The sequence below is a fragment of the Paenibacillus sp. GYB003 genome, assembly GCF_036577625.1.
In the GTDB taxonomy this organism is placed as follows: domain Bacteria; phylum Bacillota; class Bacilli; order Paenibacillales; family NBRC-103111; genus Paenibacillus_AB.
In genome coordinates this window covers 1-55,450 of sequence record NZ_JARBDC010000041.1, presented here as the reverse complement: position 1 = coordinate 55,450, position 55,450 = coordinate 1, and the positions used below count along the sequence as shown (strand labels likewise).

Annotated in this window: 54 protein-coding genes, 8 tRNA genes, 1 rRNA gene and 1 other RNA gene; 12 read left to right on the top strand and 52 right to left on the bottom strand. The window is 57.3% G+C overall.

The features are described from left to right. The 4 genes from PV407_RS14460 to PV407_RS14445 form a co-directional block, all read right to left on the bottom strand. Positions 1 to 811: YhgE/Pip family protein (locus PV407_RS14460; protein WP_332090630.1), on the bottom strand; the 811-nt coding region annotated here is incomplete at its 3' end. Positions 812 to 885: 74 nt separating this feature from the next. Next, the gene (locus tag PV407_RS14455) at positions 886 to 1,461 is read right to left on the bottom strand and encodes a TetR/AcrR family transcriptional regulator (RefSeq protein ID WP_332090629.1); all 576 of its coding nucleotides are present in this window, start codon (positions 1,459 to 1,461) and stop codon (positions 886 to 888) included. Positions 1,462 to 1,606: 145 nt separating this feature from the next. Beyond that, the gene (locus PV407_RS14450) at positions 1,607 to 2,239 is read right to left on the bottom strand and encodes an alpha/beta hydrolase (protein ID WP_332090628.1); all 633 of its coding nucleotides are present in this window, start codon (positions 2,237 to 2,239) and stop codon (positions 1,607 to 1,609) included. Then, positions 2,236 to 3,186 carry a ring-cleaving dioxygenase gene (locus tag PV407_RS14445; protein WP_332090627.1) on the bottom strand — a complete coding sequence of 317 codons (951 nt, stop codon included), beginning with the start codon at positions 3,184 to 3,186 and terminating at the stop codon, positions 2,236 to 2,238. Before PV407_RS14445 ends, PV407_RS14450 begins: the two co-directional genes overlap by 4 nt. Before the next feature lie 216 nt (positions 3,187 to 3,402). Here PV407_RS14445 and PV407_RS14440 point away from each other — a divergent pair, with 216 nt between their 5' ends. Continuing rightward, on the top strand, positions 3,403 to 3,795 hold the full coding sequence (locus PV407_RS14440) for a hypothetical protein (RefSeq protein WP_332090626.1): 393 nt from the start codon (positions 3,403 to 3,405) through the stop codon (positions 3,793 to 3,795). Between the two features lie 152 nt (positions 3,796 to 3,947). On the opposite strand, the gene PV407_RS14435 is transcribed toward PV407_RS14440, so the two are convergent. From PV407_RS14435 to PV407_RS14425, 3 genes are all read right to left on the bottom strand, one after another. Then, positions 3,948 to 4,187, bottom strand: a complete 240-nt coding sequence (locus PV407_RS14435; protein ID WP_332090625.1) for a cold-shock protein — start codon at positions 4,185 to 4,187, stop codon at positions 3,948 to 3,950. 144 nt (positions 4,188 to 4,331) lie between these two features. Beyond that, entirely contained in the window at positions 4,332 to 4,532 is a 201-nt protein-coding gene (locus PV407_RS14430; protein ID WP_332090624.1) for a cold-shock protein, read from the bottom strand. A 213-nt stretch (positions 4,533 to 4,745) separates the two neighbouring features. Continuing rightward, the gene (locus PV407_RS14425; RefSeq protein WP_332090623.1) at positions 4,746 to 5,186 is read right to left on the bottom strand and encodes an SRPBCC family protein; all 441 of its coding nucleotides are present in this window, start codon (positions 5,184 to 5,186) and stop codon (positions 4,746 to 4,748) included. Between the two features lie 315 nt (positions 5,187 to 5,501). Here PV407_RS14425 and PV407_RS14420 point away from each other — a divergent pair, with 315 nt between their 5' ends. The 7 genes from PV407_RS14420 (at position 5,502) to PV407_RS14390 (ending at position 11,936) form a co-directional block, all read left to right on the top strand. Further along, a complete protein-coding gene (locus tag PV407_RS14420) occupies positions 5,502 to 6,068 on the top strand; it encodes a TetR/AcrR family transcriptional regulator (protein ID WP_332090622.1) in 567 nt (188 codons plus the stop codon). Then, positions 6,065 to 6,463: a DUF5367 family protein gene (locus tag PV407_RS14415; RefSeq protein WP_332090621.1), complete on the top strand. Its 399-nt coding sequence runs from the start codon at positions 6,065 to 6,067 to the stop codon at positions 6,461 to 6,463. The genes PV407_RS14420 and PV407_RS14415 overlap by 4 nt, the downstream gene beginning before the upstream one ends. Before the next feature lie 120 nt (positions 6,464 to 6,583). Then, entirely contained in the window at positions 6,584 to 7,993 is a 1,410-nt protein-coding gene (locus PV407_RS14410; protein WP_332090620.1) for a TraB/GumN family protein, read from the top strand. A gap of 196 nt (positions 7,994 to 8,189) precedes the next feature. Further along, positions 8,190 to 9,641 (top strand): esterase-like activity of phytase family protein, encoded by a 1,452-nt coding sequence (locus tag PV407_RS14405; RefSeq protein WP_332090619.1) that lies wholly within the window; start codon positions 8,190 to 8,192, stop codon positions 9,639 to 9,641. Positions 9,642 to 9,919: 278 nt separating this feature from the next. Then, entirely contained in the window at positions 9,920 to 10,837 is a 918-nt protein-coding gene (locus PV407_RS14400; protein WP_332090618.1) for an aldo/keto reductase, read from the top strand. A 104-nt stretch (positions 10,838 to 10,941) separates the two neighbouring features. Then, positions 10,942 to 11,442 carry a metalloregulator ArsR/SmtB family transcription factor gene (locus tag PV407_RS14395; protein WP_332090632.1) on the top strand — a complete coding sequence of 167 codons (501 nt, stop codon included), beginning with the start codon at positions 10,942 to 10,944 and terminating at the stop codon, positions 11,440 to 11,442. After that, on the top strand, positions 11,439 to 11,936 hold the full coding sequence (locus PV407_RS14390; RefSeq protein ID WP_332090617.1) for an SRPBCC family protein: 498 nt from the start codon (positions 11,439 to 11,441) through the stop codon (positions 11,934 to 11,936). The genes PV407_RS14395 and PV407_RS14390 overlap by 4 nt, the downstream gene beginning before the upstream one ends. A gap of 166 nt (positions 11,937 to 12,102) precedes the next feature. Here PV407_RS14390 and PV407_RS14385 read toward each other — a convergent pair whose 3' ends face one another. From PV407_RS14385 to PV407_RS14325, 13 genes are all read right to left on the bottom strand, one after another. Beyond that, positions 12,103 to 13,077: a diaminopimelate dehydrogenase gene (locus PV407_RS14385; RefSeq protein WP_332090616.1), complete on the bottom strand. Its 975-nt coding sequence runs from the start codon at positions 13,075 to 13,077 to the stop codon at positions 12,103 to 12,105. A 181-nt stretch (positions 13,078 to 13,258) separates the two neighbouring features. Beyond that, positions 13,259 to 13,807, bottom strand: coding sequence for a 50S ribosomal protein L25 (locus tag PV407_RS14380; RefSeq protein ID WP_332090615.1), 549 nt, complete (start codon positions 13,805 to 13,807; stop codon positions 13,259 to 13,261). 390 nt (positions 13,808 to 14,197) lie between these two features. Next, positions 14,198 to 14,566, bottom strand: a transfer-messenger RNA (tmRNA) gene (gene ssrA / locus PV407_RS14375). A 187-nt stretch (positions 14,567 to 14,753) separates the two neighbouring features. Further along, complete coding sequence (gene smpB, locus PV407_RS14370) at positions 14,754 to 15,233, bottom strand: SsrA-binding protein SmpB (protein ID WP_332090614.1); 480 nt, start codon at positions 15,231 to 15,233, stop codon at positions 14,754 to 14,756. A gap of 133 nt (positions 15,234 to 15,366) precedes the next feature. Continuing rightward, complete coding sequence (gene rnr, locus PV407_RS14365; RefSeq protein ID WP_332090613.1) at positions 15,367 to 17,931, bottom strand: ribonuclease R; 2,565 nt, start codon at positions 17,929 to 17,931, stop codon at positions 15,367 to 15,369. Positions 17,932 to 18,092: 161 nt separating this feature from the next. Further along, the gene (secG, locus tag PV407_RS14360) at positions 18,093 to 18,329 is read right to left on the bottom strand and encodes a preprotein translocase subunit SecG (protein WP_332090612.1); all 237 of its coding nucleotides are present in this window, start codon (positions 18,327 to 18,329) and stop codon (positions 18,093 to 18,095) included. A gap of 620 nt (positions 18,330 to 18,949) precedes the next feature. Beyond that, on the bottom strand, positions 18,950 to 19,654 hold the full coding sequence (locus PV407_RS14355; protein ID WP_332090611.1) for a M50 family metallopeptidase: 705 nt from the start codon (positions 19,652 to 19,654) through the stop codon (positions 18,950 to 18,952). Between the two features lie 32 nt (positions 19,655 to 19,686). After that, positions 19,687 to 20,979, bottom strand: a complete 1,293-nt coding sequence (gene eno / locus PV407_RS14350) for a phosphopyruvate hydratase (protein WP_332090610.1) — start codon at positions 20,977 to 20,979, stop codon at positions 19,687 to 19,689. A 105-nt stretch (positions 20,980 to 21,084) separates the two neighbouring features. Further along, complete coding sequence (gene gpmI / locus PV407_RS14345) at positions 21,085 to 22,629, bottom strand: 2,3-bisphosphoglycerate-independent phosphoglycerate mutase (protein WP_332090609.1); 1,545 nt, start codon at positions 22,627 to 22,629, stop codon at positions 21,085 to 21,087. A 1-nt stretch (position 22,630) separates the two neighbouring features. Further along, entirely contained in the window at positions 22,631 to 23,383 is a 753-nt protein-coding gene (tpiA, locus tag PV407_RS14340; protein WP_332090608.1) for a triose-phosphate isomerase, read from the bottom strand. A 45-nt stretch (positions 23,384 to 23,428) separates the two neighbouring features. After that, the gene (locus PV407_RS14335) at positions 23,429 to 24,610 is read right to left on the bottom strand and encodes a phosphoglycerate kinase (RefSeq protein ID WP_332090607.1); all 1,182 of its coding nucleotides are present in this window, start codon (positions 24,608 to 24,610) and stop codon (positions 23,429 to 23,431) included. Between the two features lie 152 nt (positions 24,611 to 24,762). Then, positions 24,763 to 25,767 carry a type I glyceraldehyde-3-phosphate dehydrogenase gene (gene gap, locus PV407_RS14330; protein WP_332090606.1) on the bottom strand — a complete coding sequence of 335 codons (1,005 nt, stop codon included), beginning with the start codon at positions 25,765 to 25,767 and terminating at the stop codon, positions 24,763 to 24,765. 74 nt (positions 25,768 to 25,841) lie between these two features. After that, positions 25,842 to 26,864, bottom strand: a complete 1,023-nt coding sequence (locus tag PV407_RS14325; RefSeq protein ID WP_332090605.1) for a sugar-binding transcriptional regulator — start codon at positions 26,862 to 26,864, stop codon at positions 25,842 to 25,844. A 238-nt stretch (positions 26,865 to 27,102) separates the two neighbouring features. Between PV407_RS14325 and PV407_RS14320 the strand changes: the two genes are divergently transcribed. Continuing rightward, positions 27,103 to 27,174 (top strand) — tRNA-Arg (locus PV407_RS14320). A gap of 269 nt (positions 27,175 to 27,443) precedes the next feature. Beyond that, positions 27,444 to 28,031, top strand: coding sequence for an ATP-dependent Clp endopeptidase proteolytic subunit ClpP (gene clpP, locus PV407_RS14315; protein ID WP_332090604.1), 588 nt, complete (start codon positions 27,444 to 27,446; stop codon positions 28,029 to 28,031). Positions 28,032 to 28,243: 212 nt separating this feature from the next. Here clpP and PV407_RS14310 read toward each other — a convergent pair whose 3' ends face one another. From PV407_RS14310 to PV407_RS14195, 24 genes are all read right to left on the bottom strand, one after another. Further along, positions 28,244 to 28,357 carry a putative holin-like toxin gene (locus tag PV407_RS14310; RefSeq protein WP_332090603.1) on the bottom strand — a complete coding sequence of 38 codons (114 nt, stop codon included), beginning with the start codon at positions 28,355 to 28,357 and terminating at the stop codon, positions 28,244 to 28,246. Positions 28,358 to 28,458: 101 nt separating this feature from the next. Beyond that, positions 28,459 to 30,234, bottom strand: a complete 1,776-nt coding sequence (locus tag PV407_RS14305; RefSeq protein ID WP_332090602.1) for a stalk domain-containing protein — start codon at positions 30,232 to 30,234, stop codon at positions 28,459 to 28,461. A gap of 201 nt (positions 30,235 to 30,435) precedes the next feature. Then, positions 30,436 to 30,705 carry an HPr family phosphocarrier protein gene (locus tag PV407_RS14300; protein ID WP_110842828.1) on the bottom strand — a complete coding sequence of 90 codons (270 nt, stop codon included), beginning with the start codon at positions 30,703 to 30,705 and terminating at the stop codon, positions 30,436 to 30,438. Between the two features lie 112 nt (positions 30,706 to 30,817). Continuing rightward, the gene (gene whiA / locus PV407_RS14295) at positions 30,818 to 31,747 is read right to left on the bottom strand and encodes a DNA-binding protein WhiA (RefSeq protein WP_332090601.1); all 930 of its coding nucleotides are present in this window, start codon (positions 31,745 to 31,747) and stop codon (positions 30,818 to 30,820) included. A gap of 5 nt (positions 31,748 to 31,752) precedes the next feature. Continuing rightward, positions 31,753 to 32,739 carry a gluconeogenesis factor YvcK family protein gene (locus PV407_RS14290; protein ID WP_332090600.1) on the bottom strand — a complete coding sequence of 329 codons (987 nt, stop codon included), beginning with the start codon at positions 32,737 to 32,739 and terminating at the stop codon, positions 31,753 to 31,755. Further along, positions 32,736 to 33,638 carry an RNase adapter RapZ gene (gene rapZ, locus PV407_RS14285; RefSeq protein WP_332090599.1) on the bottom strand — a complete coding sequence of 301 codons (903 nt, stop codon included), beginning with the start codon at positions 33,636 to 33,638 and terminating at the stop codon, positions 32,736 to 32,738. Before rapZ ends, PV407_RS14290 begins: the two co-directional genes overlap by 4 nt. A 65-nt stretch (positions 33,639 to 33,703) precedes the next feature. Further along, positions 33,704 to 34,660 (bottom strand): ROK family glucokinase, encoded by a 957-nt coding sequence (locus PV407_RS14280; RefSeq protein ID WP_332090598.1) that lies wholly within the window; start codon positions 34,658 to 34,660, stop codon positions 33,704 to 33,706. Between the two features lie 185 nt (positions 34,661 to 34,845). After that, the gene (trxB, locus tag PV407_RS14275; protein ID WP_332090597.1) at positions 34,846 to 35,793 is read right to left on the bottom strand and encodes a thioredoxin-disulfide reductase; all 948 of its coding nucleotides are present in this window, start codon (positions 35,791 to 35,793) and stop codon (positions 34,846 to 34,848) included. A gap of 49 nt (positions 35,794 to 35,842) precedes the next feature. Beyond that, complete coding sequence (locus tag PV407_RS14270; protein WP_332090596.1) at positions 35,843 to 37,585, bottom strand: tetratricopeptide repeat protein; 1,743 nt, start codon at positions 37,583 to 37,585, stop codon at positions 35,843 to 35,845. Positions 37,586 to 37,720: 135 nt separating this feature from the next. After that, on the bottom strand, positions 37,721 to 38,671 hold the full coding sequence (locus PV407_RS14265) for a ribose-phosphate diphosphokinase (RefSeq protein WP_332090595.1): 951 nt from the start codon (positions 38,669 to 38,671) through the stop codon (positions 37,721 to 37,723). A 331-nt stretch (positions 38,672 to 39,002) separates the two neighbouring features. Then, entirely contained in the window at positions 39,003 to 39,695 is a 693-nt protein-coding gene (gene hisIE, locus PV407_RS14260; protein WP_332090594.1) for a bifunctional phosphoribosyl-AMP cyclohydrolase/phosphoribosyl-ATP diphosphatase HisIE, read from the bottom strand. Beyond that, entirely contained in the window at positions 39,692 to 40,450 is a 759-nt protein-coding gene (hisF, locus tag PV407_RS14255) for an imidazole glycerol phosphate synthase subunit HisF (RefSeq protein ID WP_332090593.1), read from the bottom strand. Before hisF ends, hisIE begins: the two co-directional genes overlap by 4 nt. A gap of 44 nt (positions 40,451 to 40,494) precedes the next feature. Beyond that, positions 40,495 to 41,247 carry a phosphoribosylformimino-5-aminoimidazole carboxamide ribotide isomerase gene (gene hisA, locus PV407_RS14250; protein WP_332090592.1) on the bottom strand — a complete coding sequence of 251 codons (753 nt, stop codon included), beginning with the start codon at positions 41,245 to 41,247 and terminating at the stop codon, positions 40,495 to 40,497. Continuing rightward, positions 41,244 to 41,888 carry an imidazole glycerol phosphate synthase subunit HisH gene (gene hisH, locus PV407_RS14245; RefSeq protein WP_332090591.1) on the bottom strand — a complete coding sequence of 215 codons (645 nt, stop codon included), beginning with the start codon at positions 41,886 to 41,888 and terminating at the stop codon, positions 41,244 to 41,246. The genes hisA and hisH overlap by 4 nt, the downstream gene beginning before the upstream one ends. A 3-nt stretch (positions 41,889 to 41,891) precedes the next feature. After that, positions 41,892 to 42,500, bottom strand: coding sequence for an imidazoleglycerol-phosphate dehydratase HisB (gene hisB, locus PV407_RS14240; RefSeq protein ID WP_332090590.1), 609 nt, complete (start codon positions 42,498 to 42,500; stop codon positions 41,892 to 41,894). Continuing rightward, entirely contained in the window at positions 42,497 to 43,789 is a 1,293-nt protein-coding gene (gene hisD / locus PV407_RS14235) for a histidinol dehydrogenase (protein ID WP_332090589.1), read from the bottom strand. Before hisD ends, hisB begins: the two co-directional genes overlap by 4 nt. 6 nt (positions 43,790 to 43,795) lie before the next feature. Continuing rightward, the gene (gene hisG / locus PV407_RS14230; RefSeq protein ID WP_332090588.1) at positions 43,796 to 44,449 is read right to left on the bottom strand and encodes an ATP phosphoribosyltransferase; all 654 of its coding nucleotides are present in this window, start codon (positions 44,447 to 44,449) and stop codon (positions 43,796 to 43,798) included. Between the two features lie 20 nt (positions 44,450 to 44,469). Beyond that, positions 44,470 to 45,651, bottom strand: coding sequence for an ATP phosphoribosyltransferase regulatory subunit (locus PV407_RS14225; RefSeq protein WP_332090587.1), 1,182 nt, complete (start codon positions 45,649 to 45,651; stop codon positions 44,470 to 44,472). 275 nt (positions 45,652 to 45,926) lie between these two features. Beyond that, positions 45,927 to 46,415, bottom strand: a complete 489-nt coding sequence (locus PV407_RS14220) for an acyltransferase (RefSeq protein ID WP_332090586.1) — start codon at positions 46,413 to 46,415, stop codon at positions 45,927 to 45,929. A gap of 54 nt (positions 46,416 to 46,469) precedes the next feature. Next, complete coding sequence (ppaX, locus tag PV407_RS14215; protein WP_332090585.1) at positions 46,470 to 47,111, bottom strand: pyrophosphatase PpaX; 642 nt, start codon at positions 47,109 to 47,111, stop codon at positions 46,470 to 46,472. Positions 47,112 to 47,158: 47 nt separating this feature from the next. Then, positions 47,159 to 48,100 carry a prolipoprotein diacylglyceryl transferase gene (lgt, locus tag PV407_RS14210; RefSeq protein WP_332090584.1) on the bottom strand — a complete coding sequence of 314 codons (942 nt, stop codon included), beginning with the start codon at positions 48,098 to 48,100 and terminating at the stop codon, positions 47,159 to 47,161. 36 nt (positions 48,101 to 48,136) lie between these two features. Continuing rightward, positions 48,137 to 49,078 (bottom strand): HPr(Ser) kinase/phosphatase, encoded by a 942-nt coding sequence (gene hprK / locus PV407_RS14205; protein WP_332090583.1) that lies wholly within the window; start codon positions 49,076 to 49,078, stop codon positions 48,137 to 48,139. 149 nt (positions 49,079 to 49,227) lie between these two features. Continuing rightward, positions 49,228 to 50,346, bottom strand: coding sequence for an ABC transporter ATP-binding protein (locus tag PV407_RS14200; protein WP_332090582.1), 1,119 nt, complete (start codon positions 50,344 to 50,346; stop codon positions 49,228 to 49,230). A gap of 88 nt (positions 50,347 to 50,434) precedes the next feature. Then, on the bottom strand, positions 50,435 to 51,529 hold the full coding sequence (locus PV407_RS14195; RefSeq protein WP_332090581.1) for a PucR family transcriptional regulator: 1,095 nt from the start codon (positions 51,527 to 51,529) through the stop codon (positions 50,435 to 50,437). Positions 51,530 to 51,678: 149 nt separating this feature from the next. Between PV407_RS14195 and larA the strand changes: the two genes are divergently transcribed. Both larA and PV407_RS14185 read left to right on the top strand, forming a co-directional pair. Next, positions 51,679 to 52,953, top strand: coding sequence for a nickel-dependent lactate racemase (gene larA, locus PV407_RS14190; protein WP_442951661.1), 1,275 nt, complete (start codon positions 51,679 to 51,681; stop codon positions 52,951 to 52,953). 97 nt (positions 52,954 to 53,050) lie between these two features. After that, positions 53,051 to 53,362, top strand: a complete 312-nt coding sequence (locus tag PV407_RS14185) for an MTH1187 family thiamine-binding protein (RefSeq protein WP_332090580.1) — start codon at positions 53,051 to 53,053, stop codon at positions 53,360 to 53,362. 1,019 nt (positions 53,363 to 54,381) lie between these two features. Here PV407_RS14185 and PV407_RS14180 read toward each other — a convergent pair. The 8 genes from PV407_RS14180 to PV407_RS14145 form a co-directional block, all read right to left on the bottom strand. Further along, positions 54,382 to 54,454 (bottom strand) — tRNA-Lys (locus tag PV407_RS14180). Positions 54,455 to 54,516: 62 nt separating this feature from the next. Further along, positions 54,517 to 54,599 (bottom strand) — tRNA-Tyr (locus tag PV407_RS14175). Positions 54,600 to 54,642: 43 nt separating this feature from the next. Next, positions 54,643 to 54,715 (bottom strand) — tRNA-Phe (locus tag PV407_RS14170). Positions 54,716 to 54,860: 145 nt separating this feature from the next. Beyond that, positions 54,861 to 54,937, bottom strand: a tRNA-Asp gene (locus tag PV407_RS14165). 57 nt (positions 54,938 to 54,994) lie between these two features. Then, positions 54,995 to 55,070: transfer RNA gene (locus tag PV407_RS14160), tRNA-Val, on the bottom strand. Between the two features lie 11 nt (positions 55,071 to 55,081). Continuing rightward, positions 55,082 to 55,158: transfer RNA gene (locus PV407_RS14155), tRNA-Met, on the bottom strand. A 37-nt stretch (positions 55,159 to 55,195) separates the two neighbouring features. Continuing rightward, positions 55,196 to 55,281 (bottom strand) — tRNA-Ser (locus PV407_RS14150). Positions 55,282 to 55,330: 49 nt separating this feature from the next. Further along, positions 55,331 to 55,450: ribosomal RNA gene (locus tag PV407_RS14145) — 23S ribosomal RNA — on the bottom strand; the annotation flags it as partial.

The window sequence follows — 55,450 nt, the reverse complement described above, 5'->3', positions numbered from 1 at the left end:
CGAGCTCGGCCGCGCCTTCGCCCAGCTGCTGCTGCGCCGCGCTAAGCTGGGCCAGCCCGGCCGCAAGCTCGGCGGCGCCGGCGTCGAGCCCCGCGGCGCCCTGCCGCAGCTGCGCGCCGCCTCCGGCGAGCCGATCGACGCCGTCCTGGAGCGTCAACGAGCCGCTGGCCAGCTTCTGCAAATTTTGCTCGATTTGCAGCGCGCCGTCCTTCGCCTTCGCCGTGCCGTCCGCCAATTTGCCGGCGCCCTCGCTTGCCTGGCCGATGCCGCTGGCGAGCTGCTCGATTTGCCCGAACACCGTTTTCGCGTACGCCTCGGTCACTTCCTTGTTCAGCAATGCTTTCATTTTTTCGACGGCCGTATTGCCGATTTGGGACGCCAAAAAGTTGTAGCTTTCGTTCGGGAGAAACGTCAGCCGCGCCGGCGTCGGATGATCGGTCGTCAGCGTCGTCGTCTTCTCCGAGAAATCTTCCGGAATTTCGATGGCCATATAGTATGCGTTGTTCGCCAGCCCCGCTTCCGCTTCTTCCTTGCTGACGAACTTCCAGTCGAACTGCCGGTTGTCCTGCAGCTTTTTCTCGAAATCGTCGCCGATATGCAGCGCCGTGCCGTTAAAGTCGGTTCCTTTGTCCCGGTTCACGACCGCCACGGGCAATTCGTCGAGCCTCCCGTACGGGTCCCAGAACGCCCCGAGAAACAGCGCCGAATAAAGCACCGGGATCAGGATGACCGCGATGACCGGAATGAGCACCTTCGGGTTTCGTCCGATCGCGGCCAGCTCTTTGCCAAACTGCCTCAAGCCTTTCAACATGAAACTCCACTCCCTTAAACGTAATGACCGTTTTCGTCATTCGGTCATTTTATAGTGAAAAAAACGGCATCCGGTTAATCCGGAGCCAAACCTCCCTGCAAATAAAAGCGCAGCAGCTCGGCGACTTCGTTCTTGCCCAGCGGCTCGTGCGACTTTTTCCAATCCGCGGTGAGCGCCGTATACAGCTTCAGCATGACGAAAGCGGTAAGCTCCGGGTCGCAGCGCTTGATCTCGCCTTTCTCCATCGCCAGCCGCACTTGATGCCGGATGTAGCCGACGATCGCCTTCTCGATTTGCTGGATGCCCTCCTGCGCCATCGGCGTACCGATCTCCTTCACTTCCTGGGCAAGCTTGATCGCCAGCTCGTGCTCCTCGCGGAAATCGAGCAGCCGGTCGAGCACCTGATGCAAATTGTCGAAAAAGTTGCGTTCCGGCCTTACGACGTCTTCCGCCACAAGCCTCATCTCGTGAAGGAGCCTGCTCATAATGTCCTGGAACAGCTCTTCCTTGTTGGCGAAAAACGTGTAGATCGTTCCTTTGCCCACTCCCGCGATTTTGGCCACCTGATCCATCGTCGTCGCCTTATAGCCGAACAGCGCGAACGACTTCGCCGCCGCCTCGACGATCAACTTGCGCCGATCAACCGTCATCGTGTCACCCCCGACCGATTGACCAAAATTCATTTTCGGTCATTTAGTCGAGAATTATTGTATCACCGCCGTTTTCATTTTGCAAGAAATTATTACGCGAAAACAAAAGGCGCCGAGCCTCGTCCGGAGGCCGGCGCCCTTCTTCTTATCCGCTGTGCTTCGTTCCTTTTCCGCCGAAATGCCGCCCGAACCATCCGGCCGCTGCCTGCACCTCGGAGCCCGTAAGCCGGTGACCGTGATGCTCCCAATGGACGTCCACGGACGCCCCGGCTCCTTCCAGCAGCCGGCTCAATTCCTCCGTTTCCGACGCCGGGCATATCGGGTCGTTCGTGCCGGCTCCGATCCAGACGGCCGTTTCCGACAGATCGGGAAGCGCGACGCCCCGCCGCGGCACCATCGGGTGATGCAAAACGGCCCCGCGAAACGCGTCCTTGTAATGGAACAGCAGGCTGCCCGCAATGTTGGCGCCGTTCGAATAACCGACGGCTACCGCGTTGCCGCGGTCGAATTCGTACTGCCGCGATGCGTCGGCCAAAAAATCGTACAGCTCCTTCGTCCGGAAGACGAGATCCTCCTCGTCGAAAACCCCTTCCGCCAAACGCCGGAAAAATCTCGGCATGCCGCGCTCAAGCACGTTCCCGCGCACGCTCAGCACGGACGATGCCGGCGAAATCGCCTCGGCCAGCGGCAGCAAGTCCCGCTCCGTCCCGCCCGTGCCGTGCAGCAGCACGAGCAGCGGCGCGTCCCGGTCGGTACCCTGCTTGAATATATGCTTCATCGTGCATCCTCCTCCAATACGCGCACTTCGATCGGCGGCAGTCCCCGCGCGACCTCGTCCCGCCGCGCTTCCAGCCATTCCGGAAGCATCAGCTTCTCGCCGAGCGATTCGAACGGCTCGTCGTAGTCGAAGCCCGGCGTGTCGGAAGCGATCTCGAACAAGATGCCGCCCTCTTCGCGGAAATAAACGGCGTTGAAATATTGCCGGTCGATGACCGGGGTCACCTTGTAGCCGTTGCTCAGCACGTGCTCCCGCCAACTCCGGTGATCTTCCTCGTCCTTCGCCCGCCAGGCGATATGATGAACCGTGCCGGCTCCGCCAATGCCCCAGCCGACCGGCACGCGATTGATATCGATGATGTTGCCGATATCGCCGGCCGCGCGGTAGCGAGCCAAGTCGCCTTCCTCGGCGACCAGCTCGAGCCCCATCACGTGCTCCAGCAAATGGCGCGTTTTGTCCGGGGCGATGCTGTTCAGCACGGCGCCGCCGAACCCTTTGATCGCTTTGTCCGCGGGTACGCCGCCGAACGACCATCGGCTCGGGGTCCCTTGCTCGCGCTCGACCATTTCGATGCCGAGACCGTCCGGGTCGGCAAACCGGATGTACGTTTCGCCGAACCGTTCGACCGGCGTGAACGGCACGTTCAGCTTCCGCAGCCGCTCCTGCCAAAAATCGAAGGATCCCGGCGGCACGGCGTATACGGTATAGCCGACCTGACCTCCGCCGATTCGTCCTCGCCGCGATCCGGCCCACGGGAAAAACGTGATGGCCGTGCCCGGGCTGCCCATTTCGTTGCCGAAGTACAGATGGTACACTTCGGGCGCGTCGAAATTGATCGTCTTTTTCACGAGCCGCAGCCCGAGCACCCCTGCATAAAAATCGACGTTCCGCTGCGCGTCCGTCACGAACGCCGTAATGTGGTGAATGCCCGCCGTTTTCATCGTCATGTTCTTCGTCCTCCTCGTTTATGTCGTTAGCTTTCGGCGGCAATGCCGATCGCATGCAACAATCTTAAAATTAATTATCTTTAATTTAAGATAAATATACACCATAATCGTCCGTTTGGCAAGAGCCGAAGAATCGTCACAAATTTTGTTGTAACTTCTTCGCCCGTTCGCTCGTATTATAGAGAGAATGACTTTTTTCGGAGATGAGGATGGTTCATGAGTCCAAAGCAATTCATCCTGGTTGGCACGATGGCGCTCGTCATTTCGATCGGCTCCGTCCTGCAAGACGATAAAACATACGCCCAGTCCGATATATGCCCGCTCGGCAGCAAAACGCTCGGCGCCTCCGCGCTGGACGAGTTCCGGCAAGCGCTCGGAGTCGCCTCCGACGAAGAAGTGCACGACGCGCTTTATTCCGGCCGCAGCTTGGCCGACATCGCCGCGGCCAACGACAAAGACGTGCAGCCCGTCATCGAGCTGCAGATCGCCCAGCTGAAGGAACAGCTCGACTCGCGCTACGCCAGCGGCAGCATCACGCTGCAGCAGTACGAATCGCACAAGGCGGAGCTGCGCGAGATCGTAACGGACAGCGCGTACGGGAGACATTAACGGCGATCGGGCGCTGCATACGCCAAAACAAGCGCTGTCATACGACGGCATCGTGCGGAAAAAACGAAAAGAGCCGAGTCCCTTATCAAGGACCGGCTCTTTCGGCATATACGGCGGTTCGTGCGAATATGCCTGGTGGCTGCGATTCGCGGTTAGCCCGGATTGCCGTTCGGAATACTGAGCTTGATCGCTCTTTGATCGCCGCTCGTGTTGACCAGCATAGGGAGCATCCTCGAGTTACGCTGCATCGGTGACGCGCATTGCCGGCAAGTCGGTTCGGCCTCGAAGGCGAACTCCTCCCTCATCCAGCCGTTGCATTCGTCGTTCGTACACTGCCAGATGGCCGTCAGCTGTTCCGGAACTTCTTCGATCTGCTTTTTCCTCGAAAACATGATAAGCCCCTCCTCTGCCTAGTTTGCCCCAAACAGCCAAAAATTACTTCGGCGACTTTCACCCGCGATCCGCCGGCCCAATCCGTATATTATATGACAAAAGCTGCCCCAACTTGTACATGTGGGGCAGCTTTTGTCCAAATGTTACAGTTTTACGACGTTGTCCGCTTGCGGACCGCGGTTGCCTTGCACGACATTGAATTGTACGCGCTGGCCTTCGTCCAACGATTTGAAGCCTTCGCCCGTAATCGCGCTGAAATGCACGAATACGTCGTTGCCGCCTTCGACCTCGATGAAGCCGAAGCCTTTCTCCGCGTTAAACCATTTCACTGTTCCTGTTTGCATGGAATGTACCTCCACATTTGAAATTTACATGATTTTCTCTTTTTCGCTTTGGAAAAATAAAAATTCACATATTGGAAAAGGTTCCTGCTCTATAACCGAATAGCAACCCTTTACAATATGTGAATAGGTTTCGATCATGATTACGTTCATCATAACACGTATTGGTTTGAAAAACAAATATTTTCAACAAAAAAAGCGCCAATCCCCTCATTTTTATTTTCGATGCTCCAAAATATGCTTGATCGTACTCAAGTCTTTCCGGTTTGCTTTCCGCATCATCGTCGCCATCAAAGGCGCCCCTATTTTGAAAAACCCGCTCGGCTTCCCTTTGTTGCGCAGCGTCATCCGGGTCGAGCCGGCGTCCGCCGCTTCCCAGCCATACGTCGTTTCCATCGGAAACGGGCCGTCGGCCGTTCTCATAACCAGCCGTTCTCCCGGCACATATTCCGCGATTTCGTAAACGTAAGCAAGCGTCTTCCCGAGAAAACGGGCTTTGAACGCGATTCGGGAGCCGACCGCAAGCGGTTTCGGCGACAGCCATTCCGCCGATTCGATATTGACGTACCATTCGGGAGCATGGTCGGGATCGGCGGCATAGGCCGCCACTTCGTCGCGGGGGCGGTTTATGATGATGTCCGTTGAAACGTCTACCATACGAACTCCTCCTTGCCCGTTTCGGGCTTCGTTTTCGATACCGTTCTTAGGGTCGGCTTACAGCAGAAAGACAGCGGGAGCTAGTTTGATTCAAGTTTTGCGGTTGCCGCCGAATTCGTCGGTCGCGGTCTCCATACACACACACCTTGCCGGAGAGCGAAGGTTGCTTTCTTTGATACCAGTTTTCCTCCTTTTTTCTTAACGATGCGATCTTTTAAGCGCCTAAAACGTTCATTTGCCAAATCAACGGCGGATGCTTATAATAAATCATCATAGTTAGTCATTTAACTAACTCACTAAAAGGAGCGTGACCGCATGGCCAAACCGAATGTCGTCACCAAGGAAGAGCTGCTGCAAGCCGCGCAGCAATGCCTTGCCGAGAACGGAATCGAAAAAACGACTTTAAAAGCGGTCGCCGACCGGGCGAACGTCAGTCAAGGAACCGTGTTTTACCATTTTCGGACGAAAGAGCAGCTCATGATCGAGCTCGTTCAAAGCCTGTGCGACTCCTCGTGGCGGAAGCAGGGCCACGGCAGCCTGGAAGAAGCGCTGCAAGCCGCCCGAGAAAGATGCGGATACGATTCGGCCTACCATCGGCTCTTTTTCGCATCCATGGCCGCCAGCCTTTCGTTTCAACCGAACCGCGGGCGTCTCGGTTCGATGATCCGGCAAGAAAACGGGCAGCTGACCGGCATGCTGGCCTCCCGATGGGAAGCTTCGCCCGTGGACGGGATTCCGATGGAGCATTGGGGCGTCTTGATGAACGCCCTGATCGACGGGCTCGCGGTGCAAGCTTTGCTGGACGAAGCGTTCCCGAAAGATGCGATTTTCGATGCGCTGCAGCGGCTGCTCGCCTTTTTGACGAAGGAGGCGAACCGATGAATGCGATGCCGGCCTACAAGCGCCGCGAACCGTTTTTTCTGCTGTGGGGGTTCCTCCTTTGGCTTGCGGCGACCGTCGTCTTTCACTTGTTCGGGGATTGGCTGATCGACGCCGACAATCGGGTGAAAACAGCCGTAAGCTTCTTGGCCGCCGTACCGGTCATTTGCGGCTGTACGTTTCCCCTATATTTCAAGTTCCACATTCCGCCGGCGGACCGGCTTCGTCTCGCCGTATGCATTGCTTTGCCCGGCATGCTTCTCGATATCGTTTCGGTGCCCCTTCATCGGATCGTCTTTCCGGCGATATCCGGCGAGAGCGTCCCGCTTTTGGCGGCCTGGCTGCTTTGGGCGTATAGTTTGGTGTTGGCGACCGGGCTGTTTTCGTGGAAGCGATAGACGTTCGCGGGGACTCGATCCGTTCCCCTTCAGGGACTTTTTACCTGACTAATTTGTTGGGGCCTGGCGGGTGCGTTATAATAGTTTGGCTTACATATTTCTTTTTCCGGAGGTTCTCGCATGAAACGCATCACCTGGAACAAATGGAGCCGCCGTGCGGCGAGCGGCTTGCTCGGCGCCGCGCTCCTGCTCGGCAGCGTTCTGCCCTTGCGGGCGAACGAAGCGGCCGCCCCGGTCCCCGCGATCAGCCCGTGGTCCGTATCGATCCTGCATGAGGGAGAAAAATACGGCATCTTCCCGCTTTCTTGGTACGATGACGGTACGTTTCAACAGCCGATCGCTCAAGACAAATTTCAATCGCTGCTGGACGCTACGGCATCGAAGCTGGACGCGCTAGGCTTTTCCAAGCAGACGAAGCACGCATCCGAAAGGCCGGCCGCCGATGCGATTCTGACCAGAGACACGGTTTTGCGCTCCATATACGGCGTATTGACCCGCTACGAGCTGCCGGAATCGTTCGAGATCGGTCGGAACGATCCGATCGGCTATTTGCAGCAGCAGGGCATCGTGAACGGAACGGAGTACGGTCTCGAGCTGGACCGGCCTTGCACCGTCGAGCAAGCGGCCGTTTTCGCAAGCCGGCTCGTCCGATACGCGTACGAAACCGCCGGCAAAGGCGCGAACGGCCTGTTTTGGAAGGTGACCAAAGGCGGCAACACGCTCTACTTGCTCGGATCGATCCATCTGGGCATTCCGGATATGTATCCGCTGCATAAACGCGTGACGGACGCGTTCGAATCGTCGGACGCCCTTTGGGTCGAAGCGAATTTGCTCTCGAGCGACCGAGAGGCGATGAACTATTTTATGACATTGACGACTTACGATGACGGAACGACCTTGAAAGATCATGTTGCGCCGGAAACGTACGCGAAGCTGCAAAGCGTCGCCGAGAAGCTGAACCTGCCTCCGCAGTCGTTCGACGCGCTCAAGCCTTGGGTCATTTCCGGCAATCTGTCGCTTACGACGCTCATGGCCAAGCCCGAAGACATCGCTCAAGCGACCAACTCCGGCGTCGATCTGTATTTTACGCTGCGTGCGATGTTTGCCGGAAAACCGGTTCATGAATTGGAGGGCGTTAAGCTGCAGGGGGACCTGTTGAGCAGCGTTCCTCCGGAGCAACAAGAAAAAGAGCTGAACCAGCTGCTGGACTCCATTTTGAATCCGAACGCTTCCGAACCGGACCCCGCCGTCCAGTTTAAAAACTGGCAGCTGCTGTGGGCGAAGGGCGACGCGGAAGGCTTTACGAAAGCATACTCCGAATCGCTGCAGCTCGCGCAAAACAGCGGGACGGCGCAGCGGCTGCTCGGAGAGCGGGATCGAAACATGGCGAACAAGCTGTCCGAGCTGCTGGAGCAGGACGGATCGTCGACCTATTTCATAGTCGTCGGCGCCGCCCATTTTACGGTGAAAGATATGGTGATCGACAAGCTGAAGCAAAAAGGGTACGACGTCCGGTTCGTCCAGGAATAGACGCGCCATGGCGCCGGGCAAAAACAAGCCTTCGTCACGAAGGCTTGTTTTTTTGTTCGCGTCGAACCGCTTCGCTCCCCGTCCAACGAAAACTTTACAAAACATTTACGGCGTGTTGGTTTCGCGTTAATAATCGGTTGATATCATTTCCAAGAAAAAACAGAAACAGGAACCGACGAAGGGAGCAGCAGCACACATGAAAAAATGGCTTATTGCCGCCTCGGCGGCGCTCGCGCTTACGACGACCGCCAGCGGCGCATTCGCGGAAGAAAAGAAGGGGACGACCGCCGAGGCGGTCACCTACACGAACAACGGACAAGCGGTTTCGCCCTCCTCCACGGCCGTTAACCTCGACGGCCACCTGTATTTGCCCCTTCGCGCCTTCGGCGAAGTGATCGGCAAATATGTGGATTGGGACGAATTCCGCAACAGCGTCGCATTAACGGACGTGCCGACGCTGTCCGGCAAATACAAGCTCGCCGCACCCGACTTGGCCGAAGGGATCAAAATGGGCATCGGGTCCTCGCTGCTCCACCTGTCGGGCGATCCGGACAACGTCTTCTATACGACCGCCGACCGCGGACCTAACGGCGATGCGACCGTGAACGGCAAATCCGTCAAAACGTTCCCGCTTCCCGCCTACACGCCGACGATCTACAAAATTCAAATTGCCGACGGACAGATCAACATTCTCGAGCAAACCCCGCTCAAAGTGAACGGAGTCGACCCCGTATCCGGCAAAGCCGACATTACCGGTCTCCCGAACATCAAAGACCGGGACGAGGCCGCTTACGACCCCAAAGGGGAGAAAGAGCTCGCGTACGACCCGTACGGCCTCGATGTGGAAGGGCTCGCCTACAATCCGAAGGACGATACGTTTTGGCTTTCCGACGAATACGGCCCGTCCATCGTCCATGTGAAACGCGACGGCACCCTGATTGAGCGCATCGTGCCGCAGGGCTGGGCCGCTCAACTGTCCGCTCCGCTCGTTCCCGCGCGCGAAACGCTGCCGGCCGTTTACAACAAGCTCCGGCAAAACCGCGGCGCCGAAGCGGTTGGCATAACGCCGGACGGCAACTATATGTTCATGGCGATGCAAAGCCCGCTGCGCAATCCGGGCAAGGAAACGGACGGCTCGCGTCAATTGCGCATCATCAAATTCGACTTGGCGACGCTGCAGCCGGTAGCCGAATTCGCCTACTTGACCGAAGACGCGTCGCCGTTCGCCGATTTGAAGCAATCCGATATCGTCATTTCGGATCTGGTTGCCGTGAACGAGAACACGCTGCTCATCGACGAACGCGACAAAAACGCCGGAGACAAAGTCCAACTGAAGCGGATCTTCAGCGTCGACCTGTCGGAGGCGACAAACATCCTCGGCAAGTACGACGACACCGCGACCGCCGGGAAGACGCTGGAGCAGATGACCGTCGAAGAGTTGAAAGCAAACGGCATTGCGCCTCCCTCCAAGCGCACCGTCGTCGATCTGGCCGCTTTCCGATTCCCTTACGAGAAAGTCGAAGGCTTGTCGCTCGTGGACGGCCATACGATCGTGATTGTGAACGACAACGATTTCGGCTTGGGCAGCACCTCCCCGGAAAACGGCACCGAGCTCTGGACGTTCAAGCTGCCTTATACGATCAAGTGATTGTCTTATGCAAACCCGCGCGCAACCCGGTTCCGGCCGGGTTGCGCGCGTTTGTTCGGCTTTTGGCGCGGAATGGAGCGAGCCCGGTACTGTTCGGAGAAGGAGCTTCTGTTCCGTTTACCTAGTTAAACAAATTTCACTTCTTACATTTCTTGCGCCAGCTCGATACAATAAAGAAGGGAACCAAATGGCGAAAAAAAGCCTTCCATTGTCCGCATGCTTGAAAAACCGGCTCCCGCGGCACAATCGGACGGGCTATCAAAAGGAGGAAACGAATCGTGAGAACGATAAAGCTCGGAACGAGCACGTTGGAAGTACCGGTCGTCGCGGTCGGCTGCATGCGCATCAAATCGCTGAGCAAACCCGAGGCCGAGCGTTTCGTCCAAACGGCGCTGGAGGAAGGCGCGAACTTTTTCGATCATGCGGATATTTACGGCGGGGGTACGTGCGAGGAAATATTCGCGGATGCGATCGGAATGAACGCCGCCGTACGCGAAAAAATTATCCTGCAGTCCAAATGCGGCATCCGCAAAGGGATGTTCGACTTTTCCAAGCAGCATATTTTGGAGTCGGTCGACGGCATCTTGAAGCGGCTGCGGACCGATTATTTGGACGTTTTGCTGCTGCATCGTCCGGATGCGCTCGTCGAGCCGGAGGAGGTCGCGGAAGCATTCGATCTTCTCGAAAGCTCGGGCAAAGTGCGGCATTTCGGCGTATCCAACCAAAATCCGATGCAAATCCAGCTGCTGCGCAAATTCGTCAAGCAGCCGCTCGTCGCCAATCAACTGCAGCTGAGCATTACGAACGCGACGATGATTTCCAGCGGCATTAACGTGAACATGGAGAACGATTCCGCGATCAACCGGGACGGCAGCGTGCTCGATTTTTGCAGACTGCACGATATTACGATCCAGCCTTGGTCGCCGTTCCAGTACGGATTTTTCGAAGGCGTCTTCCTCGGAAACGAAAAGTTCCCGGAGCTGAACAAAGCCATCGACGAAATCGCGGCCAAATACGAGGTGAGCAATACGACCATCGCGATCGCGTGGCTTTTGCGCCATCCGGCGCGCATGCAGCCGGTTACCGGCACGATGAACATCGAGCGCCTGAAGGATTGCTGCAAAGCCGGCGAGGTCCATCTCTCGCGCGAGGAATGGTATGCGATTTATCGCGCGGCGGGGAATGTTTTGCCTTAGGGTGCAAGTATCAACGAAAAAGATCGCCTTTATCCGGCCTTTCTGGCCAGGGATATTGGCGATCTTTTTGATATTCCGGCAGGTGGCTTGCTAAGTTGCCGGAAATGCCTAGTAATCACTTTCGTCTTACTCTGTGCCTATTGCTTTGGGGCTCTTTGCACAGTGCTCGGAGTCGAATTGTACTGACGATACCCTTCTCGATCTGTCAGGAACATAATCATGAACGTTGCCCTGCCCCGTTAATAACCACAGCCTCCTTGGATGCTTTCGCAGCGATAGGAGACCCCATAAGGCGGCACATTATCGAATTGTTGGCCACTCAAGGTTCGTTGACCGCGACCGAAATATCCAGCCATTTTCACGTTGGTCCTCAGGCGATATCCAAGCATCTGAAGGTGCTCCGGCAAGCGAACGTATTGGAGGTGGAGAAGAAGGCGCAGCAGCGCATTTACAGTCTGAACCCGGAGACGATGGTCGTGGTGGAAGAGTGGGCAAGGCAGTTTCGGCTAATGTGGAGCGAACGATTTAAGAAGTTGGATCGTTTGTTGCAAGCACGCAAGGACCAGCTACACACATCCAATTTGGAAAGGAAAGATGGACAATGACGACGAGTCTCGAAACCAAAATTACCGCAGAGCCGGGCAAGCAGGTCATTATAATCGAGAGGGAGTTCGACGCGCCCCGGGAGCTTGTATTCGAAGCTTTTACCGATGCAGAGTTGTATAAAGAATGGAATGTGCCTCGCAAATATACTATGACAATGGATAAATTTGAATCTCGCGACGGAGGCTCCTGGCGATTCATTCATCACGACGATAAAGGAGGCTCGTACGCTTTTCACGGCGTGCTCCATGAGGTGACAGCCCCCGAGAGAATTATTCAAACGTTCGAGTATGAGGGACTTCCGGAAAAGGGCCATGTGACGCTGGAAACGGCAACATTCAAACCATTGCCTGGTGGGCGGACGAAGCTTTTGATCGAATCGGTCTTCCGCAATGTGGCGGATCGGGACGGCATGCTGCAATCCGGCATGGAGGGCGGTCTCAATGATTCATTCAGCAAACTGGCCGATCTGTTGAACAGATTGAAAAGCAAATGAACGACGCGGGCTGCGGCAAATTGCCGCAGCCTTTAATGTCCTCCTTCCAAGCCCCCAAAATAAGGCAAAAAGCACTAACCCTATGATCGGTTAGTGCTTTTGCTTTCAGCTTAATGGAGGCGAGCAAATCCACAATCCGCCGCCATGTTTACGAGATTTGAGAACGTTATAACAACTCTCTTCTAAGCTGTTCGTCCGATTTGGGTGACAAGTACCCAAAAGGAATATCGAATACCGTTTTCGCCCCTACAAAGCCTTCCTTCGCAAATCTGCTGATTGCTCTAGCATAAGCGACCAATACACTGCCGGTAAATTCAGGGTTGCTGGCCAGATTAAGTCCAAATTCTATAATTTGCTTGTTATCGGCTCCTGTTATCCCGCTTCTAAGAACAAGTCCTCCGTGAGGCATTAAAGAATGTTTCTCCTGCAATTCTCCGGCACTAATAAAATGGACTTGGGTTTCGTAATCGGCAAAATAGTCCGGCATCGTTGTAATCTCTTTTTCGATGCGAGACAGATCTTCACCAGGCTCCGCTACAACGAAGCATTCTCTCAGGTGCTTATCTCTTGCGGACAATACCGGATTCTCTCCCTTTCTTACCAGGTTAACCGCTCCCTCATTAGGAACCGTATACTGCACCGCGTTGTTCACGCCTTGAATTCGACGAATCGCATCCGAATGCCCTTGACTCACCCCTTTGCCCCAGAACGTATATTCCTTTCCTTCAGGTAATACGGCTTCAGCCAGCAAACGGTTTAGCGAAAACAGTCCCGGGTCCCATCCCGTTGAAATTACACTGGCATGTCCGCTTTTCTTTGCCGAAGCATCTACCGAATCAAAATATTCATTGATTTTAGCGTGCCTGTCAAAGCTGTCCACGGTATGGAACATGGAGGCGATAGACGGGCCTTGCTCCGGTAAATCCGTTGCCGAACCGCCGCATAAGATCATCACATCGATTTTCCCTATATAATTATCGATTTCAGACATATGTACCATTTTTGCTTTTGAAGGCATGCTTTCGGGTTGACGTCTAGTAAAAATCGCCGCGAGCTCCATGTCCGGATTTTGCCGAATGGCCGATTCAACGCCACGGCCCAAATTCCCGTAACCCACTATGCCTACTTTAATCTTGTCCAAGTTAATTACCCCCGTCATTTATTGAATATGTTCCAGTCCCCTCACTTCGGCCGCCACTGGTTAAACAAAGTAACCGCCTAAAGCGCATAGAAATAACGCCAGCTATGAGCCATGCTGGACAAAATGTCGTGCCTGCAGGCACGCTGCAAGCACGATATTCTCCTTACACGAATGGGTGAAGTTAAGGCTTAACGACCGAGAGAAGAAACTCATTATTCTCTGAAATGACCGTAACCTCTGACGTAAACTTCGCATCTTTTACGTACAACGCTTCTCCGACATCCATACCCCCGATGTCAAATTCAACCTCAGTCGGCAAATAATTCGGCAATGCCTCTACCTCGATAAATGCACGCTGGATTTGCACAACCCCGCCTTGCTTCGTTCCTACCGGTGTGCCATGGAATTTGACCGGAATTTTTGTACGCACAATTTCGTTCGTCTGCACCTGCTGAAAATCGACATGCAGCAAATCCCGCGTAACCGGGTCACGCTGAATATCCTCCAGCAGTACGGTGAACGGATCTTTCCCTTCAAATTGCAGCTCGATAAACCCGGCTGCGCCCTGCTTCATCCATCTTTGAAACTGTGCCGTTGAAATATGAATCATCTCATTCTCGGCATTTTTACCGAAGACTATTCCAGGCAGACGTCCGGATTTGCGCAAATCCCGAAGTCCGGATGAATGTAATCGCATGCGGGGCTCCGCTTGAAAATAAGTAGTGGTCATGCTATGCTCGCTCCTCCTTATACGATTTTTGAGTCCTTTTCATAGGCAAACAATCTACCCCTGACGGGGCTACAGAGAGAAACATAGCATCACCACCTCCACATCCAATCGGATACATTTAATGTAAAATCCCCGTAAGTATGCACGAAGGCACTCCACTCCGAAGAGTAGAATGCCTATGGGATGCTTTTACCATATCACAGAATGACCATCTTGTCGATTAGATCGAGCGTTGTATGCCGTCTGCCGAAGCTTCTTTCCCACAGTCATGCTCCCTCAGCTTCGCTCCGGTCCGCGCGATCGAACCCGAATGCCCTCCTTCGGATACGCTTACCCTCGCCTCTAAAGACAAAAAGCACTGACCGGTTACGGTCAGTGCTTTTTGTAATCTGATGGAGGCGAGGGGAGTTGAACCCCTGTCCGAAGATAACGCCACACCAGCTTCTACGGGTGTAGTGACAGTTTTGATGTCACCCTAGGGACTCCCCGTCACCGGATTCCCTTCGGGTCAGCCTGGTTGTCTTCTTCAGCTAGCCTCAGGCGGAGACTAGACAGCGTATCCCACTAAAGGTTGAGCCCCTATCCCGCCACATGGGCGATGGAGGGTAGAAGCCTGGAGGCCGTTATTAGGCGGCCAGAGCCAGAGAAGGTTGTTGTTGTTTGCCGTTTAAATTTGGCATCCGCGTTGTTGAAGCGGCCGCAGCCCCACTACCCGCTACTCATGCTCGAACTATCCCCGTCGAATCCAAAAACGCCCCCGTAATCGGAAGTCCCGTTTCGCACGAGGTCCTTCGCTAAGCCGGCTTGTCGGAGCCGGAACCGACGGCGCTAAGCAACGCCGTACTGCTATTATACCACATTTCCGAGCCGGCGTGACGGCTTCTTGATGGAAGCTTTAACGCTGCTTGGCAGTTATGCCATGGACGGCTCATCCGGCGCCATGCGATTACCGCGCGACCTTCTGCTTCTCGCGGAGCGCACGCTGGATGTCGCGCTGGGCGTCGCGTTTCGCTTCGCTTTCGCGCTTGTCGTACTGCTTCTTGCCTCGGGCGAGCCCGATCAAAAGCTTGGCGTAGCCGTTGCGGATATACACTTTCAAAGGAACGATCGTGTAGCCCTGCTGCTTCGCGAGTCCGAGCAGCTTGTTGATCTGCTCCTTCTTCAGCAGCAGCTTTCTCGCCCGCGTCGGATCGCTCGGATTGTTCCGGTTGCCCTGCTCGAACGGGCTGATGTGCATGTTGTTGACGAACGCTTCGCCGTTGCGGATCGTACAAAACGCATCGGATATGTTCGCCCGGCCGCCGCGCAGCGATTTGATCTCGGTTCCGGTCAAGACGAGCCCCGCCTCAAACGTGTCCTCGATAAAATAATCGTGCGACGCTTTTTTGTTTTGCGCAAGCAGCTTGCCCTCGCTCTTCTTGGTCATGACCGGTCCCTCCTCCCGCGAACGCCCCGCAAAGCGAACTCTAATCCTTTGCGGGGACCGTAAACTTGTTCATCGCTAGGAGATCATTGTATCAACTTCCCCGGCCAAAATCAATGCGAGCGACGCGCTATAGCTATTTTTTCCCGCGCCGTTTCGCTCCGGCGAGCGCCCCGCCTTTGACGCCGCCGCCGTTCTTTTTGCGCGGCGCCGCGCCGAGCCCGCCGGGACGCTTGCCGCCGCCTCGCGCCGAGGCTCCCGCTCTCGCTCCGCTTCGTCCGCGCGGACCGCGACCGCCGGCGGCACCCGCTCCGCGTCCCGGCCGCACGTTCGTCCACTCGCCGCCGTCGTCGCCGCCTACGCGTCCGCCCGCGCCCTCGGCCGCTCCGGCCGATCCGCCGTCAGCCGCCGCTTTGCCGCGCCCGTCCCGCTTGCCACCTCCGGGCCGGCTGAAGCCCCACGCGTCGACGCCGCCTCGTCCGCGCCCGCGTTCGCCGCGTTCGCCGCCATCGTCTCCCCGCTTGCCTCGCTTGCCGCGCTGTCCGTCGACGAGGCTCACCTTCGGCTCGCGCCGCTGCGCGTCGACCATTTCAAAGTCGATATTGTGCTCGTCCAGGTTGACCCGCGCGACGCGCACTTTCACTTCGTCGCCGATCCGGTATATGTTGGACGTCCGCTCGCCGATGAGGGCGTGCTGCATTTCATGGTAATGGTAATAGTCATCGTGCAGATCGCTTAACCGGATCAGCCCCTCCACGGTGTTGTCCAGCTCGACGAATATGCCGAAGTTGGTGACGCTGCTGATGATCCCTTCGAACTCTTCGCCGACTTTGTCGAGCATATACTCGGCTTTCTTCAGCGCCTCCGTATCGCGCTCCGCGTCGACGGCCAGCCGCTCCCGCTCCGACGATTGCCGCGCGATATCGTCCATGCGGCTGCTCAAATATTCGTGCCGCTGCTCGGACAAAGCGCCGTTTTCCAGCACTTCGCGGATGACCCGGTGAATGATCAAGTCCGGATAACGCCGGATCGGAGACGTAAAATGCGAATAAAATTCCGCGGCGAGCCCGAAATGGCCCAAGCTGTTCGCATCGTACCGCGCCTGCTTCATCGAGCGGAGCATGACGGTGCTGATGATCGTCTCCTCCTTCGTGCCGCGGATTTCCTCGAGCAGCGTCTGCAGCGCGCGCGGATGAACCGTATTGCCTTTCCCCTTCACCACATACCCGAAATTCGTAATGAACTCCATAAAATGCTGCAGCTTGTCGCCGTCCGGATTTTCATGAATCCGGTACAAAAACGGCACCTTCAGCCAATGGAAATGCTCGGCGACCGTTTCGTTGGCGGCCAGCATGAACTCTTCGATAATTTGCTCGGCGATCGAACGTTCGCGTTTGACGATATCGGTCGGCTTCCCGTTTTCATCGACCAAAATTTTCGCTTCCTGAAAGTCGAAGTCGATCGCGCCGCGCTTCATCCGTTTGCCGCGCAGCTTCATCGCCAGCTCTTCCATCAGCTTGAAAAAATCGACCAAATGGCTGTACCGCTCCGTCACTTCCTCGTCTTCGCCCTGCAAAATTTTTCGGACGTTCGAATACGTCATCCGTTCCGTCGTTTTGATGACGCTCGTAAAAATGTCGTGGCGCACGACGTTGCAATTCGCGTCGAACTCCATCTCGCACGACATCGTCAGCCGGTCCACGCGCGGATTCAAGCTGCATATGCCGTTGGACAGCCGGTGCGGCAGCATCGGAATAACCCGGTCGACCAAATAAACGCTGTTGCCCCGGTTGTACGCCTCCCGGTCGAGCGCCGAATTTTCGCGCACATAGTAGCTGACGTCGGCGATATGGACGCCGAGCAAATAGTTGCCGTTCGGCAGCCGCTCCACATTGACGGCGTCGTCCAAATCTTTGGCGTCCTCGCCGTCGATCGTAACGATCAGCTTGTCGCGCAAATCCCGGCGCCCCTGCAAATCCGCTTCGACGATCGTATCCGGCACCTGCTCCGCTTCCGCCATCACATCGTCCGGAAACGCCTCGGGCAGCTGATATTTCCGAATGATCGAGAGAATATCGACGCCGGGATCGTCCTTATGTCCCAAAATTTCCACGACGCGCCCTTCGGCGGCGGCGCGTTCTTCCGGGTACTTGACGATGTCGACGACGACCTTCTGCCCGGTAACGGCGCCGAGAAACGCTTCCTTCGGAACGAAAATGTCTTTCGTAATCCGCTTGTCGTCCGGCATGACGAAGGCGTAGCTTTCGAAGCTTTGGAACGTGCCGACGATTTGCGTGATCGCCCGGGTTACGATACGGACGACTTCGCCTTCGAGCCGGCCGCCCGCCGCCCCTTTGGCCGTAATCCGCGCCAGCACGATATCCCCGTTCATCCCGCCGTTCATATCGTTTGCGTGAATGTATACGTCGGGATGCTCCTTATCGTCCGGCAGCAGGAAGCCGAACCCTTTCGCGTGCACCTGCAGCTTGCCCTTCAGCAAGTTCATCCGTTCGGGCACCCCGTAGCGCTCCGTCCGGGTCCGAATAATTTCCCCCGCATCCTCGAGCTGGTTCAGCATTTTCAAAAATTGCTTGAACGACTCGGCGTCGGCAATTTCGAAGCTTTTTTCCAGCTCCTGATACGTCATCGGCTTATACGCCTTCTCGCGCATAAACTCGAGCAGTTCTTCTTTCGTGATCATACAACATCTCCTTGGTTCATCGATTGATAAGTTCCTTCTTCTATGTAGTATTGACGTTTTTGTACCGCTCAACCGCCCGAATTGCAAACGGCGAGCGAAAGAAGCGTCCAACGAAAAAAGCAGCAGGAGCTTTCGCACCCCTGCTGCGTTCGGTTCGATCTTTATGCTTTGACCACATAAGCCACGATTAGGGACAACAAGAAGAACGCTACCGCGAACCCGACCGTCACCCTGGACAGGAGCAGCTCGAGACCGCGCGCCTTCGTCTTGCCGAACAGGTGTTCCGCACCGCCGGAGATGGCGCCGGACAATCCCGCGCTCTTTCCTTTTTGCAGCAGAACGACTGCAATCAGTCCGATCGATGCAATGACCAGCAATATTTTCAAGAAAATTTCCATCTGATCCACCCCCTATTCGAATCGCTATGTATCTCCGTTTATGATCGTCGATCCACATATTCATCAGGAATCTGCAAAGCAAAATTAATTGTACCATAGTCCGACCGGGATTACAAGGACACGGGTCGTTCGCAAGCGAGGGAAGTCGCATTGGAAAAAGGGAGCGGCATCGGAAGATCCGCAAACATCAAGCGGGAAGGAAGCATCCGTTTGGAAAAAAGACAAAACGAACGGGAAAACCTCCCGATACTTGTATCGCTCCCCCCACTGCCGGAGCTTTAAACAGGAAAACAACCCGATAATTTCGCCCGAAACGCGCAATTCGCCGAAACGACGCTGATTTACCGGGAGCCTTTCCCGCAAATCCAGACGGATGCCTACCAGGAGTCGGATTAGCATGACATATTCCAGCTATATGCGCGAGGTGCCGCGCCAGGGAAGGTGACGAAACAGGCAGCGAGAAAACAAGCCGTACGGCCCATCCGACAATACGGTTCCCCGCCGCATACAAGTCCATTACATTAAGAAGGATTGATTAACAAGACACCGTACGCATAAAAAAAGGCCGCGAATCCTGCCGAAAAACGGCAGACATCCAAGGCCTTGTTGCGCGGCTGCATTCATGCCCCGCTTTCCCATCGCGTCGAGCTTGCGTTTCGCGACCGCCGGTTCCCGATAAACGAGTAAATCGCTTGGCGAGCGCACAGCAGCGCGACGAGCAAAAAGACGACGGACCAGACGACAGCCGGAATGCCGGTCGAACGGCTCAATCCCGCCGCGTCGCCCGCCTGCCCCGGGGAGGTCAGCGAAATGAGGATCAGATTGATCGGGCCCATGACCGACTCCTCGAGACAAATAAAGGCGACGAGCAAATAATAAAATTTGCGGACGAGCGGAAACGGGATAAACGCAGCGATCAAGTTGACGACGATAAAGCCGATGAGCCACATGACGCCGAACGAGTTGTTCACGAAAAAGGCGAGCGACACAACCGCCAGCAGCGACATGGCCGTAAATCCGACCCCGAGCTTCCCTTTGCCGTACATGTGGAACAGGAAGGCGGCGAACAGCGAAGCGACGACGTACCCGGACAAGCCGAGCGGAATCGTCTTCCAGCCGCTTTCGATATACGAATAGGTTACTCCGCTATGGTTCGAATACAGCTGGATATACAGCACTTCGCCGGACAGCAGCATCGTGGCGACGGCATGGCCGAGCTCGTGCACCATAGTGTCGACGTTGCGGAAAAACGAAGAGAAGGGCAGCCAGTTCGTCAATATGGCGGACCCAACCAAAAATAAAATCGTTACGATCCATCGACTCACCGGAATCCCTTCCCTCCGTCGTTTCTTTTATTTTATTTGAAGTTTTTCAAGTTGTAGAACGACTTGCGGCCCAAATATTGCGCCGTCGACCCCAATTGGTCTTCGATGCGCAGCAGCTGGTTGTACTTCGCCACGCGGTCCGTGCGCGAAGGAGCGCCCGTCTTGATTTGGCCGGCGTTCGTGGCGACGGCGATGTCGGCGATCGTGCTGTCTTCGCTTTCGCCGGAACGGTGCGAAATGACGGCCGTATAGCCGGCGCGCTTCGCCATTTCGATCGCGTCGAACGTTTCGGTCAGCGAGCCGATTTGGTTCACTTTCACGAGGATCGAGTTGCCGATGCCTTGCTCGATGCCTTGCGACAAGCGGCTCGTATTCGTGACGAACAAATCGTCGCCGACAAGCTGCACTTTGCCGCCGAGCTTCTCGGTCAGCAGCTTCCAGCCGGCCCAATCGTCTTCGGCGCAGCCGTCTTCGATCGTGATGATCGGATATTTGTCGACCCAGGAAGCGAGGAAGTTTACGAACTCTTCGGACGTAAACGACTTGCCTTCGCCTTCGAGATGATATTTGCCGTCCTTGTAAAACTCGGTCGAAGCGACGTCCATGCCGAGGAATACGTCCACGCCCGGCTTGTAGCCCGCGCGCTCGATCGCGGAAATGATCGTTTGGATCGCTTCTTCGTTGGAGCTCAGGTTCGGCGCGAAGCCGCCTTCGTCGCCGACGGCGGTGTTCAGCCCTTTGTCCTTCAGGACGGCTTTCAGGTTATGGAAAATTTCCGTGCCCCAGCGAAGCGCTTCTTTGAACGACGGAGCGCCGACCGGAAGCACCATGAACTCTTGAACGTCGACGTTGTTGTCCGCATGAGCGCCGCCGTTGATGATGTTCATCATCGGAACCGGAAGCTGCTTCGCGTTGAAGCCACCCAAGTATACGTACAGAGGCACGTCCAGCGAGTCCGCCGCCGCGCGGGCTACCGCCATGGATACGGCGAGAATCGCGTTGGCGCCGAGCTTCGCCTTGTTCGGCGTGCCGTCGAGGGCGATCATTTTATTGTCGATGGCCACTTGGTCCAGAGCGTCGAGGCCGATAATTTCCGGCGCGATGATCGTGTTGACGTTGTCGACCGCTTTCAGCACCCCTTTGCCGAGGTAACGGCCTTTGTCGCCGTCGCGAAGCTCTACGGCTTCGTAAGCGCCGGTCGAAGCGCCGGACGGAACGATGGCGTGGCCTTTCGCTCCGGATTCGAGGAAAACTTCGACTTCCACGGTCGGGTTGCCGCGGGAATCGAGCACTTCGCGTGCGTAAACGTCGGAAATGATAGTCATGGTTCGGGAACACTCCTTCGCTTGGTTAAAATATAACTTGGTTAAGTATAAACGATCTAAGTTCGGATCCGCCCCGGATCGTCGAGGCCGTCCGGAATGGACGCCTTACTTCCGCGCAGCGATCATCGACGTGCCGGTCATTTCGGCCGGCTTCGCCAGCTGCAGCAAATCGAGAATCGTCGGCGCGATATCGGCCAAAATACCGTCGTCCCTTAGTGTAACAGATTTGTCCGTCACAATGAAAGGCACCGGATTCGTCGTATGCGCGGTAAACGGCCGGCCGTTCTCGTCGAACACCATGTCCGCGTTGCCGTGGTCCGCCGTTATGATCGCGACGCCGCCTTTGGCGAGGACCGCCTCGACGACTTTGCCCATGCATTCGTCCGTCGCTTCGACCGCCTTGATCGTCGGCTCCAGCATGCCGGAGTGGCCGACCATGTCCGGATTGGCGAAGTTCAGAATGATGGCGTCGTGCTTCTCCGCTTCGATTTCCTTCACGGCCGCTTCCGCCACCTCGTAAGCGCTCATTTCCGGCTTCAAATCGTACGTCGCCACCTTCGGCGATGCGATCAAAATCCGCGTTTCGCCCGGAAGCTCGACGTCGCGGCCGCCGCTGAAAAAGAACGTCACGTGCGGATATTTCTCCGTCTCGGCGATGCGAAGCTGCTTCATGTTATTTTGCACGAGCACTTCGCCGAGCGTGTTGTCCAGGTTCTTCGGTTTATACGCAACGAAGCCGCCTACGGTTTCGCTGAACAGCGTCAAGCAGACGAAATACAGCTGGTTCGGGAACTTCGGCCCCCGATCGAAGCCGCGGAAATCGTCGTTCGTGAACACCTGCGACAATTGAATCGCCCGGTCCGGACGGAAGTTGAAAAAGACGACCGCGTCCTCCGACTCGACCAAGCCGACCGGCTCGCCCTTCCCGTCCACGATGACCGTCGGCATGACGAATTCGTCGAAAACGGACTTTTCGTACGACTCGGTTACCGCCCGGATCGGATCCGTATACTGCGGGCCTTCCCCGTACACCATGGCGCGATACGACTTTTCGGTCCGTTCCCATCGCTTGTCGCGGTCCATCGCATAATAACGGCCTTGCACGGTCGCGATCCGGCCGACGCCGATTTCGTCGATATGGGCCTGCAGCCGTTCGATATATCCTTTGGCGCTGTCCGGCGCGACGTCGCGGCCGTCCAGGAACGCATGGACGTACACTTCGGTCAGCCCGTGCTTCTTCGCGAGATCGAGCAGAGCGAGCAAATGATCGATATGGCTGTGAACGCCTCCGTCGGAAAGAAGCCCGTACAGGTGAAGCTTTTTCCCTTTCTCCTTGACGTGGCGAATCGCCCCGAGCAGCGTCTCGTTCTCGAAAAAGTCGCCTTCGCGAATCGATTTCGTTATGCGGGTCAAATCCTGGTAGACGATCCGGCCTGCGCCGATATTCAAATGGCCGACTTCGGAGTTGCCCATCTGTCCTTCCGGAAGCCCGACCGCTTCGCCGCACGCCACGAGCGTCGTATGCGGATAAGCGGCCATATACCGATCGTAATTCGGCTTCTTTGCCTGCGCGACCGCATTGCCGGCCGTCTCGCCGCGCAAACCGAAGCCGTCCATAATGATGAGCGCTACCGGTTTTGGTCTGGACATGTCAGCGCGCCCCCTCGACCAGCGAAATGTAGGACGCCGGCTCCAGGCTGGCTCCGCCTACAAGCGCGCCGTCGATATGCGGCTGCTGCATAAACTCGCGGATATTGTTCGGCTTCACGCTGCCGCCGTACTGGATGCGCACTTTGTCCGCCACGTCCGCGCCGAACTGGGCTCCGATCCGTTCCCGGATGTAGCCGATCACTTCGTTCGCGTCTTCCGCCGTCGACGTCTTGCCCGTGCCGATCGCCCAGATCGGCTCGTAAGCGACGACGACTTGCGCCGCCTGCTCGGCGGTAAGGCCTTGCAGAGCCGCTTCCGTTTGCACGCGGCAAACGTCCTTCGTTTTGCCCGCTTCCCGCTCTTCGAGCGTTTCGCCTACGCAGACGATCGGCAGCAAGCCGTGTTTGAACGCGGCATGCACCTTTTTGTTGACGATCTCGTCCGTTTCGGCAAAATAAGCGCGGCGCTCGGAGTGGCCGATGATGACATATTGGACGCCGAGCTGCTTCAGCATGACGCCGCTAATTTCGCCCGTAAACGCGCCGCTGTCTTCGAAGTGGACGTTTTGCGCCCCGATTTTCAGCGTCGTGCCTTGAGCCGCCTCGACGAGGGCGGGCAAATTCGTATAAGGCGCGCAAACGACGCTCTCGACGCCGTCGATATCCGCCTTGCCCTTCACTTCGCCGATGAAGGCGACCGCTTCCGGGACGGTTTTGAACATTTTCCAATTGCCTGCGATAATGGGGGTTCTCATCGTATCGGAACCGCTCCTTTCACCTGTATGTTCGTAAGGTTCGAATTACTTGTCGTTCAACGCGACGACGCCCGGAAGCGCTTTGCCTTCCATAAATTCGAGCGATGCTCCGCCGCCGGTCGAAATATGGTCCATTTTCTCCGCCAGATGGAACTTTTCGGCCGCCGCCGCGGAGTCGCCGCCGCCGATGACCGTATAGCCCGCCGTAGACGCGCAAGCTTCCGCGATCGCTTTCGTGCCGTTCAAGTACGGGTTGAGCTCGAATACGCCCATCGGTCCGTTCCAGACAATCAGCTTCGATTTGGCGATAATGTCGGCATACATGTCGCGCGTTTTCGGTCCGATATCGAACCCTTCCCAATCGGCCGGTATTTCGGAAATCGGAACGACCTTCGTATTCGCGTCGTTGCTGAAATCGTCGCCGACGACGATGTCGACCGGCAGCATCAGGTTGCAGCCTTTTTCCTTCGCCTTCTTCAAAAACTGGAGCGTCAGGTCGAGCTTCCCGTTGTCGACGAGCGATTTGCCGATTTCATAGCCTTGCGCCTTCAGGAACGTATACGACAAGCCGCCCCCGATCAGCAAATTGTCGGCGATGTTCAGCAGGTTTTCGATGACGCCGATTTTGTCCTTCACCTTCGAGCCGCCCACGATCGCCGTAAACGGGCGCTCCGGATTGTGCAGCGCCTTGCCGAGCACGTCCAGCTCCTTCTCCATAAGCAGGCCGGATACGGCGGGCAAATGGTGCGCGATGCCTTCCGTCGACGCGTGAGCGCGATGCGCCGCGCCGAAAGCGTCGTTCACGTACAGGTCGGCCAGCGAGGCGAACGCCTTGGCCAGCTCCGGATCGTTTTTTTCTTCGCCCGCGTAAAAACGCACGTTTTCGAGCAGCAGCACGTCGCCGTTTTGCAGCTTGTCCGCCTGCGCTCGGACCGCGTCGCCGATCGCTTCGTCGGCTTTCGTCACCGGCTTGCCGAGCAGCTCGGACAGACGCGCCGCGACCGGAGTCAATCTCATCTCTTCGACGACTTGTCCTTTCGGACGGCCGAGATGGCTCGCCAAAATCACTTTGGCGCCTTTCTCGATCAAATAGCGGATCGTCGGCAGCGTTTCGCGGATGCGCGTATCGTCCGTAATTTGCCCGTTTTCGAGCGGTACGTTGAAATCGACGCGAACGAACACTTTTTTGCCGGATACGTCGACGTCGCGGACGCTTTTTTTGTTCATGGGGGTTCCTCCTTAAAGCTTTTGCGGGAGCAAAAGCTGGCTTCGTAAGCGGAATCCGAGCTTTTTGTGAAGCAAAAAGCCGGCTTCGTAAGCGTATCAATGACACAGGGAAAGAGGAGAATCGCTTCTCCCCTTCCCCCGCTGTTATTCGGTTACAGACCTTTGCTGGCGATGAATGCGGCCAGGTCGACTACGCGGTTCGAGTAGCCCCACTCGTTGTCGTACCACGATACGACTTTGACGAGATTGTCGCCGACAACCATCGTCGACAGCGCATCGATCGTCGAAGAAGCCGGGTCGCCGTTGAAATCGCTCGATACGAGTGGCTCCTCGGTGTAGTTGAGAATGCCTTTGAGAGCGCCGTTCGCCGCGTCTTTCAGCGCCGCGTTCACTTCGTCGACCGTAACGTTCACTTTCAGCTCGGCCACGAGGTCGGTTACGGATACGTTCGGAGTCGGCACACGGAACGACATGCCGTTCAATTTGCCCTTCAGCTCCGGCAGTACGAGCGAAACGGCTTTCGCCGCGCCCGTCGTCGAAGGAATGATGTTTTCCGCGGCTGCGCGCGCGCGGCGCAAATCTTTATGCGGCAGGTCGAGCACTTGCTGGTCGTTCGTGTACGAGTGAACGGTCGTCATCATGCCTTTGACGATGCCGAACTTGTCGTTGAGCACTTTCGTGAACGGAGCCAGGCAGTTCGTCGTACAGGAAGCGTTGGAGATGATCGTATGCTTCGCCGGATCGTATTGGTCGTCGTTGACGCCCATGACGATCGTGATGTCTTCGTTCGTCGCCGGAGCGGAAATGATCACTTTTTTCGCGCCGCCCTTCAGATGCGCTTCCGCTTTTTCCTTGGCGGTGAAAATGCCGGTCGATTCGACGACGATTTCGACGCCCGCGGACGCCCAAGGCAGGTTGCCCGGATCGCGCTCGGCGAATACTTTGATCTCTTTGCCGTTGACGTACAGCGCGCCTTCGCCCGCTTCGACGGTCGCGTTCAAACGGCCGTGCGTCGTGTCGTATTTGAGCAAATGCGCCAGCGTGCTGACGTCCGTCAAATCGTTGATCGCGACGATCTCGACTTCCGAATTGTTCAGCGCCGCACGGAACACGTTCCGTCCGATACGTCCAAAACCGTTAATACCCACTTTTACCATTGTGAATTCCTCCTTGAGCTTTTGGAATCGTTTATGTCAAGACAAGCCCGGGAGCCCGTCAAGATAACGCTTGGTCAAACGTACTTCATCAGTTCGACGGCGGCCGCTTCGTCGGTGACGAGCACGTCCTCGTGGCCGAATTTCATAACCGCGGCGATCGCTTCGCCCTTGCTTTTGCCTCCCGCTACGGCGATGACGACCTCCGTCGATTGGATGTCCTCGAGCCGAAGTCCGACGGTCGGCATTTTATGCACCACGTTGCCTTCGCGGTCGAAATAGTAGCCGAACGCTTCCGCCAGCGCTCCGTCGGCGTTCAGCTCGGCGATCGTCTGCTGGTCGACCTTGCGGCGTCTCGCCATCACCATTGCGTCCCCGATGCCGTGCACGACGATCCGGGCGCTGCGAATAACTTCGACGACTTCCAGTATGTTCGGATCCTGCATGAGAGATACGTACGCTTCTTCGCCGAGATGATCGGGCACGTGCAGCAGCCGGTATTCGCCGCCCGTTTTTTTGGCCATGGTCGACGCGATCGAATTCGCCTGCAGCTCCACGCTTTCGCCCAAGCCGCCGCGCGCCGGCACGAACATATTGCCCTTCATGTGCGCGGACGGCGTCATGAAGTTCGCCACTTCCGCCAGCGTCGATCCGCCCGCCACGGCGATCACGTCGTCCTTGGACGCGTATTTGCGCAGCTCCGCGGCTCCGACCCGGCCCAACTCCTTCTTCGCGAGCTCCGACCGGTCGCTGTCTCCCGGCACGATGATGACCTGCTTCAAGGAAAACTTCTCGCGCAGCGCGTCCTCCAGGTAAGAGAGCCCGAGCAGTTCCTTCACGATCGGCTCCATATCCTCCAGCAGCTTCCGGCCCGAATCGCTGAGCTTCATTCCCGACGGCTCGGTGACGAGCAGCCCTTGTTCCTTCAGAAAGTCGACCTCGGCCCGAAGCACGCGCTCGGTCATCTCCAGATGGGCGGCCAAGGCGCGGCGACCGACGACGCCCGTGGAAGAAATATGGTGCAGAATCGTATACCGTTTCTTGAGCACATCGGTCAAGTCCGGCAGCAGCCGCTTCTGAATATCCAATATGAGTCGCATCGACCAAGGACACGCTCCCGCATCATGTTACCGCGGATTCGGGACGTTTTGTGTCCCGCATATGCATTTTATGTCCCGCAAGTTCATTTTTATTATATGCATCTTTTTCTGAAAATGCAAGGCGACGGCAGCGCCTTTTTTTCCATAAATAAGGCCGAATAAAAAGCTTGCAATTTGTCCCGCCGTTGTATATAATAAATTTTGCGTCTGAAAACAGCAGCGACTAACTTTCTAATTTGCGCTCGTGGTCCAATGGATATGACGTAGGCCTCCGGAGCCTGAGATCAAGGTTCGATTCCTTGCGAGCGCGCTTATATGACCCACCGAAACGTCCGATTGAATCGGGCGTTTTTTTGTATGTTATGGCCCTCGAAAGGCAATAAAGAAAAGAGTACGGCGTATGGCGAAACGGCAAAATGAGGACGAAACGGCAAAGCCGAGGATGATTTGACCTTTCTTGACCTTTGTTCCGATTTGCGCTATGATAGGTGTAGTTTCCCGCTAGCATATACGCCCGGCGCGCATCGGCGCCTTCGTATATATAGACGCGGACTTATACGTTTGATCCAAAAGGAGGCTATGTCCATGAGTTTCATTCCAATGGTAGTCGAACAGGACGCTCGCGGCGAACGCGGGTACGATATTTACTCCCGTCTGCTGAAAGACCGCATCATTTTTCTCGGCACGCCGGTAAACGACGCGGTCGCCAATGCGATCATTGCGCAAATGCTGTTCCTGGCGGCGCAAGATCCGGATAAAGACATCAGCCTGTACATCAACAGCCCCGGCGGTTCGATCACGGCCGGCATGGCGATTTACGATACGATGCAGTTCATTAAGCCGGACGTATCCACGATTTGCGTCGGCATGGCCGCTTCGATGGGCGCGTTCCTGCTCGCCGCAGGCGCCAAAGGCAAACGCTACGCGCTGCCGAACAGCGAAGTGATGATTCATCAGCCGCTCGGCGGAGCCGAAGGGCAGGCGAGCGACATCGAGATTCGCGCGAAACGGATCATCAAGCTGCGCGAGAAGCTGAACCGCATTTTGGCCGAGCGCAGCGGACAGCCGCTGGAGCGCATCGACAAGGATACCGATCGCGACTACTTCATGAGTGCGGAGGAAGCGGTAGCGTACGGCTTGGTCGACAAAGTGGTGTCGAGGCTGTAAAAGCAAATCCGACCGAAGGTCCGGCGACCGTCGGTCGGATTGTTTTGGTTTTTAAGGGATTGCCAGCTTAAGCGAACCGAGTTATGATTAAAATAAGAAAGCCGCGGATGCTGGAACATCCGCGGCGGCATGCCGGCCGCTTTTAAGGGCGGTTCGGCTCAATACTAAGGTTTCGCTATAGAAATAGACCGTTCCCTTAGCGGATGGGCGGTCTATTTCTTTTTGTTTTGGCCAAGTGCCATGACGATGGTCACGACCAACGTCAGTAGCGCTATCAACAGCGAACCGAAACTGATCATGAGCGTCAAAGCTTCTTTCACTTCCACAGGCATCACCTCCCTTCCGAGAGGCTAGCCGACCGCCCTTTTAAGCCTATCCTGTCATGCCTGTCCCATATTATACCATATTGCTCTTACTTATCGACAAATTAATCAAGCGGATAAAAAATCAGATTCATCGGAAACGCCGAGCCGGCCGGCGGCGTAAACTCGATATCGAGCGACGGCTCGTTTCCGGTCGTGCGGGCGAGAATTTGCACGGTCTCGAACGCCGTAATGACGCCGGACGGCGGCGCGAGCACGAATTCGCCGTTGATTTTGAACGGGCCTTTGAACGGACCGCCGCGGGCCTGCAGCAAAATCGCCATTTTCCTCGGCTTGTCGGAATGGATTTTGTACACGACGCCGTAATTGCCGTCGTCCGTCACTTCCAGCTTCGTCGTCGGGTCGTATCCTTTCTGCCAAGCATCGTAGTCGTCGTCGCCGAAAATAAGCCGCTGCGTCGTCGTAAACGAGCTGGCGTCGATATCCCAACGCTTCTCCGTCACCGGGAACGTGCCGCGGATGTGCTGATCTCTCGGCAGCTGCTTATACAGCAGCGGGTACGTGGAAATCGGCGTTTCGATGCTCGCGTCCATCGCCATGAAAGCGAACTCCACCAATCCGTCCGTCTCGACGTCGTAAATGACGTTGACGCCTTGGCCCGGCAAAAAGTCGGGCATCTGCACATAAACGCGCGATTGCCCCGGCGGAACGACAAGCTCGTCGTCATGCTTGTCGCCGAGCAAGAACTCGACCGACGCTTCGTGGCCGATCAAATTCGCATAAATGGACGGGTACACTTCGCCTTTGTTGGTCGTCTTGATCGTCACCGGCTTCGTTCCCGGATTCGTCGCCATAATGACGAACTGCACCTTCTCCTTCATGCCGTTCAAATGGTCCGCGTACAGCCGCGCCTTCCCGTTCACCTGATCGGCGTACAAAATGCCCTTGTCCTCGAACGTTTCCGGGCTGTCGCTGACGAGCAGCTTGCGCGAGCGGTCTTCCTTCACGTTTTTATCGAACGCCGGCAGGTCGTTGAAGTACGCGTAAACTTCCGTCCAGTTCGTCTTGATGAGCGACTGCAGCGGGTACGTATGCAGCTTGAAATCCATCGGCGAATCGTACATGACGTCCTTCGTAATTTCGATGGAACGGGTATACGTATCGCTGACGAGTCCTTGTCCGTCCTTCACTTTCAGCTTTACGACATGGGTGCCCGGCGTAAAAAACGCTTCCTCCTTGCCGGTCCATTCGTACTCGAGACCTTCCGCATCGGGATCGTAGCTCAAATCGATATATTGGATCGGTTCGCCGATTTTATAGGCCGGCTTGCCGAACGTGAACCGCGCCACCGGACGCGAATTGCCCTTTTCGTCGACGCGTGACGGCGGCTTTTTCACGTACGTGATCTCCAGCCGTTTTTGATCGGCGTTGAACGTATATTTGGCCCCGAAGAAATCGAACAGCCAGCTTTCCTTCACCATCAGCTTGTCGTTGAACAAGCGGGCGACGGTGTCGAATACGAGATAGACCCCGTTGATGTAAACCGCCTTGTTCGCCGAATCGACCTCGATTTTGGCACGCGGAGTGCCGATCTCGACCCGGTTCGTCTTCTCGTTGTACTTCACGTCGATGCCCATCTGTTCGCCCAAAAACTTGATCGGGACGAACCGGCTGTTGCCGTCCTTGAGCACGCCCGGCGTATCCAATTCGAACTTCTTGCCTTCGACGTACGCGACGGGCTCGTCCGCGCTCAGCCATATTTCCATCGTGCTCGTCGACACGCTCGAGGGGCTCGCCCCCCAGACGGAGCTGACGGACGCGGCGATCAGCGCGCACAGCAGCGCCAACCCTACCGACACTTTCCACCTGTTCCTGCTCACGGTTCTCTCCACTCTTTCTATGTATGAATCTGGGCTTGCTTTAACATTAGACGCCGCTTTCGGCAAAAGGTTGCACGGTTCGACCGGCGCACCCCCATAAATTATCGCGGACCTCCGAACGGGTCCGGAAAACAGCAAAAAAGCTTCCTTGCGAAAGGAAGCTTCTGTGCCGGAAAACGGTTTCCGGCTCGGCGGAACCGATTATTGGTTCTCCAATTCCTCTTTGCCTACCAAGGCGACTAAAGCGGTTACAGCCTGCTCTGCGTCCGAACCTTCCGCACTGATGTGTACTTCGGTGCCGGAGCTGATCGCAAGGCTCATAATGCCCATAATGCTTTTGGCATTCACTTTTTTATCGTCCTTCTCGACGAAAATCTCCGAAGAAAATTTGTTCGCTTCTTGCACGAACAGTGCGGCGGGCCTTGCATGCAATCCCGTTCTGAGTCTTACGACTGCTGGCCGTCTGGTCATCAAACCGATACCCCCTAGCATGTGGTCAACGTTCGAATCAAATCGATTATTTACATATTATATCATTTATCGTCCGTCAGATAAAGGAGACGGACCGCCAAATTCCGAACATTCAGGAATTCCTCATTTTTTCCGCCAAATCGTCCAGCTTGCGGAGCCGATGGTTGACGCCCGATTTGCTGACGCCTCCTTTGAGCAGCTCCCCGACTTCCTTCAGGTTCATGTCCGGATGCATAAGCCGGACTTCGGCGACTTCCCGCAGCTTCTCCGGCAGCTGATCGAGCCCGACTTCCTTTTGCAGAAACCGGATGTTGTCGATTTGCCGGACCGCGGCGCCGATCGTCTTGTTCAGGTTGGCCGTTTCGCAGTTCACGATCCGGTTGACGGAATTGCGCATATCTTTCATGATGCGCACATCCTCGAATCGAAGCAGCGCCTGATGAGCGCCGATCAAGTTCAAAAACTGGATGATTTTCTCGCCTTCCTTCATGTACAGCACATAGCCCTTCTTCCGCTCGATGCAGCGCGCGTTCAGCTGAAACCGGTTGGCCAGCCCGCACAGGGCGTGGCAGTGCTCCTCGTACATCGAAGCGATCTCCAGATGATAGGAAGACCCCTCCGGATTGTTGACCGACCCCCCCGCCATAAAAGCGCCCCGCAAATAAGCGCGCTTGCAGCAGTTGCTCCTTACGATCCGCTTGTCGATTCCCGGCGTGAACTGAAATCCTTCGGACACGATGTGCAGGCTTTCGAGCACCTCCTGCACTTTGTTCGGAACGCGCACGATGTAGACGTTGTTTTTTTTCAGCCGCATCTTTTTGCGGACGAGCAGCTCGGTGTGGAGGTCGTAGTTTTTTTTGATCAGCGTATAGATGCGCCGGGCGATGGCCGCGTTTTCGGTGGAAATATCGAGCACGATGCGCTGGTTCGTCAGCTGGACGGCGCCGTTCATCCGAATGAGCGCGGCCAGCTCCGCCTTCTCGCAGCACGGCTCGCTTTCCACCATCGTCAGCTCTTTTTTCGTTTGCGCCGCAAAAGACATCCCCGTCACCTCTTTCGCCCCATCCAGCGATCCACCAATTCGTAAATATGATGGCTCAGCCGGTCCGCGTCGTGGCGCAAGTATGTCCGGAACAGGACGAGGCGATCGGCGATGACTTTGCACCCCATCCGGGCGACTTCGTCCATGTCCAAGTGTACCGCTTTCGCGCCCTGCTCGGCATATTTGCTCTGCACTTGCGGCGGGATTTCTCCGTTATTCACAATGATGTAATCGAACATATGATGCCCGATATGGTCGTAGATCGCCTGCAAATGGTCGCTGACCGTAAAATCGTCCGTTTCGCCGGGCTGCGTCATCACGTTGCAGACGAATATTTTGACCGCGTCGACGGAGGCGATCGTCTCCGCCAGCTTCGGCACGAGCAGGTTCGGCAAAATGCTCGTGTACAAGCTTCCCGGACCGACCAATATCGCATCCGCGTCGCGTATCGCCTCGACGGCTTCCTCCAGCGGGCTGACGTCGGCGGGCTCGATGAACACCCGCTTAATTTTTCCTCCCGCTTTCGGAATATTCGATTCGCCGACAACGATCGAGCCGTCGCTCATCTCCGCCTTCAGCACGATTTGATGGTCGCTGGCCGGCAGCACGCGCCCGCGTACGGCGAGCACCCGGCTGAGCGCCTTCACGCCGTCGACGAAATCGCCGGTAATGTCCTTCATCGCGGCGAGTATCAAATTGCCGAGACTGTGTCCGGCGAGCCCCGTGCCGCTGGAAAACCGGTGCTGAAGCATTTGCGACAGCAGCGGCTCGACGTCGGCGAGCGCGATCAGCACGTTGCGGATATCGCCTGGAGGCGGAATTTGCAGCTCGCTCCGCAGGACGCCGGAGCTCCCTCCGTCGTCGGCCACGGTTACGATCGCCGTTATGTCGAGCGGCTTCTCCTTGAGCCCCCGCAGCATGACGGACAAGCCGGTTCCGCCGCCGATGACGACGATGCGGGGCAAACGGACCGCGGGATTCCCGGCGCTCATCGGCTCACCTCGGGACGTCGATCGCGATCGGCGTCCCGATGGCTGACGCGCACCGTCTCGGTTTCGCTGTTACCGAGCATTTTGCCCAAATATTCGGCGATGGCGACCGAGCGGTGCTTGCCGCCCGTACAGCCGATGCCGACGACGACCTGGCTTTTGCCTTCCTTGGCATACTTCGGAATCAAAAACTGCAGCATGTCGATCAGCTTCGTCAAAAACTCCTTCGTTTCGTTCCACTTCATCACGTATTCGTAAACGTCCGGGTCTTGCCCGGTGTTCGGCCGAAGCTGCTCCACATAATGCGGATTCGGCAGGAAGCGGACGTCGAAGATGAGATCGGCGTCGATCGGAATGCCGTATTTGAAGCCGAACGAAATGACGTTGACGGAGATGCTTCCTTTCCCGATGCTCGTAAACCGGGAGACGATGCGCTCCTTCAGCTCGGCCGGCTTCAGGCTGCTCGTGTCGATGACCTGGCTCGCCATCCCCTTCAGCTCCTCGAGCAGCTTCCGCTCCAGCTGAATGCCTTCGAGCGGCAGCCCTTCCGGCGCCAGCGGATGGCGGCGGCGGCTTTCCTTGTACCGCTGCACGAGCGCCTGATCGGTCGCGTCCAGAAACAATATTTCGTACGTTATCGTATAGTTTTCCTTTATCGTCCGAAGCGATTCAGACAAGGACGTAAAAAATTCGCGCCCGCGCAAATCGATAACGAGCGCCACTTTGCCGATCCGTCCTTTCGACTGATCGATCAGCTCCGCGAATTTCGGAATGAGCACGGGAGGCAGGTTGTCGACGCAGAAAAAGCCGAGATCCTCCAGGCTTTGCACGGCGATCGTTTTGCCCGCTCCCGACATACCCGTTATAATAACCAGCTTCGCCACATTCGGGCTGTCTTCCATCAGCGTTCCCTCCCATCGCCTGACAACCGCTGGCAGGTTCGGACATCCGAATTCCGTACTTCATTTTATGAAGGTTTATTCAAATTTAATCCGGCCGCTCCGACGATTCCGGCGTCGTTGCCGAGCTGGGCCGGAACGATGTCGACCCCTTGCGTGAAGGCGTCCGGCACGTTTTGCGCGTACACTTTGCGGAGTTCGCCGAACAAAATGTCGCCGGCCTTCGACACGCCGCCGCCGATGACGAACCGCTGCGGGTTGAGCACGACCGCCACCGCCGCCATCGCCTTGCCCAAATAGTAAGCGGCCCGTTTGACGATGCGGACGGCCACCTCGTCGCCGTCTTTCGCCGCGTCGAATACGTCCTTCGCCGTAATCGATTCGTTCAGGGAAAGCGACGTCGCTTCGCCGCGCTGTACCGCGTCCTTGGCCATCCGGACGATGCCGGTCGCCGAGGAAACCGTTTCCACGCACCCGAGCTGGCCGCAGCCGCATTGGATCGCTTCGAGATCCGGAACGACTTTAATATGGCCGAGCTCGCCGGCCATGCCGCGGAAGCCTTGATAAATGCGGCCGTCGATAATGATGCCTCCGCCTACGCCCGTTCCGAGCGTGAAGGCTACGATATGTTTAAGTCCGGCCCCTGCGCCGCTCCATGCTTCTCCGAGCGCGGCCACGTTGGCGTCGTTGTCGATCGCGACCGGAAGGCCGAGACGCGATTCGAGTTCTTGCTTTACGGCGACATTTTCCCAGCGCAAATTCGGGGCGAACAGCACCGTACCGTTCTCCAGGTCGAGAAATCCCGCGATGCCGGCGCCGACGCCCGCGACTTGCTCCCACTGGTAAGTGGAGTCGGACACGATTTGTCTCACATACTGCGCGATGCGGTCGATCACCGCTTCCGGCCCGTCTTCGACGCCAGTCGGACCTTCATACGTTTGCAGCAGACGGCCTTGCTCGTCGCAAATGCCCACCTTGATATTGGTGCCGCCCAGATCCACGCCGATATAAATCTTCTCCGACATTCCTATATGTCACCTCAACCGAAAATGTATTCTTCTGTTCCAACTATAAGCCACCCCACCGGTCAGGTCAAGTGAAGCGCGCCTTTTCAACAGGCGGCGAAACGCGGCCGCGCGCCGCTCCGAACGACGAGGGGGCCGCAAAACGAAAAGGAGAACACGAGGTTCTCCTTCGGACTCGTTATGGCTTACAGCGAAACGCTCCAATCGTGCACGGAATTTCCTTCAAGAAACTTCTCGCAATCGAGCGCCGCCATACAACCGCTGCCCGCGGCCGTAATCGCTTGGCGGTACTTATGGTCCTGCACGTCGCCGCAGGCGAATACGCCCGGGACGTTCGTTTCGGAAGTGCCCGGATTGACGACCAAATAGCCGAGCTCGTCGGTTTTCAGCTGCCCTTTCAAAAAGCCCGTATTCGGCGTATGGCCGATTGCGACGAAAATGCCGTCCGTTTCGATGATTTCCTCGGCGCCCGTTTCGCCGTCCTTCACCCGCAGCCCCGTGACGCCTTTTTCTCCGGCGACGACGCCGAGCGGCGTTTTGTTCAGGCTCCACGTAATTTTCGGATTTTCCCGCGCGCGGTCCTGCATGATTTTGGACGCCCGCAGCTCGCTGCGGCGATGCACGACGCGCACCTCGGTCGCGAAGCGGGTCAAGAAATTCGCTTCTTCCATGGCCGAATCGCCGCCGCCGACGACGACGATCTTTTTGTTGCGGAAAAAGAAGCCGTCGCAAGTCGCGCACGTACTTACGCCGCGACCGATATTATCTCTTTCGTTCTCGATGCCGAGCAGCTTGGCCGACGCGCCGGTCGAAATGATGAGTGTTTCGGCGACAAGCTCTTCGCCGCCCTCGATTTTCAGCTTGAACGGGCGCTTCGACAAGTCGACCTCGTTCACCCAACCGGTGCGGAATTGCGCTCCGAACCGTTCCGCCTGCTTGCGCATGTTGTCCATCAGCTCGGGGCCCATAATGCCTTCCGGGAAGCCCGGGAAGTTTTCGACTTCCGTCGTCGTCGTCAGCTGTCCTCCCGGCTCCGGTCCTTCGATGACGAGCGGGTTCAAATTGGCCCGCGCCAAGTAAATGGCGGCCGTCAGCCCGGCCGGGCCCGTACCGATTACGATCGTCTTGTACATCTTTCTTCTCCTCCTATCCGCGGAAACGTAATGTTTGGATTCCGGGTCGCTAAAGCGGCTCGGAATTCGCCAGCTTCGGAAATATCGCGTCCATCTTTTCCTTCAAGCCGCACGTGCGGTCGATCACTTTCACATGCTTGCTGACCGTCGTCACCGAAATGCCGTATCGCAGCGATACCTCGTGATACGATATGGCGCGGCGGTGCATTTTGGCCGTCAAATATTCGAGCGCGGCCGCCCATCCTTCGAGCTTGCCGATTTTCGGAGCGTCGGGGTAAACGCGGGTCAAAAACTCCACCCACAGCGTCTCCAAATCGTGCTGCTGAATCATGTCGTACCGCTTATCCATTTTGCGCAGCGCGGTTTCCATCACCTGCTGCCATTCGTCCTTCCATACCGGCAGGTTCGGCGACCACGGCGTCGACGCGAGCGGCGTTTCCCGGCCGTCCAAGTTGACGAAGATCGGCTCCTTCGCGCGCATGTTGCGCAGCACGAAGATGGCGACCTTCTTCAAATATTCGTCCTCGTCCGGGTCGAGCAGGAAAGCGCGCAGCGCATCCTCGACCTCGCTGTCGGCGATGATGCCGAACGCCTGAATCACCTGCAGCTTCGTTTCCACGTCGCCGTGGCGAAGCGCCCAGAAAAACGAAGAGCGCACGAGCGGGTCCCGCTTCATATGGTCAGGAATGCCTCCCGACGCCGTTTCCAGCACGCGAAACTGCTCCTCGAACGGCAAATGGTAATGGTAGCCGACGATTTTTTTGTTCCCGTTCTGCGCTTCCCGCATTTGCTCCAAATAATAGCGCGGGATGTCGGTGCCGGGATCGAGCTTCTCGACGGTGCGCCACAGCTTCTCCGCTTCGGCGTACTTGCCGATGTTGCAGGCCGCTACGGCCGTGTAATGGTACAAGCACGGGTCGAGACCGCTCTCGCCCGTCTTGAGCAGCCGCCGAAACAGTCGGTACGCCGTCTCGTGCTCCGACAAAATGCCCATCGTCGTCGCCAGCTTGAATACGTGATCGTAATGGATCGGATACGTTTTGCGCAGGCTGACGAGCAGTTCGTCCAGCTGCTCCTTGTTGCCGTTATGCTGGTGAAAAATGGCCAGATTGCACAAGGCGTGCAGATTGCCCGGCTCCAGCTCGAGCACGCCGCCGATCGTCGCCAGCGCCTTGTCGAACAAGCCCATATAATAATAAGCCAAAGCCAGGTTGTTGCGAGCGGCCAAAAAGTCGGGCGATTTTTTCACGAGCTTCTCCAAAATGCGGACCGCTTCGGAAAATTTGCCTTCCTCCAGCAGCGTGCGCGCCTTGTCGTGCTCGAACAGGCCTTCGCGGCTTTTGATCGAGGTCAGCTTCGTCGGCCGCTCCAGCTCGTAGCCGAGCAGCTCCATCATTTCTTCCGACTCTTCGAGAAAATGGCCGTTCGGATCGTGCTCCAAATAGTAAACGAGCGCTTCTTCCGCCGCTTCGTAATTTTCCATATTGGCGTAATTGTTCGCCATATAGAAATAACATTCGGTCATCGACGGATCGATTTGCTCGACGATATGCTGCAAGATGCGGTTCGATTGTTCGTAATCCCCGGTTTCCGACAGTACGCCTGCCAAGTTGCAATGGTTGACCGGATTGTCCGGCTCGAACTCGACAGCCCGGCGGAAATATTTCAGCGCCCTGTCGTAGCGGTTTCGGCCGAGCGAATGGACCGCTCTCTCGAAAAAGAACGTGGCATCCATCTGGACGTTGATGACGTTGCGCTTGTTCGCCCTGGCCACATGCTTTTTCCTTGCCATCCTTCAGGCACCTCCGGCAAACTGTACTTACCTCAAAGTATAACACACATCGACCGGTTTACAACCTGCTTTGCGGGAGGACCGGTCGATGCGGCGGCCGCCGGGGGCCAAACGGCCGAAGCCGGAACGTCCGGCTTATACGCCGCCGTATTTGAACAGCGTGCTGATCGAGCCGCCGTGGTTGATAATCCGGATCGCGTCGGAGAACAGATGCGCGAGCGACAGCACCTTGAAGCGGTTCGGATGTCCGTCCGGCAGGGCGAGCGAATCGGTTATGATTACTTCCTGGATGTTCGGATGGTCGAGCCGCTCGAGCGCCGGTCCGGAAAATACCGGATGCGTCGCGCAAACGAACGCGTCTTCGGCTCCCCGCTCCTTCAGCCCTTCGACGACCTTGACGATCGTGCCGCCGGTGTCGATCATGTCCTCGATGATGATCGGGGTGCGCCCTTCCACGTCGCCGATGACGTGCGTAATCGTCGCTTCGTTGTGGGCGTGGCGCTTCTTGATCATGATCGCGAACGGCGCGTTCAAAATGTTCGCCAAATTTTCCGCGGTCGTGGCTCGTCCGGCGTCCGGCGAGACGACGACGGGATTGGCGATCCGTTTATTGCGAATGTAATCGCTGATCAGATCCAGCGCGGTCAGATGATCGACCGGTATATTAAAGAACGCTTGAATCGCCGGCGCATGCAGATCGACCGTAAGGACGCGGTGGGCGCCCGCGGTCGTCAGTACGTCGGCGACGAGCTTGGCGGAAATCGGTTCGCGCGGTGCGGATTTGCGTTCTTGCCGGGAGTAACCATAGTACGGGATAACGAGGTTGATCGTTCTGGCCGATGCCCGCTTGGCCGCATCGATCATGACGAGAAGCTCTACGAAATGATCGTTGATCGGATGCGAGAACGTTTGAACGAGGAACACGTCGCAATTGCGGATCGACTCCTCGTATACGCAGTAGATCTCGCCGCTTTTGAAGCGCGACAGCTTGATTTGGCCGAGCGGAATGCCCAGCTCGACGCAAATGCGCTCTGCCAGCTTCGGATTGGACGATCCGGAAAACACTTTACAATTATCCTTGTACATGGTTACCTCCTAGAATGGTTAAAGCCTTTCAGCGCATTTCATGAAAAGTTAACTTGACTTTAGTGCACCGCTTGCCGAGCAGTCCACCCTTATTATACTCTGCCGACATGTTTTTTCAAAAGGATACAAATGTTCAATTCAATAATTCGTCACAAAGTGACAGGCGCGGATTTTCCTGTCGAGGCGGCTTGCAGGCAATGTTGGATGACGTTTCCTTTGGAAAAGGGCATCGGCCGGCCGGAACGGCGGAAATGCGCCAAAAAACCCCGCCGCCGCCCGGCTCGCGGGCAGTCGGCAGGGAGTGCCGTCGTTGGTCGCGCCAGCGCCCCGTTCAGTCGCTGATCGCGTATTCGCTTTTTTGCTTCAGATGGCGGCGCGCCAGCTCGGCGAGCACGTCGTCGAGCGGCAGCTTCTGCTCGCGCAGCAGCACCAGCAGATGGAAAATCAAATCGCTCGCTTCGTAGCGGAGCTCCTCGTGGCTGCGGTTTTTCGCCGCGATAATGACTTCGGCCGCTTCCTCGCCGACCTTTTTCAACATTTTGTCGACGCCCTTGTCGAACAAATACGTCGTATACGCGCCTTCCGGACGCTCGGCGTCGCGCTGCGCGATAATCGCTTCCAGCTTGTCCAGAATGTCGTAGCGTCCCGCGTCGGACGGCCGATCCGCGACCGCCGCCGCGGCCGACGGAGCCGCCTCGTTGTGAAAGCAGCTGTACGCCCCCGTATGACAGGCCGGACCGGTCTGCTCGACCTTGACGAGCAGCGTATCGCCGTCGCAGTCGTACCGCAGCGAGCGCACCTTCTGGATATGGCCGCTCGTCGCGCCTTTATGCCACAGCTCGGAGCGGGAGCGGCTCCAAAACCACGTTTCGCCCGATTCGAGGGTGAGCCGGAGCGACTCCTTGTTCATGTAAGCGAGCATCAGCACCTCTTTGCTTACCGCGTCCTGAACGATCGCCGGCACGAGTCCTTGCCCGTCCCACTTGATCGATTCCGCCAGCCGCTCGAACGATTGTCCGCTCATCGAATTTCCACCCCTTTGGCGATCAAGTCGCGTTTGACTTCCTCTATCGTCATTTCCTTATAGTGAAACACGGTCGCGGCCAAGCCCGCGTCCGCCTTCCCTTGCGTGAACACGTCGTAGAAATGCTCCTTGCGTCCCGCTCCGCCCGAGGCGACGACCGGAATGCCCACGGCTTCGGAAACGGCGCGGGTCAGCTTCAGGTCGAAGCCGTCCTTCGTGCCGTCCGCATCCATGCTCGTCAGCAGCAGCTCGCCGGCGCCGAGCGCCTCGGCCTGCTGCGCCCATTCGAGCGCCTTGATGCCGGTCGCGTTTCGTCCGCCGTGCGTGTACACTTCCCATTCGTCCCACGCCTCGTTATATTTGGCGTCGATCGCCACGACGATGCATTGGGAGCCGAACTTCGTCGCGCCGTCCGCGACGAGCCGCGGATTTTTGACGGCGGCGGTATTGATGCCGATTTTGTCGGCGCCCGCGCGCAGCAGCCGTTTCATATCGTCGACGCTCGAGATGCCCCCGCCGACGGTGAACGGGATCGTAATTTCCCCGGCCGTCTGCTTCACGACTTCGACCATCGTCGCGCGGCCTTCGTACGATGCCGAGATGTCCAGAAACACGAGCTCGTCGGCGCCTTCCCGGTCGTAGGCCGCCGCCAGCTCGACCGGATCGCCGGCGTCGCGCAAATTGACGAAATTGACGCCCTTTACGACGCGGCCGTCTTTGACGTCCAGGCACGGGATAATACGTTTCGCCAGCATGGACTCTCCCCTCCTTTTTTGGCTATGATAAACGTTCGCCTTGCTTAGCGGCAAAACGCGATAACGTCGCGGTACGGAAGCTGTCCGCCGAAAATGTCCAGCGCGCTGCCGATCGTAATGTCGAGCCTGCCGCCCGTAATGTCGCGGAACCGTTCGAGGTCGGCCAGCGAGCGGGCTCCTCCGGCGTACGTCGTCGGTATGGTCGTCCATTCCGCGAGACTTGCCGCCAGCTTCTCCTGCACGCCTTCGCGCTTCCCTTCCACGTCCACGGCATGAATGAGAAATTCGTCGCAATATGCTTCCAGCCGCGCGATGCCCGAGGCGTTCACTTCGAAATCGCTGAACGTCCGCCATTGGTTCGTGACGACGTAATAGCTGCCGTCCTTCTCCTTGCAGCTCAAATCGATGACGAGCCGCTCTTTGCCGACTTTGGCCGCGAGGGCTTCCAGCCGGTCCATGTCCAGCTTGCCGTCCCGGAAAATGTACGAGGTGACGATGACGTGCGAGGCGCCCAGCTCGATATAACGCAGCGCGTTATCCCCGTTGATGCCTCCGCCGATCTGCATGCCGCCGGGGTAGGCGCGAAGCGCGAGCTCGGCCGCCGCCTCGTTGCCGCCGCCCAGCATGATAATATGGCCGCCGGTCAAGCCGTCTTCGCGGTACATGGCCGCGTAATGGTCCGGCGTATGGCCGGAGACGAAATTTTCGACGACGCGGCTCGGATCGCTCTGCAGCGTTTCGCCGACGATTTGCTTCACTTTGCCTTGATGAATGTCGATGCACGGCCGGAATTTCATTGCGCGTTCCCCGCCTCGATCGCCGCCGTTTGCGGCGCTTGCCCGCACAGCTTCAAAAAGTTGCCGAGCAGCCGCATGCCGAGCTCGCCGCTTTTCTCCGGGTGAAACTGCATGCCGTACACGTTGTCCCGGCCGACGACGGCCGTCACCGCCTGGTAATAGTCGGCCGTCGCGAGCAGATCGTCCACCCGCCCCGGAATCGCATGGTACGAATGAACGAAGTAGACGTAGCCTTCGTCCAGCCCTTCGAGCAGCGGGGAAGGACGGCGGAACGACAGACGGTTCCAGCCCATATGCGGCACCTTGTAAGGGCCGCGGAACCGGATCACTTTGCCCGGCAGCAGGCCGAGCCCTTCGTGGCGGCCGTGCTCCTCGCTTTCGGCGAACAGCAGCTGCATGCCGAGACAGATGCCGAGCAGCGGCTTGCCGCTATCCGCGTAGCGCAGCACCGCATCGAGAAGGCCGGTTTCGCGAAGATTGCCCATCGCGTCCCCGAACGCACCGACTCCCGGCAATATCGCGCCGTCCGCAGCCGCGATTTCGTCCGGGCTCGACGTCAGCCGCGCCTCGTATCCGAGCCGCTCGACCGCTTTGCTCACGCTGTGCAAATTTCCCATGCCGTAATCGATAATGGCGATCACGCGTCAGAGCACTCCTTTCGTGGAAGGAACGCCGGTTACGCGCGGATCGATCGAGGTCGCCTCGTCGAGCGCGCGGCCGAGCGCCTTGAAAATCGCCTCCACCATATGGTGCGTGTTGCGTCCGTAATGGACGATGACGTGCAGCGTAATGCGCGCTTCCAGCGCGAACTTCCACAAAAACTCGTGCACGAGCTCGGTCGTGAAGCTGCCCACCTGCGCCGACGGAAACTCGGCCCGGTATTCGAGGTGCGGCCGGTTGCTGACGTCGATCGCCACCTGAGCGAGCGCTTCGTCCATCGGCACGAACACGTTGGCGTACCGCTTGATGCCCCGCTTGTCGCCGAGCGCCTCGCGCAGCGCCTGGCCGAGACAAATGCCGATGTCTTCGGTCGTATGATGGTCGTCGATTTCGATGTCGCCTTCCGCCTCGACGCGAAGGTCGAACTGCCCGTGCTTCGTAAACAGGTCGAGCATATGGTTCATGAAATGGACGTCGGTCGCGATCTCCGACACGCCGGTGCCGTCCACGTTCAGCGAAAGCTTGATGTGCGTTTCGTTCGTTTTCCGGTCGATCGAGGCCGCTCGCAGCGGCCGGTTCGTCGTTTCGCTCATGGGCGCTTCCCTTCCTTCTCCAATCGGATCTGGACCGCCCGCGCATGGGCTTCCAGTCCTTCGTGTTTGGCCAGCGTCACGATATATTCGCCGTCGCGCAGCAGCGCTTCCTTGCTGTAATGGATGACGCTCGATTTTTTGACGAAATCGTCGACGCCGAGCGGCGACGAGAACCGCGCCGTTCCGTTCGTCGGCAAAATATGGTTCGGTCCGGCGAAGTAGTCGCCGACCGGCTCCGTGCTGTACGGGCCGACGAAGATCGCGCCCGCGTTCTCGATCCGGCCGAGCCAGCCGAACGGCTCCCGGACGAGCAGCTCGAGGTGCTCCGGCGCGAGCCGGTTCGACGTCGCGATCGCCTCGGCTTCGCTGTCCGCCAGCAAGATGGCGCCTCGTTCGCGGATCGACTGTCCGGCGATCGCTTTTCGCGGCAGCGCCTCGAGCTGGCGCTCCACCTCCGCGCTCACCGCCTCGGCAAGCGCGGGCGACGTCGTCACGAGGATCGACGACGCCATCTCGTCGTGCTCCGCCTGCGACAGCAGGTCGGCGGCGATATACGCCGGGTCCGCGCCGTCGTCGGCGAGCACGAGAATTTCGCTCGGTCCGGCGATGCTGTCGATGTCGACGACGCCGTAGACGGACCGTTTCGCCAGCGCGACGTAAATGTTGCCCGGCCCGACGATTTTATCGACCGGCGGTATCGTCTCCGTGCCGTAGGCGAGCGCCGCGACCGCCTGCGCTCCGCCGACCCGGTACATTTCGCCGATGCCGGCTTCCGCCGCCGCGACGAGAATGTACGGATCGATTCCTTCCTTGCCGCCCGTGGACGCCGGCGTCACCATGACGATTTCCGGCACGCCCGCCACCTGCGCCGGAATGGCGTTCATAAGCACGGACGACGGATAGGCCGCCTTGCCGCCCGGAACGTACAAACCGACCCGACGCAGCGGCCGGATCAGCTGTCCGAGCATCGTGCCGTCCGGTTGAACGTCCATCCAGGTCGCGCGCTTCTGCTTTTCGTGAAAGCTGCGGATATTGGCCGCAGCACGGCGGAGCGCTTCGATGAACGGTTTCTCGACCTTGTCGTACGCCGCCCGTATTTCTTGCTCCGTGACGCGAAGCTGTCCGGCGCTCAGCTTCGCCTTGTCGAACTGCTCCGTAAAGCGCAGCACCGCGGCGTCGCCTTCGGTACGTACGCTTTCGAGAATGGCCGCGACCGTCTTGTTCTGCTCGGGAGTGCCGTACTCCACCTCGCGCGCCAGCTTGAATTCCGATGCTTTCATCATGCGCATTTGTCGTCACCGCCCTCCGTTCGCGGCGGCGCCAGCCGCCGTAATGGCCGACTGCAGCCGGTCGCACAGCCGCTGCACCGCGTCGTTTTTCATCCGGTAGCTGACGCGGTTCGCGATCAGCCGGCTCGTAATGTCGGCGATTTTCTCCAGCTCCGCGAGCCCGTTTTCGCGGATCGTATTGCCGGTCTCGACCAGATCGACGATCCGGTCGGCGAGGCCGATCAACGGGGCGAGCTCGACGTTGCCGTTCAGCTTGATCACCTCGACCTGCTGCCCCTTCTCGCGAAAATATTGCGAAGCGACGTTCGGAAACTTGCTCGCGACGCGCGGGTTCGCCGAAGGCGTCCAGCCGGGCAGGCCGATGACGGAAAACCGGCAGCGGGCGATGCCCAAGTCCAGCAGCTCGTAGACGTTCCGGTTTTCTTCCATCATGACGTCCTTGCCGGCGATGCCGATGTCCGCCACGCCGTATTCGACGTATGTCGGCACGTCGGCCGGCTTCGCCACGATAAACTCCATCCCCAGCTCCGGTACCGGAACGATGAACTTGCGGGAATCGTCCAGGTCTTCCGGCAAAGGCATGCCCGCTTCCTGAAACAACCGGCGTATATGCTTCACGCTTCTTCCTTTCGGAATCGCAACCTTCAGTAGTTCTTGCATCGCAAACCTTCCTTTCATCCTCAGGCGAACTCGATCACTTCGTCGTATTCGGTCCCGCCGCCCGCAGGAGGCGCTCCGTTCCGCGAAGCCACCGCGTCGATGCGCGCCGTCTCGACGATGACGTTCGCGCGCCGGCGCAGCTCGCCCGCATGGGCGAGCGCTTCCTTCACCTTGCCCGGCGCGTACAGCACGAGCACCCGGTACGGCGCCTCCGGCTCTTCCATATTCGCCACCTCGAGAATCCGGTTCGTTTTGAGCGCGAAGCCGGTCGCCGCCGCCGGGCGGTCGAATTGGCCGAGCAAATTGTCGTAGCGGCCGCCGCTGCATACCGGGAAGCCGAGATCGGCGGCATACCCTTCGAACGTCATGCCGGTGTAATACGTGAAGTCGCCGACCATCGTCAAGTCGATCAGCACATGCTCGCTTACCCCGTAAGCTTGCAGCACCTCCCACACTTCGCACAGATGCCGGATCGCCTCCTGCGCCGTCCGGTCCCGCGACAGGCTCCGGGCCTGCTCGCATATTTCCTGCCCGCCGCGCAGCCGCAAAATGCCTTCCAGCTCTTCGCGAACCGTTTCGGCCAATCCCAGCTGGCGGAGCCGGTTGCGGTACCCGACATGGTCGCGCTGCAGCAGCCGGTCTTTCAGCGCGCTCTGCTCGTCCGGACGATCCGGAAGCGACTCCCGGAACAGCCCGTTCAAAAAGCCGACATGGCCGAGGGCGATTTTGAATTCGCGGATGCCCGCCGCCTTCAGGGAAGCGATCGCGAGCGCCACGACCTCGGCGTCCGCGTCGGCCGACGAATCTCCGACGAGCTCGACGCCGGTTTGGAAAAATTCCGCCTCGCGTCCCGCCTCGTCCTCGAACGCGCGGAACACGTTCGAATGATACGACAGCCGCAGCGGGAAAGGACGCTCCTTCAGCAGCGAAGCGACGACGCGGGCGATCGGCGCCGTCACCTCCGAGCGCAGCACGACGGTCGTCCCTTTTTTGTCCAGCAGCTTGAACAGCTTCCGATCCGAGGTCGAGCTGGCTACCCCGACCGTATCGTAATATTCGAGAGTGGGGGTGACGATTTGCCGGTACCCCCACTTTTGCATGCATTCGAGCACATTCGTTTCGATGCGCCGCAGCTTGGCGACCGTTTCCGGCAAATAATCTTTGACGCCGGGCGGCTTTTCAAACACTTTCGGTTTCGACATGATACACCCCGTTCGCGGCGTATGGCTGATGGGTTCGCGATTTATGTCCCGTTTTCTTCACCGCGTTAAAGCGATACCATGCTACCATACTACCAAAATAAAGAATGTAATTGTAAGTTTATCACGGCGCTGCGTTACCGTCAATCCGTTTTCACGCCGTTTTCATACGGCGCGGTGCGGACCGCCTCCCGTTCATGTCGCGGACGGCGCCGGGGAAGCAAAAAGCCTCCCGACCGTCAGGAGGCAAAGATGCGCGAAACGCGAGCATGCGCGGTTTATTTCTCCGCCTCGCGGATGACGCGAAGCGGATTGCCAGCGACGAACGTTCCCGGCTCGACGTCGCGGTGTACGACCGAGCCGGCGCCCACCACGGCGTTGTCGCCGATCGTCACCCCGGGCAATATCGTCGTATTGGCGCCGATCATGACGTTCGAGCCGATATGCACGTCTCCGAGCCGATATTCGTCGATCAAATACTCGTGCGCCAAAATCGTCGTATTGTAGCCGATAATCGAATTGGAGCCGACATGAATTTTTTCGGGGAAAAAGACGTCGACCATGACCATGAGCGCGAACGCCGTGTTGTCGCCGATCTCCATGCGCAGCACGCGGCGATAAATCCAATTTTTGAGCGGCAGCGAAGGGCAGTAGCGGGCGATTTGGATAAAAACGAAATTGCGCACCGACTTCCATTTGCTGACCGTTTTATAAATTTGCCATAGCGCGTTCGGCCCTTCGACCGGGTATCGCTGCGTTCGTCTCAATGGCCCATCCCTCGATCCTTGGTTTCCGGCAACTCGCCTGCTCCGCTCCGCCGCTTACGCGCCGACGATGTCCAGCAGCTCCCTCATATCGCGAACGATAAAATCCGGGCTGAACTCGCGCAGATGGTCTTCGCCCTTCAGCGACCAGGCGACCCCGACCGTCTTCGCGCCCGCTTCCCGTCCGGCCACGATGTCGTACTGGCTGTCTCCGACCATGACCGTTTCGTCCGGCCGTGCGTTCAGCAGCTTCAGCGCCTTCAGCACGGACTCCGGATCCGGCTTGCCCCGGGCGACGTCGTCGACGGTGACGATCGTATCCATATACGATTCGAGCCCGCACAGCTTCAGTCCCATCAGTGTCGTCGTCCGCATTTTGTTCGTCACGACGCCCATCCGCACGCCCCGCCGTTTCAGCTCGGCCAGCACTTCCCGCACGTAAGGGAACTCCTTGACCAGCTCGTCGTGCTTGTCCAGATTGAACTTCCGGTATTTGACCGCCAGCTCGTCCACCTCGTCTTTGCCCGTAAAAAACCGGAGCTGCTCGAGCAGCGGGAACCCCATATGCGGAATAATCCGCTCTCGCGTGAAAGGCTCCGCCGTTTCTCCTTCCAGCGTATGCAGAAACGATTGAATGATCAGCTCGTTCGTGTCGACGATCGTGCCGTCCAGGTCAAAAAGCGCTGTCGTTATAGCCAATGGTGCTATCTCCTATCCGATATCGATATCGCGAACCGTCGAACGTGTTAAATCCCCTCGCCCGCTTCGGACGCCGCCGCCGGCGTTTTGCTCGAACGGATCGGGTCGGAATAGCGCTCCGACGACCATCCTTTTTTGCGGCGCAGCACGATGAGCACGATCGAAGCGACTACGATCAAAATCGCCAGCAGCTGCGAAATCCGCACGTTGCCGTATTCCATCGCCCCCGGTTCGAACAGCAGCGTCATCGGCGACCAGAGCGCATCGATAAACGAAACGAGCCATGCCGGCGCCGTAAACGCAAGGCTGTCCGTGCGCAGCGCTTCGATGAAAAACCGGCCGACCGAATACCAGATCAAGTAGCTGAAAAACAGCTCGCCCGCGCGCATAAACGGACGCCTGCGCAGCCAGAGCAGCAGCAGCAAGCCGATCAAATTCCAAAACGACTCGTACAAAAACGTCGGATGATAATACTGGCCGTCGATATACATTTGGTCGACGATCCAATTCGGCAAATGAAGCGTCCCCCGCAAAAACGTCTCCGACACCGGTCCGCCGTGCGCTTCCTGGTTGACGAAGTTGCCCCACCGGCCGATCATTTGCCCGACGATGAGCGAAGGCGCGCAGATGTCGACCATGCGCCAAAAATTGTAGCCTTTACGTCGAAAATAAATGTACCCGGCTATGAGCGCTCCGATTAACGCGCCGTATATCGCGATGCCGCCGTGCCATATCTGGAATATTTCCAGCGGGTTGTTTTTGTATGCGTCCCATTTGAACGCGACGTAATAAATCCGGGCGCCGATAATGGCCGACGGGACGCCGATCAGCAGCAAGTCCATAAAGAAGTCGGGCGGAATTTTGAACCGTTTCCCTTCCATGACCGCCAGCCACAATCCAACGAGCGCCGCCGTGCCCAAAATAATGCCGTACCAACGGACCGTTATCGGTCCAAGCGAAAACGCGATCGGATCGAGCAAATAAGCCATATGCCATCTCCTTCAGCAACAGTTTCGAACGGCCGGTTATTCCGGGTCGTCCAGGTCTCCGGATATCGATTCGGTCAGCTTGTTCGTGAATTGCAGCGCCGCATTGTAGCCCATTCGCTTCAGCCGGTAATTCATGCCGGCGACCTCGATAATGACCGCCAGGTTTCGTCCGGGGCGAACCGGAATCGTCACGAGCGGCAGATCGGTGTCGATAATGCGGGTCAGCTCCTCGTCGAGGCCGAGCCGGTCGTACTCTTTGTCCTGCTGCCACGTCTCCAGCCGGATGACGAGCGATATTTTTTTGTTCGTCCGGATCGCGCCCGCCCCGAACAGCGTCATGACGTTAATGATGCCGACGCCGCGAATTTCCAGCAAATATTTGATCAGCTCGGGCGCGTTGCCGATCAGCACGTGATCGGCCGTCTGGTGAATTTCCACCGCGTCGTCCGCGATGAGCCGATGTCCCCGCTTGACGAGCTCCAGCGCGGTTTCGCTTTTGCCGATGCCGCTGCTGCCCGTAATGAGCATGCCGATGCCGTATACTTCGACGAGAACGCCGTGGATCGTCGTCGTCGGCGCGAGCTTGTTCTCCAAATAATCGGTGATGCGGCTGACGAGCGTCGTCGTCGCCAGCGGACTGCGGAGCACCGGGAGTCCCCGCGCCGACGCTTCGCGAATGAGCTCCTGCGGAACGGCCAGACCGCGCGTCACGATAATGCACGGCGTCTCCTCTTCCCTGCACAGCTTCGTGATCCGGTCGAACCGATCCTCGGCGGACAACGTCTCGAAAAACGTCAGCTCCGTCCGTCCCAATATTTGCACCCGTTCCCGGGGATGATAAGCGAAATAGCCCGCCATTTCCAAGCCCGGCCGATACATGTCCGCGACTTTGATCAGCCGTCCGAGCCCTTCTTCTCCGGTCACGACCTCGAGGTGAAAATTGTGGACGAGGTCGGACACTTTCGTCTTTTTCCCCATTGCCTGACGTCTCCTTTATGATCCAATGTTTTCATCGTAATGGAAATGCGTTGGGAAAGCAACCTTCAACTGCCCGGGGCAAACCGCTTGCCGCCGCTCCGAAAAAAAAGAAAGGCCGGCGTCATCCGCCGGCCTTCCTCTGCGATTTCTTACAGAAGTACGTTTACTTCGGTTTCTTTGTCGAAAATATGAATTTTGTTCATGTCCATCGCCAGTTTGATGCTCATGCCTTCCTTGAAGCCGGAACGGCCGTCGACGCGCGCCACGATCGTTTGCGTGCCGAGTCCGCTCAAGTGGAGCTGCACTTCGTGACCGAGGTTTTCCGAAACTTCGATCGTCGCGGTCACGTGGCTTTCCGGAGAGCCTTCCATGAAGATCGGCTCGTCGTGCAAATCTTCCGGACGGATCCCGAACACCACTTCTTTGTTGATGTAGCCTTTATCGCGAAGAATTTGCGCTTTGCCTTCCGGCAAAACGACGTCGACGCCTTGCGACTTGAAGCGCACTTTGCCGCCGGATTCGATAAGCGAACCGTGAATGAAGTTCATCGAAGGCGAACCGATAAAGCCGGCTACATACATATTGAGCGGGAAGTTGTAAATTTCTTCGGGAGAAGCCGCTTGCTGGATGATGCCTTGGTGCATGACGACGATCCGGTCGCCCATCGTCATCGCTTCCGTCTGGTCGTGCGTTACGTATACGACGGTCGTTTCGAGACGCTTCGCCAGCTTGCTGATTTCGGCGCGCATCTGTACGCGCAGCTTGGCGTCCAGGTTGGAGAGCGGTTCGTCCATCAGGAACACTTGCGGATCGCGGACGATCGCGCGTCCCAAGGCGACGCGCTGGCGCTGACCGCCGGACAGAGCCTTCGGCTTGCGGTCGAGCAGCATTTCAATATCGAGAATTTTAGCCGCTTCGCGCACGCGTGCGTCGATTTCGGCTTTTTTGAATTTGCGCAGTTTCAAACCGAACGCCATGTTTTGATAAACGTTCATGTGCGGATACAGAGCATAGGATTGGAATACCATCGCGATGTCGCGGTCTTTCGGCGCGACGTCGTTTACGAGACGATCCCCGATATAAAGCTCTCCGGAAGTGATTTCTTCAAGACCGGCGATCATGCGGAGCGTCGTCGATTTGCCGCAACCGGATGCGCCTACGAGTACGAGGAACTCTTTGTCCTTGATCTCCAGGTTGAAATCTTTAACCGTCGCTTCGGCGGCTCCCGGATACTTTTTCACGATGTGGTTCAAACGCAAACCTGCCATGGTTCATTCCCCCTATTATTCATGATTCGCATATGTCTATATTAACCTACGTCCAATTCCAAGACTATGCACATTGCTTACAAAAAAATCACGCTCTTTTCGTTACTTTGTACAAAAGCAGCGCGACGTGCACAAGAAGCGCATGGTGGAACGTGCGGACGTCGAGCCCGGTCTCCTGCTTGAATTTGTCGAGCCGGTACAGCAGCGTATTGCGGTGAATGAACAGCTTTTTGGCGGTCTCGCTCACGCTGCAATCGAGCGCGATAAACTGCTCGAGCGTCGTCAGCATTTCCGCGTCTTTCAGCATGTCGACCCTTTTCAGCACCCGTTCGAGGAACAGCTGCCTCTGCTCTTCGCCGATCGGATGCAGCAGCTTCTCCAGCTGCAGCTTCCACGGCATATGGATATTGTCGGCGACGTGATACGTGCGGCCGAGGCTCATCGTCTCCCGCAGCCTGCAGACGGAAGCGAGCAGCGATTTGGCCGGCAGCATCGGATAATCGACGGCCACGTGGCATTCGCCCACCCACTCCGTCGCAAGCATTTCGTGAAGCGCGTTCGCGAGCGTGGCCAGCATTTCCTCCGTCGTTTCTTCTTCTCCCTCGCCGCTTTCCTGCAGCAGCGATTCCGGCCCGAGCACGAGCCATTCTTTTTCCAGCAGCGGAATGAGCGCGATTTCCGCGTCGAAAAACGTCTCCAGCAGCTTTTTCAAATCCTGGTACGCCGCTTTGCGCTGATCCGAATAATCGCCGTAAACGAGCAGCGGGATTTTGGAAGCGTACAAGGCGAAGTTGGTCGCTACGGTATCGGGAAGCTCCGCGTCGGTAACGCCCTTCTCCAGCTGCTCGGCGACCCACGACCGGATGAGCTGGGATTTGCGTTCGTCCTCCGAATGTACGGACGGCGCGGGCGGCTTGTGCTGCGCGCGGTGCGCTTCCAGCATCAGCTCGACCAGCTGCTTTTCCGACGCCGTCAGCATGGCCTCTTCCGCCGATACGGTCAGGACGTGACCGCCGTCCTTGTATAAATAAAAGTAATATCGTCCGTCGATCGAACGGCTTTTGTCGGCCGTTCCGGAGACGTTCTCGGCATTGCGCCATTGCGCTGCAGGCAATCGTTCGAGCCTGAATTCGGTTCCGAGTATGCGTTCCAATTGCTGCTTGATCCGATCCCATAGCGTCATGATGAATGCCCTCCCGCTGCTCGCGCTTTTCTACTTCAATGATACACATTTTCAATACCGATGAAAACCGCGGCGCCCTTCCTTGATTTGGCGATGGCAGACGGGACCTGGCCGGATCGGACGGCATTTTTTTTCCGAAACGGCGCACAATACGTCTCAGACCTAACGGAAAGAAGGGAAGCTCCATCTTACTTCCATACGGCAACTCCCAAATTCCCGTCCCATGGAACGGACGCATTCCGCCGACCGTGCTGGAATACCGGTCCGCCGCATCGGCGGCGCCCGACGCGCTTATCCGGGAAGCGCTGCGGCAGCCGGTTCGGGGCAAACGTCTTGACGAATTGGCGGTCGGCCGCAAGCGCGCCGTCATTTTGATCAGCGACGGAACCCGCTTGTGTCCGAGCCATTTGTTTTTGCCCGCTTTGCTCGAATCGTTGAATCGAGGGGGGATTTCCGACGACCGTATCCGGATCGTCGTCGCTCTCGGCATGCACCGGCAGCATACGACGGACGAATTGAAGCAGCTCGTCGGAGACAGCGTATATGGCCGCGTCGAGGTCGCCAACCATTCGCCTTATCCCGAACATTGCGTGCATGTCGGGACGACCCGAAACGGCACGCCGATCGAAATTAACCGCGACGTGGTCGAAGCCGATCTGCGAATCGCGACCGGAGGAATCGAGCCGCACCGGCTGGTCGGCGTATCGGGGGGCGTCAAGGCGCTCGTTCCCGGCGTCGCTTCCCGGCGGTGCATCGAAACGAATCACGCCTTGTCGCAGCGCTACAAAGCGCGTCTCGGCGATCCCGACAATCCGATTCATCGCGATTTGGAGGAAGCGCATTCGGCCGTGCCGATCCACTTCTTGTTCAACGTCATCGCGAACCATCGGCGGGAGCTGCTCGACGCTTTCGCGGGCGAGTTGGCCGCTACGCACCGCCGCGGGCTTGCGGCCGCGCGCGCCCGTTTTTTCATTCCGGCGGATAAGAAGTTCGACGTTGTCGTGGCGTCGACGGGCGGCCATCCGAAAGATGCGTCCTTGTACCAAGCGATTAAAACGCTGCAGAACGCGTCGGCTTTTGCGAAGTCGGGCGGCTCGATCATGCTGCTGGCGCGCTGCGAGGAGCATTTCGGCAGCGGCATTTTTCAGCACTGGGTCGAAACCGGACAAGATCGCCGGGCGATCGCCGCCAAGCTTCGTCAGCAATTCGTGCTGGGGGCGCACAAAGTGACCCATATCGACGACATCGTCACCCATCAAACCGTTCATTTATACTCGGATATGCCCGAACCGATCGTCGAGCTGGCCGGCCTCATTCCGGTTCGCAATTTGGAGGAAACGTTAAATCGGCTGAGCCGATCGGCAAGCTGCGAGGCGGCCTTTATGCCTTATGGGGCGCTGACCTTTCCATTATCCGAATCGTGAGATCGGGGCCGGACCGGCGTGCCTCCATTGGCTATTCGGCGACGAACGGGTACAATGGAATCAATCATGGAGAGGGATAAGGAGGAGGAGGCCGACCATGCCGATCGTGGAAGTCACCGTGATTCCCGTAGGAACCGAATCGACCAGCTTGAGCCGCTACGTGGCGGATATGCAGCGTATTTTGGAGCAGGCCGGAGAGTCGATCCGCTATCAGCTGACGCCGATGAGCACGATCATCGAAGGGGATTTGTCCGATTTGCTTCACGTCGTGCGTCTTTTGCACGAGTCGCCCTTTGCCGGAGGCGCAAACCGGGTATGCACGTCGGTCAAAATCGACGATCGCCGGGACCACCATTCGTCCATGGAGCAAAAAATGCAATCCGTCGCCGAACGTTTGCGCTCGTCTTAACCTCGTTGCGGTCAGCGAGAGCCGTCCGGAAATACACCGGACGGACCTGTTATGTTTGACGATAGCAACACGACATCAAAGGCGGCCGCGATCGTTCCGCGCTAGGTGCCCCTTCCCGCTGAGCTCCAGAGAGCGGATGTTCGACTTCATTCCGCTCAGGAACCCGGTCTAACGGACAAGCGGCTAACGAATCGAAAAAACGTTATCGGAGCCGAAAGCGGGGGGTTGAATTTTTTAACGAACTCCCGTATCGCTTTTACCGGCAAACCGGACCGTTTTCTTCCATTTTGGGCTGGATAGCGATATCCGGATTCGTTAGCCTGAAAAACGATCGTTTTTTACGCCGATAAGCATCCTACGATTCGTTCCATCGGGCCGACACGGCTCCCCGTTGCCGAGCGATGCCTTAGAAAGACCGCCAGAACTGACGGTTTTTCTGTGCAACCTGATCCTTAGTGCACGCCGAAACGTCAGCGGAGCGGGAAGCGAGATGGAAATGCTCCCGCTATTTTCGGTCGTTTCCCGTTTCCGGGCAAAACAACGGGAAAACGTCCCGTTACATTCGTCTATTTCTGGCTTTCGCCGATGCGACGCCATTTTATCGGGAGCTTCTCCCGGTATTTCGACACGATGCCTATAGGAGAGCGAGTGAACAGGAAGTTTTCCCGTTTGTTCGATTCGATTGGCCGGCAGGATCAGGATACGCCGGACGCGGAAACGAAAGGCGCTGCTCGCTACATCCTTTAGCGTCCTCTCCGTTTACCAAACTGCAAAGATACCTGTATTCCCGTCCCCTCGCCCGCAGCATCGATAAAGTCGTCCAAGTACCGAGAGATCCTCAAAAAAGATAAACCGAATAGAGCTTGTTCTTGGCAAAAAATGTTTAACTTCGCTGCTCTTTAGGGAAGTTAATATTCTCTATCGATAACAAAAAAAAGGTTCTCGCCGCCTGTTTGGGGAAAGAACCTTCTTTGCTTACAAAGATAAAAACCTCGCCGCTAGCACGCGACGAGGCATGATGAGCCATGTAGGACTCGAACCTACGACACCCTGATTAAAAGTCAGGTGCTCTACCAACTGAGCTAATGGCTCGCATTTAGAATAAGTGCTCTAAAGCGAACCTGATCCAAAGATCAAGCGGTAATGCGAAATGATGGAGGCTGATGGATTCGAACCACCGAACTCGTAAGAGAACAGATTTACAGTCTGCTGCGTTTGGCCACTTCGCTAAGCCTCCATGCGCTGCCCTTCAGCATCTGCATGCTTGCGGACATACAAGGTGGCTCGGGACGGAATCGAACCGCCGACACGAGGATTTTCAGTCCTCTGCTCTACCAACTGAGCTACCGAGCCATATGTAGTTGTAGGGGTGAAAAGAAATAATGGCGGAGCTGACGGGATACTCTCCACTTCGTTCCGAGACTGCGAAGCGGATACTAACGAAGCAACGCTTCGACGAACCTGAAGGTTCTCATCCCGTATTCTCGGGTAATACAAATGGCGGAGCTGACGGGATTCGAACCCGCGGTCTCCTGCGTGACAGGCAGGCATGTTAGGCCTCTACACCACAGCTCCATAACGATGGTCTTTCTAGAATCCCCGAACGGCTTCATACGCAATCGAGGAAATTGATGGTGGACGCTGACGGGATCGAACCGCCGACCCTCTGCTTGTAAGGCAGATGCTCTCCCAGCTGAGCTAAGCGTCCTTATGAAAAGATGGTAGCGGCGGAGGGAATCGAACCCACGACCTCACGGGTATGAACCGTACGCTCTAGCCAGCTGAGCTACACCGCCATCATAACAGGTAAAAAGTTTACCTGCAGGTAGTAAACGGAGAGAGAGGGATTCGAACCCTCGCGGCTGTTACACCCTAACGCTTTAGCAAAGCGCCCCCTTCGGCCTCTTGGGTACCTCTCCATGTTATTCCCTGAAAACTGAATGCGAAACGAACGAGTGAAGCGATGTTTTGGATAAGCCCTCGACCGATTAGTATTCGTCAGCTGCACGCATTGCTGCGCTTCCACCCCGAACCTATCAACCTGGTCGTCTACCAGGGGTCTTACGAATTGGGAAATCTCATCTTGAG

Coding starts and splice junctions, on each gene's coding strand:
- PV407_RS14455 (WP_332090629.1), bottom strand. CDS start 1,461: ATGACGGTTGATCGGCGCAAGTTGATCGTCGAGGCGGCGGCGAAGTCG.
- PV407_RS14450 (WP_332090628.1), bottom strand. CDS start 2,239: ATGAAGCATATATTCAAGCAGGGTACCGACCGGGACGCGCCGCTGCTC.
- PV407_RS14445 (WP_332090627.1), bottom strand. CDS start 3,186: ATGACGATGAAAACGGCGGGCATTCACCACATTACGGCGTTCGTGACG.
- PV407_RS14440 (WP_332090626.1), top strand. CDS start 3,403: ATGAGTCCAAAGCAATTCATCCTGGTTGGCACGATGGCGCTCGTCATT.
- PV407_RS14435 (WP_332090625.1), bottom strand. CDS start 4,187: ATGTTTTCGAGGAAAAAGCAGATCGAAGAAGTTCCGGAACAGCTGACG.
- PV407_RS14430 (WP_332090624.1), bottom strand. CDS start 4,532: ATGCAAACAGGAACAGTGAAATGGTTTAACGCGGAGAAAGGCTTCGGC.
- PV407_RS14425 (WP_332090623.1), bottom strand. CDS start 5,186: ATGGTAGACGTTTCAACGGACATCATCATAAACCGCCCCCGCGACGAA.
- PV407_RS14420 (WP_332090622.1), top strand. CDS start 5,502: ATGGCCAAACCGAATGTCGTCACCAAGGAAGAGCTGCTGCAAGCCGCG.
- PV407_RS14415 (WP_332090621.1), top strand. CDS start 6,065: ATGAATGCGATGCCGGCCTACAAGCGCCGCGAACCGTTTTTTCTGCTG.
- PV407_RS14410 (WP_332090620.1), top strand. CDS start 6,584: ATGAAACGCATCACCTGGAACAAATGGAGCCGCCGTGCGGCGAGCGGC.
- PV407_RS14405 (WP_332090619.1), top strand. CDS start 8,190: ATGAAAAAATGGCTTATTGCCGCCTCGGCGGCGCTCGCGCTTACGACG.
- PV407_RS14395 (WP_332090632.1), top strand. CDS start 10,942: ATGCCTAGTAATCACTTTCGTCTTACTCTGTGCCTATTGCTTTGGGGC.
- PV407_RS14390 (WP_332090617.1), top strand. CDS start 11,439: ATGACGACGAGTCTCGAAACCAAAATTACCGCAGAGCCGGGCAAGCAG.
- PV407_RS14380 (WP_332090615.1), bottom strand. CDS start 13,807: ATGACCACTACTTATTTTCAAGCGGAGCCCCGCATGCGATTACATTCA.
- smpB (WP_332090614.1), bottom strand. CDS start 15,233: ATGACCAAGAAGAGCGAGGGCAAGCTGCTTGCGCAAAACAAAAAAGCG.
- rnr (WP_332090613.1), bottom strand. CDS start 17,931: ATGATCACGAAAGAAGAACTGCTCGAGTTTATGCGCGAGAAGGCGTAT.
- secG (WP_332090612.1), bottom strand. CDS start 18,329: ATGGAAATTTTCTTGAAAATATTGCTGGTCATTGCATCGATCGGACTG.
- eno (WP_332090610.1), bottom strand. CDS start 20,979: ATGACTATCATTTCCGACGTTTACGCACGCGAAGTGCTCGATTCCCGC.
- gpmI (WP_332090609.1), bottom strand. CDS start 22,629: ATGTCCAGACCAAAACCGGTAGCGCTCATCATTATGGACGGCTTCGGT.
- tpiA (WP_332090608.1), bottom strand. CDS start 23,383: ATGAGAACCCCCATTATCGCAGGCAATTGGAAAATGTTCAAAACCGTC.
- PV407_RS14335 (WP_332090607.1), bottom strand. CDS start 24,610: ATGAACAAAAAAAGCGTCCGCGACGTCGACGTATCCGGCAAAAAAGTG.
- gap (WP_332090606.1), bottom strand. CDS start 25,767: ATGGTAAAAGTGGGTATTAACGGTTTTGGACGTATCGGACGGAACGTG.
- PV407_RS14325 (WP_332090605.1), bottom strand. CDS start 26,864: ATGCGACTCATATTGGATATTCAGAAGCGGCTGCTGCCGGACTTGACC.
- clpP (WP_332090604.1), top strand. CDS start 27,444: ATGTCCATGAGTTTCATTCCAATGGTAGTCGAACAGGACGCTCGCGGC.
- PV407_RS14300 (WP_110842828.1), bottom strand. CDS start 30,705: ATGACCAGACGGCCAGCAGTCGTAAGACTCAGAACGGGATTGCATGCA.
- whiA (WP_332090601.1), bottom strand. CDS start 31,747: ATGTCTTTTGCGGCGCAAACGAAAAAAGAGCTGACGATGGTGGAAAGC.
- PV407_RS14290 (WP_332090600.1), bottom strand. CDS start 32,739: ATGAGCGCCGGGAATCCCGCGGTCCGTTTGCCCCGCATCGTCGTCATC.
- rapZ (WP_332090599.1), bottom strand. CDS start 33,638: ATGGAAGACAGCCCGAATGTGGCGAAGCTGGTTATTATAACGGGTATG.
- PV407_RS14280 (WP_332090598.1), bottom strand. CDS start 34,660: ATGTCGGAGAAGATTTATATCGGCGTGGATCTGGGCGGCACCAATATC.
- trxB (WP_332090597.1), bottom strand. CDS start 35,793: ATGTACAAGACGATCGTAATCGGTACGGGCCCGGCCGGGCTGACGGCC.
- PV407_RS14270 (WP_332090596.1), bottom strand. CDS start 37,585: ATGGCAAGGAAAAAGCATGTGGCCAGGGCGAACAAGCGCAACGTCATC.
- PV407_RS14265 (WP_332090595.1), bottom strand. CDS start 38,671: ATGTACAAGGATAATTGTAAAGTGTTTTCCGGATCGTCCAATCCGAAG.
- hisIE (WP_332090594.1), bottom strand. CDS start 39,695: ATGAGCGGACAATCGTTCGAGCGGCTGGCGGAATCGATCAAGTGGGAC.
- hisF (WP_332090593.1), bottom strand. CDS start 40,450: ATGCTGGCGAAACGTATTATCCCGTGCCTGGACGTCAAAGACGGCCGC.
- hisA (WP_332090592.1), bottom strand. CDS start 41,247: ATGAAATTCCGGCCGTGCATCGACATTCATCAAGGCAAAGTGAAGCAA.
- hisB (WP_332090590.1), bottom strand. CDS start 42,500: ATGAGCGAAACGACGAACCGGCCGCTGCGAGCGGCCTCGATCGACCGG.
- hisD (WP_332090589.1), bottom strand. CDS start 43,789: ATGCGCATGATGAAAGCATCGGAATTCAAGCTGGCGCGCGAGGTGGAG.
- hisG (WP_332090588.1), bottom strand. CDS start 44,449: ATGCAAGAACTACTGAAGGTTGCGATTCCGAAAGGAAGAAGCGTGAAG.
- PV407_RS14225 (WP_332090587.1), bottom strand. CDS start 45,651: ATGTCGAAACCGAAAGTGTTTGAAAAGCCGCCCGGCGTCAAAGATTAT.
- lgt (WP_332090584.1), bottom strand. CDS start 48,100: ATGGCTTATTTGCTCGATCCGATCGCGTTTTCGCTTGGACCGATAACG.
- hprK (WP_332090583.1), bottom strand. CDS start 49,078: ATGGGGAAAAAGACGAAAGTGTCCGACCTCGTCCACAATTTTCACCTC.
- PV407_RS14200 (WP_332090582.1), bottom strand. CDS start 50,346: ATGGCAGGTTTGCGTTTGAACCACATCGTGAAAAAGTATCCGGGAGCC.
- PV407_RS14195 (WP_332090581.1), bottom strand. CDS start 51,529: ATGACGCTATGGGATCGGATCAAGCAGCAATTGGAACGCATACTCGGA.
- PV407_RS14185 (WP_332090580.1), top strand. CDS start 53,051: ATGCCGATCGTGGAAGTCACCGTGATTCCCGTAGGAACCGAATCGACC.